This window comes from Streptomyces peucetius (genome assembly GCF_025854275.1).
GTDB classification, from domain to species: Bacteria; Actinomycetota; Actinomycetes; order Streptomycetales; family Streptomycetaceae; genus Streptomyces; species Streptomyces peucetius_A.
In genome coordinates, this window is the sequence record NZ_CP107567.1 from 1 (window position 1) to 57,385 (window position 57,385).

Consider the following 57,385-nt stretch of genomic DNA (forward strand, 5'->3'; position numbering starts at 1 on the left):
TTGATCGCTCTCGGGGCTACGGGGTGCCTGAAAGCGTCGGTGATGAGCGCATGGCACAGATGAACTGCCCCGGCACTCTTCCTCCGGGTGTGAAGCCGGGCGAGCCGTCCTGGCAGCGTGAGAAGCTGTCCCATGGACTTGAAGGGGGTGGCTGGATGACGACGCATCGGCATCGGAAGGACCGCAAGTCTGCGGGCGGCCTCCTCTGCGGCGCTTTTGTCTGCGTGATGTTGACCGCCGGGACCGGAGATCGTGCGCCCGCCCTCCTGGCGTCAGGACTGCTCATCAGTGCCCTGATGCTGTACCGGAGGACCGTCGAGCCGCGGCCCTACGCCTACTGGCCCGCATGGATGACTGGCTCTGTGATTGCCCTGCTCCTTGCCTGGGCTTCCACCGGGACGCAACGTCTCCTTCTGCTGCCATTGGCCGCCATCGAGGCCGCCGCTGCGCTCGTGCTTTTCTTGCTATGGCGGCGCCGCAGGGATGGACGCGGCGACTGGATTGTGTGGAACCCGAACGAGCGCAAGGTCCTGCGCCGGGAGTGGACCCGACGGGACGCGGTCGGATGGGCCGAGTTCTACGGTCGGTCTTGTGCCGTGAGTCGCATCGACTGGTTCCCCGAGCTCGCCACTGAGGTGCCCCTCTACCCGGATCGTCATCGGCCAGGCCAGCTGATGCCGCACCTCGGGCCCTTGGCGGAATAGTTCCGTCGGTGAAGGACAGCGTCGCGTCTGTAGCCGCCACCCGCTACATGCGCCCGCCACCGGTAATGGCGTGCCTCGGGAACGCCCCTGACGACCCCTGAACAGCACCTGCCCCGGGGCCGATCACTTCTGGCCTACCCGCTATGAGCGCACCTGGGCCAGATCGTTGCGGAAGGCGATATCCGTCCCCTGGACGTGGTCCTGGGCCACGATCGGCCCGTGTTCCCGTTCCAGTTGGGTGTAGGCGGCACGCCCGGACCCTTCGTTGCGATATCCGGCCCACCGGGTGAGGTCCTTGCGTGTGAGTTTCACTCCAGCCTCCTGGTGGGCGAGGTATATCCGTTCGGCCCGCTGGCGCTTGCTCTCGTTCTCCGGGGTGGGCCCCAGATCGATCGCCGGCGGACTTGGGCTGTGGTCTCCCTCGATGGCGTCGCCGTCTTCGTGGGTGCCATCCTGTTCGTCACTGCTGCCCGTGTCCCCGCGCGGCGCTTTCGCAGCCTCCTCGGCTGATTCGGCCACCTCATCCGTCGCGTCGTTGCCGGCGGAGGAGTCCTCGTCGGGATGCTCGAGCGAGGTCGCCTGACCGGCCTCGGTGGCGACGGCCGCAGGGTGCCGCGGCAGACGTGAGAGCGAGCGGTCAACGGGCCTCTCCAACTCCGTCTCCGACAGGCAAGGTGGAAAAGCCCGGTAGACATGGCCCTCGCAGGAATCCGCGCCGTTCTGCTCGAGTTCGGGCACGACCGGTTCGACACGTACCGGTCCTGCGATCAGCGGCTCATCGGCGGCTCGGACTGCGAACCCGAGACGGCTGCGGCGCAACGGCCGGAGTTCCTCGCGCGTCGCCTTTCGTCGCCAGCGCCAGCCGTACGCGTCCCGCAGCTCCTGGCGGTAGTCCTGCTTCTCCTGGTACAACGCCAGCGCCACCTCATACGAGGAGATCGTGCTCGGCCATAGCTTTCTGCTGCGCCAGATCAGCCATGTTGACCACGGGGCGAGGACCCATCGGCCTAGCGAGAGCGCGTAGTCCTCCCGCCCCGCATCGCGCGCCGTCGCGGTCTCGACGGCATGCCGGACGGCCTCAGTGATCGCGATGAACAACAGCGGAATCGTCGCGTGCATCGTCGAAGCGAGTATGTCCGGATATGCCGCTGCCGCGTTGAACGCCACTGTGGCAATGGTCAGCAGCCACGCGATGTGCCGCAGCAGGGGGTACCTCAACTCCGCCCAGGTGAGAGCGAGATCCAGACTCAGCATCACAATAATGCCAACATCAATACCAAGCGGAAATAGGGTTGCGAACCACCCAAAGTCTTTCTCAATCGCCAGGTCCCGGACCGCCGTGTAGGAGCCGACAAAGCCGGTCATGGCGATCAGGAGCGAGCCGAACCCGATGATCCCGAACGTCACCCGGCGCCCGCGGGTCCATACGATCCGGCGGCGCCCGCGCGCGGCTGGCGCCACATTCCCGAGATCAGCGGTGATCGTCATGGACCAATGCCCCCTTCGTTCGTCCCAGTGCGCGCAGCGCCGTCACCATAGAGGTGTGCTCAGTGGCGGCCGTGTGACATTCCGCCCTTCCGCAGTTCTCGGTGATCGCGCTCTTGAATCTGAACGGTAGGAGCCCGAACCCGCCCCCTACGCCGCGATCCGGCCCACGGGCCATGCTGTGACCTGGTCGTTGCCTTCACCATCACCGCCAATCCCCGTCGAACTGACGACCGGACTGACCTAGGCTCCAAGATTCCGGCACGTGCCGGGGCCAGAACCACGTGCCTGGGGGCCGCTGTGATGACCGCGCTGACCACAACCGTCGCCGTACTCGCCGGCTTCCTGGCCGGCACCGCCGCACGCTCCCTGCTGTTCACCTGGACCGGGCCCTCCCACGCTTGGCATCGGCACTCCTGCCTCGCATACAGCGCACCAGCCCGAGCAGCGATGCCGCTCCTTGCCCCGCCGCGAGACCGGTGTGCGCCATGCCGGAGCCCGTGGTCATCCCCCTATCGCGGCTTGCCCGGGGCGATGACCGCTCTCGCTTTTGCCGTTATCGCCGCAAGCGGCCAGACAGGATGGCTAGCTGCCGCGCACTACTGGATCGCCGCTTGCGGCACGGCACTCGCCCTGATCGACGCGAAGGTTCACCGGCTGCCCAACGTCCTTACCCTTCCCGCGTTCGTGGGCACGATCGGCCTGCTGGCGGGCGCCACAGTCAACGGAGAACAGGGCAGCCTCACACGCTCCCTCGCGGCCGCGGCCTCGCTTGGCGCTGGCTTCCTCCTCATGACCTTCGGCGGCATCGGGCTCGGCGACGTGAAACTCGCTCCCACCCTCGGAGCCCTGCTCGGTTGGAACAGCTGGACCGCTCTCTTCCTCGGAACCCTTGCGATGTTCCTCCTGGCCGCCGCCGTCAACCTGCTCCAGCGCCGCTTCCGCGGGCGCGTACCCTTCGGGCCTTACATGATCACCGGCGCCCTCGGCGTATCTCTCTGGCTGTCGTGAAGTCGTAAACCGTGCAGGGAGTGCGTGTGACGGCAGGACTATCCTTTGTTTGCCGCGCCAACCTCGAGCCGTTCTCAATGTCAGTGGGGCGTCGGATAATTCCGATCATGGTCCACGCCTTTCCTCTGACCCTGCCCGCTTCGGTGGTCAACGCGCACCGCGTCGATCTGACCGCCAAGCCCTCCGACGGACTGCACTTCACGGTGTTCGACGTCGGGTCGGCTCCGTTCGGCGATACGTACGTGCTGGGCGGAGTGCGCCGCTACCGGACGTCGCCGGAATCCCCGCGGGATCCCGCCGAGGAGAACTTCACGTACGGGTTCATCACGCGGTACTCGGCGGACGGCTCTCCTGTGGACACCGCCCTGTTCGCGCAGCCGCACCCGGACGGCTCCCCTTCGGCGATCCCCGAAGCCGGGGACATGACTCTTGCAGTACTGCCCGACGGCACGGTCGCCCTCAGCCAGAGTCCGGGCAGCACATTCCTGCTCTCCGCCAACCTGAGCCGAGTCCTGGAAGCCTGGCGGATGCCCTTCGGCTATTCCATCGAGGAAAAGGGGCCGGGTGACCCGTACGCCGTCTCCCTCTCGGTCACTCCGTCAGGCCGGCTTCTGGGCGTGACCTCCGAGTACGGGCTGAGTAACTGGGCCGGGGCACAGCCCAACATCGTCGCCCTCTCGGAACCCGGGAGCAGCCTGGCCCCCGGGGCCAAGGCCACGTTGCAGGCGATCGCCTCACTCGATGACCGAACCGCTCGGCAGACGGAAGCAGACTTGCGCCCGCACGTCCGCTTCCAGGGCGCCCCGGTCGGCGGGGACAACCGGCCTTCGCCCTCGCTGACCAAGCTGGTCTCGTCGTACGCACGCAGCCCCTACGAATACAGCGACTGCACGCTCGGACGGCCCGCGCCGCTCGGCGACGACCTCTTCGTCGTTCCGGTCTTCAGCCGCATCTACCGCTCCGGCAACCGTGGTGGGGCGTTCACCTTCGCCCTGCTGGACGACCGAGGCCGGCTGGCGGGACGCCTGGAGGGCATGGACCTTTACAAGGACAGCCCCTTCACCGGCTTCTGCTTCACCGTGGTCACCGATCCGCACCGGGCGAGGGCCTTCCACCTGAACCGCTACGGCCTCTACGCATGGGGCGCGGACGGACAGTTGCGGGCCGGGATGTCCACCGAGGACACGGCGCTCAAGGCCCTCACGCACTTTGCCCTCATGGATTGCACGCCTGCCGGTGAGCTCCTCCTCGTCCACCGCACGCAGAACCTGGTGCTGCACGTGCCGATACCGGAGGACCTGGATGAGCTACAGAGAGTCGTGGAGACCGCGTTGAAAACGTACAGAACCCAGCGCACGGCACTGAAGAAGCGCTTCGCGCCGGTGAACTGGCACTGGGTCGAGCAGTCAGCGCGGGTGCACCGGCTCTGAGCTTGCCATTCAACCTCCGGTGAGGGATCCACTGGGCGCGGGAGGGACCTGTTCGAACTTTGTGGTGGGTGTGGCGGGTGCCGCGACACCTTCTGCCGGTGACCGCCCAACGGGCGGATCAGCCGTGGCGACCGTACAGTCGCCAAGAGGCTCGCCCATGACAGGACGGCGAGCCGAGCGGCCCCGCGTTCACTTCGCACGTTACGTGGGGCCGCTCCTGCCTTCTCAGCGGTTCATGCTGACCGCCACCCGTTTCACGTCGCAGATGTCCGGCCCCTTGACCAAGCCCGCCGCCTCGCGAGGGTTGGGACACCCCCGTCCACAGGCGCCGGGTCGCCACGGTCAGCCCATGTCCCGAAGCAGCAGCTTGACCCGGCGCCTATCCAGGTTCGGCTGACCAGTAGCAGCCATGTGCGGACACCAGGCTGAGGGACCGCTCTGCGCGTGGGCCGGGCTGCCTGCCAAGGAGGCGATCGGGGCTGATCTCTCGACGTGACGGGCGGGGCGCTGCGGGGTCAGTTGAAGTCGAAGGTGGCGACGACGGGGGCGTGGTCGGACTCGGGGTACTTGATGTCGGTGGCGAAGGCGATGGAGTCGTCGTGGAGGATTTCGTTGTGGATCTCTGAGCCGCGGTAGTGGGCGAGGAGATTGCGGGTGACGAGCATGTGGTCGATCATCTGGCCGCGGCCGTGGTGGAAGAGTGTGTAGCGGGCCTCGGTGGGGATGGTGTGCTCGATGGGGACCAGGACCCGGGCGGCGAGGTCGCCGTTGTTGGTGTCCTCCACGTTGCCGCAGATTGCGAGCACTGGGACTTCCTCGGGTTCGGCGTTGAAGTCGCCGGCGACGATGATGCGCGCATCCGGGTCGTCGTCGAGGATCTGGTCGATGAGGCGTCTGACTTCCAGGGCTTGGCTCATGCGCTTCATGGAGGACAGGAAGCTGCCCTCGGCCCAGCTGTCGGCGCTACGCCAGATGCCCTTCTGGCGGTCGATCACCTGGCCGGGGATGTCGCTGGGGATCTTGGATTTCAGGTGCACGGTGATGACGTGCAGCAGGCGGCCGGGTACTGCGTGGTCGATGTCGATCTGCGCGTGCAAGATGGGCCGCTCGATACCGATCGGGACCGGCTCCTGGTCGGGGGGTGTGGCGGTGAGTCGCTGGTAGCGGGGCTCGGCGACCAGTTCGTTCTTCAGTTGCTGATGCTTGATGACCGGCAGGTGGGTGGCGATGACCAGGTTGCGCACATCGAAGACGGCGTCGCTCGCGGGCTTGGTACTGACCAAGGGCGCGCCGTCGAGGTTGGTGCCGGCGAGCAGCTCCTTCAGCGCGAGCAAGGCACGCGGCTGCCCGGGGCGCTCCTGCCCGTGGACTTCCTGGAAGCAGACGATATCCGCCCGCAGCCGCGTGATCTGCGGCTTCATCAGCGTGATGCGTTCAGCCAGCGACGGGCGCGCGCCCGCAGCGGTCTCGTCGAAGTTCTCCAGGTTGAACGTGGCAATCCGGATCTGTGTCACAGGTGCCTCCCAGGGCTCGCCATGGCCGGGACACGCAGCGTAACCAGGGCCTGCAGGTGATGACGGTGAGGCGCGCTCGGCGTTCCGCCGACTGCCAGGCGCTCCCGCTGCCGCTGGTTCCCGGCGGATCCCGATCGGCTCCGATCAGTCCAGGATGACGAGTTCCGTGTCGGCCCGGCAGTGCGAGCACGCCTCCACTCGATCGGCGACGGCGCGGTCGCCACTTCACGGGAGATCGGCCGCACGCTCGGTCCGGCCTCGCATGACGATGACCTGTGGCACGCCGCCCGGTTCCTCCTCGCGCTGGCGCAGTTCGTCCTCACGGCGCGGCGGAGCGGTTCGAGGCGGGTTGGCATGGGGTTCCACTCGGGGACAGCGGTGCTGGCCTGCGGGGCGTTCCGCTCGGCGAGCAGCTTCTCCCTCTCCTCGTTCAGGGCCTCGGTCGCGCAGGCGAAGACGCACTGCACGCCGCGGGACTTGAGCGGCAGGCCGGGCGGCCGATGGGCTTCCTCCTCGTGAACGAGTCGGCGGTCGCGTCGCTCACCGGCTGGATCGCCTCGGCCCGGCGCTTGCGCTCCGCTACTTCGAGCACGACGACCAGGCGCAGCGCCATCTGCTCCATGCTGCGATCATCCGTGGCGACGCTTCCGGCGGCCGGGGCCGGCGGCCGATGGTGATCCACCGCTGCAATGTCCCCAGGCTGATGCCCACGAGCGCGGCGACTTCCGGGCGGGTCTGTCCGGCCTGGGTCGACTTCGCGATGCGGGCGATGACGTGCGGGGGGAGCCGACTCGAGCGGCTGGCCTTCGGCGAAGAGGTGTTCGTCATGGCGCGGAAGGTAGGCACACCCGCGCATCTGTGTCCTGCCCCCGCACGTCGCGCGGCACCGATTGACCATGGAATGCCACCTCTGTCCCGGGGGAAAAGTACCGCCGGGTAGCTAGGGTTAATTCGGAAAAACCGAATGCCACAACTCATTGAGTATTCCCGGCTGCTTGTTGATCGCATAAGCGGCCGAGAGCCCCAGACAGCCTAATGCACTCAGCTGCAACGATGCGCGCTTGGTCAGATTCCCGTTGCTGTCGTATCCCCAGATTCTCGCGCACACCACCCCACCGAAGATGATTATCGCTGTGATGCCCACCGTAAGCAATTTTGTCGACGGGTACGGGGTCTTCTCGGCGATAAGGCTGGCTAGGACGATGCCGCCGCCAGCGACCAGCAGCTCGATGCCGATTTCCCAGTCATCCCAGGTGGTCGGCGGGCCGCTGACTGGACGCATCAGAGAGTGCCAGACGGCCGTCACTACGGCCAACACTGCTGTGAGCACTACAACGCTGAGAAACTCTCGAAAATCGGCCACAGCGGTATGTTAGTTACGCGCTACGCCGGAACGCCGCAAGGGCGTTGCGACTGGGTGAGGGAGACAGCAGATCGTGCCGAAGCGTGGCCGAAGGAACTTGTACCACCGACCCGGGCACTCTCCCGGCTGGCTAGCCGCAGGACACCCCAAGGACACCCGTCAGCGTTTCGCAGGGTGTACGAAGGCCATCGGCCTCTTTTTCCTCGTGGTAGGCGTGGGACTACTTCTCGCAATTGTGATCGCCATGGCGGTTGAAGGGAATGTCGGAGCACTTGCCGCGGTCGTAGTCGCTCCGCTACTTGGTGTAGGTGTCCCACTCCTGGTGAAGGCTGTCCACGACCGCTTGGCGCACGCCCCCACCGCTCAACAGCCGGACGTCATCGACCAACCGGTAACTGACCACCGCGAGGTGGAGCCGTACCGGAGGGAAGAGGCGCCGGCGGAAGGCAAGCCGGGCGGGGCTGATCTCATTGACGAGCTGGTGACTGCTCACCGCGAGGTGGAGCTGCTCTTCCGTCTGCAAGCGTCGCTGCCCAGCGGTGATAGGCGGCGTCGGGAGGTGGCAGACGAGGTGCTGTTCGAGCTGGTGTCCCACGCAGTCACGGAAGAGCACAACCTCTATCCCGCTGTCCGCGATTACTTGGAGGGCGGTGGCGAGCTCGCGGACAAGGAGCTCGAGGATCACGCCAAGATCGAGCGGCTACTCAAGGACCTGGAGGACCTATCGGCAGACGACCCGCGGTTCGACAGCCTTGTTTCCCAGCTGATGCTTGATGTCATGGCTCACTTCCGGGACGAGGAGCAGCAGCTCTTCCCCGCCCTGCGCCTAGCGTGCCCCGCCGAGATCCTCACGACCTTGGGGGCAGGGGTCAGGCGGGCAAAGGAGAGGGCCCCAACCCGTCCGCATCCCTCTGCCCCCGATACGCCGTCAGCCAGCAAGCTGCTCGCGCCCGGAGCCGGCCTCGTGGACCGAGTTCGCAGCCTGTACTCCGGCCCGCCATCGCACTAGCTGCCCTGCGGTCACCTTTCACCCGAGGACAGCGGTTGGATGCCGAAGCGCGAACGGTTCACATGGACTCAGGGTCTCGGGGCCGTTCGGCTTACGCCCCGCCAGGTGAGCACAGAGCAGTGGCGCCACGCTGGTCATGTGGACTTCCCCGTGCCGGTCGCCCTCGCCCAGCTTGTGCCGACGCTGCCCGTCGGTGAGGGCTGGTGGTACGAGATGAAACTCGATGGGCACCGGACCGTGCTGTGGCGCACCGCGGACGCCGTCCGCCTCCAGGCCCGTTCCGGCCGGGACGTGACCTCCGTATGGGTGGACATCGCTATCGCCGGGAACACTGAAATCTCCCGTGCGGCGCTTACGTCTCGGGTCGTCGCACTGAACATTTCAGCGCCCAGGTCACAGCCTTGCTGACTGAAATCCTCGGTGCGGTCCGACACGGGCGGCGAGTGCTGCGGCTGCCAGCGGGTCCCGATACTGCGCCCCGGGCGCGTTGGTTGATCCCGCCCGGGCCGCGAAACTTCTTCACACCATTTGGTCGCCAGGGTGGCGACAACGCGCCCCGGCCGTCGCGTCCCCCCGTGCGCGGCGGCGGGGCCGTTTCGTGCCCGCACTGCAGGTAATGGCGGACGGCCCCGCCCCTGCGGGGCGGGGCGGCCAGCACCCGGAAGGCGTCATCGGAGCAAACCGGGCGCGCAGTTGGGGAGTTGCCTGCGAGGCTGTCTCTCCAGATCAGCCGGCACGGGGAATGGACGCACGATGACCGCCAGGAACCTCACCTCCGCACAGCACCGCCGCGTGGAGTGGAAGGTCCTCGACCGGGCCATGGCACGGTTCTCGACCGACTCGCTGATCGTGCTGCTCCAGGCCGCACTCGTCTCGCCAGGCAGCGCCCGCTTTCATGATCATCTGCTGCTGCTGTTCACCCGCGTTCTGCGCACCTCGGCCCGCAGCGGCATCCCGGCTGGCGCCGCCGACCTGCCCGAGCTGGTGGAGGCCGCCGTGCGTGCCGCGCCTGGGCGCGGCGTCGTCACCGACCGGGATCCCAGCGATGTCCGTGACCGGGTGCGGTTCACCGTGGCCGGGGACCACCTGCTGGTCCACCCCGGGCAGCTCGCTCACCCCTTGCTGGTCCTGCGCAGCCTGAAGCTGACCGCGGTGGCTGTCGACGAACCTCTCCACGAGGTTCTTGGATTCGGGGTGGAGGACGTCCTCGAGCTGGTGCTGCGCCTGACCGACCGGAGCCTCGCCGCACTCTCTGCGGCCTGGCCCGAGCCCGAGATCGTCCCGGACGGCAAGGAGGGACACGAGGTCTCATGCCGGGTCACGCCCGCCGAGGTCGCCGCAGCCGCCTCGGTCGCCCGCGCGGACCCCGCAGAACTCGTGCCGGCCGCTCGTTGCCCGCAGCGCGCGGAGCGGGCACTGCAGTGGCTGACGTGCCGCATCGAGGATCTGCCGCTGCGCTACCACCCCGACATGCCGCTGCTCGGCCCGGTACTCGCGGTCACCGCGCTCGGTCAGCGCCTGCCCGTACCGGCCGGTGCCGCAACGGACGCGCTCGCCCCGGCGGTCGCCCGCCTGCTCGCCTCGCTGTCTCCGGCTGGTCTGGAAGCGGCCGAGGAACGGATGCAGGAGCTCACAGTCGCCCGGCTCGCCCAGCTGTTGGGCCTGGAAGCCGTTCCCGCCCGACCGGGCACGGTGTGTCTGCTCTCCTCGCCCAGCCATCGCTACGACATCGCTGTCGTCAGCGCTGTCGCGGATGGCGCCCTGGCCGCGCGCGTCGAGGAAGGCCGGGCCGCGCTCGCCGACGTCCCGGCAGGCCGCGGCCGGCTCGTGGTCTACGGCGGCCCACGGTTCCTCGGGCCGGAGCTGATCCGGGACGCCCTCTTCCTGCACGTGGAGGAGCTGGCCGAGATCCTCCACGGAGCCGAGGGCGACCTCACGGTCCTGGCGCTGTTCGTCCTGGAGCTGACCGAGCACCCCGGCGTGCACGGCGTCTTCTACCGAGACGCGCTCGACGCGTGGTCGGCCTGGCATCACGGCGGGACGCTGCTGCCGCCCAGCCCGGACGGCGACGACGTCGCCGTGGTCGCCGAGGCCGAACGCGACGAGGTCTGGGAACGTGCCGCTGCCCGCGTGGGCGTTGACGAAGTCTTGGCCGCCGCCGGACTCCCTCTCTCCGGGGACCTCCGGCACGCACGGCTGAGCGCACCGGAGGCGGGCGCAGCCGGCGTGTACGCCGACCTTGAGCACGCCTCGTCGGCCGGGCCGCTGGTCGTGCGGGCGGCTACCGTCCCGCCGCTGGCGATCGTCGCCGTCCCCTCCCGCGAGCCGGGCGCCGTCCTGGACGCGATCGGTATCGCCGGAGTCGCCGACTCGCTGCGCACCGCGCTCACCACCATCGCTCCGGCTGCCGCCCATGCCACGTTCCCCGACGGTGCGCCCCTCGTCGTGCAGGTGACCGTCGCCCATCATGCCCACCCGCACGTGGCCGGCCCGGATCCGGACACCTTGCCGCCGGGTCTCGCCGGTGGCGGCATGAGCGGTGAAGGCGATCCGTCGACGCAGGAGTGGCTTCTGCTGCGCGCCGGTGCGGACCCGGACGCCGGGTGGATGGGCATCGACATCGACCCGCCGTTGCTCGCCGCGTTCACCGGCGACGGCCGCCAGGGGCACCACATCCTGGGACGCCTCCTGCACCACCTGATCGAGCAGGTTCGCCGCGGCCGGGGGGCTGGACCGGGCGTCAACGCGGAAGCCTTCATAGCAGCCTGGAACACCGCGCACCCGGTGCTGCGCCTGGCCGCCGTCACCAACAGTTGGCCCGGCACGGCCCCCGCCTTCACCCTGCCGCGCTCCCGTCACGTGCACGCTCGGGCCCTGCGCTCCGCAGCGGCCGCTGTACGGCGCGCCGACGTGTCGGCGGGCACCTGGCGCGGCCCCGACGCCTACCGCCGGGGCGGGCCCGCCGAGCAGTTGCTGCGGGCTCTGGAGAGTGAACTCGTTGAGCAGATCCGCGCCTACCAGCCCGCTTTGGTGGGGGAGTTGGCGCGGCAGTTGAACGCCGCCTGGGCCGATCGCACCCGCTCGGCCCAGCAGAGTGCGGTGAACCTCGCTGCCCCCTGGGCGGCAAACTGGATTCCCGAGGCCGGGCGGCGCCAGGTCGACGGGGCGAGGGCCACCTCCGCCCTGCACCTGCTGCTGCAGCAGGCGCTCACAACCCCGCCCGCTGGTGACCGGCCCGTCGACGTCCTCGCCGTCGCCGAGCTCGTGGCGCTGGCCGAGCTGGTGCTGCACAGCGGCATCACTGCAGTTGCCGCCGCCCGCCGCCTGCACGACCTCCACCTGGACATCGACCCCAGTGGCATTTTCACCCTCACTTCCGGCCCAGGCCCCGGCGAAAGCGAGACCGGGCCAGCAGAGGCCACCGCGAGCGGCGAGCACCTGGGCTTCGACGCCGATGCCTACCATCGCGCCCGGCAGCAGCGCCTGATGGCCCAGGCCGTCGCCGGGGAGCCTGAACTCCTGGATGCCGCCGCCGTACTAGCCGCCCCGGCCGCGCACGCCGAGGCCGCGTTCACCCCGCCCGATCTGCCCGCGGGAAGCCAGCTCGCGCAGGCCGCTCGTCTGCTGCGTCAGCATTGGGGCTGCGGTTTCGCGGCGCTCGGGGCCGTTCTCGCCACCGCGGCCGACTGGCCCACCGGACCGGACGGCACTGCTGCCGTCACCACCGAGAATCTGGTTGCTGAGACCGCCGCCTGGTCCGCCCTGCCCGCCGATCACATCCGCGCGGCCGTTGCCCGGCTCCGGCTGCACCCGGGCAACGCCGCTGGCACCGGCCCGCACTCCTACACCGAAGTCGAACGCCGGTCCCGGCCCTTGACTCATCCCCTGATCGCCGCCAGCTAGACGCTGATCGTCCTGCCCTGGCTCGCCTTCGCCGCCCGCGAGGCGTACGCCGCCTATCTCGACGACGGCCGGCTCCCGCACCCCGAACTTCCCGCCCCGGTCACGCAGGCGCTGCTCCGCCATCGCCAGCAGCTCGACAACCACCTCGAGCGAGAGATCAGCGAGGCAGTTCGTGTCGCTGGGCTGCCGCACCGGTTCCGCCTCTTGGAGAAGACGGCAGCCCGCCTCGGCGTTCCTGACCTGATCGGAGAGATAGACCTCCTCGTCGCCGATTCGGCGACCGGGCGGCTGTGGGTGATCGAGGCGAAGAACCCCACCGGGGCCGTCGCACCGCACGCGCTGATCCAGCACATCCAGAAGTTCACGACCCGCTACCGCGACAAGCTCCTGGCCAAGGCCGCCACCGTCGCTGCCCACCCGAACCAGGCAGCTGCGGTCTGTGGCGTCACCGGCGAATATGACTGGCGCGTCCTGCCCCTGATGGTCACTCGCACCATCGAGCCTGCCGCTTTCCTCGCCGACCCCCACGTTCCATACATCACCGCCGAGCGCCTCACCGCAGTCCTGGCCAACCCCGCCGACCCCGAACCCGGCTGGATCCCGGCCACTGAACCGGCGCACTGAAGCGGGCCCGCCGCGCAACCTCAGTCGGCCTGCCTGGACCCGTTGCTGAATGGGCCCTGCAACGGTGGCGCCATTCAGCGCACCAGTTCCTGCGGTCAGCGGCTTGGAGGCCCGGACGATGGCGAAGGGCATCCCGTCCGCCACGGGAAGAGCCAGGGTGATCTCGATGCTGGTGAACCCGCGACCCGGGAATCCACTGGCAAGCGAGTCCAAGCTGCGACCTTCGAGCCGCGGTCACCCCTGGCGCGAGAGTCGGGCGGCGCACGGTCGTGTCCGCAGATGCCGGGGTGCTCGGGACCGCCGGGGGGCCGATGAGCAAGGGCGGGACGAACCCCCGCCAGGCTGGGGCCCCGGCTGATGACGCCTGGCCGCGGCCTGGATGGGGCGCCCGAGGACGGCGTGATTCCTCAGCCGTCGCCCGCCAGGCCCGATCCAATGCTGCCAGTGGACAAGCAGGCCCATGCCGCAGCCCAGGAAGCCACCGCCGTGCTGGTGCGCCAGAGCAAGGTGAGTTCGAGAGCCTCTTCCATCCAAGGTGAGGTGGGGCACCCTGGCTTCAGCGCTCAGGTCTCTAGAGCAGGTTCCAACGCGATGTGGTGTCGTTGCGCCGAAGGCCTTCAATGCGACGTTCGACTTCGGCCAGACTCCCTGGTGCGTGTCCCGTTTTGCGGGCGTTTGTGGTCACCATGCGCAGTTCTCGAATGGCCGCAAGGGTGGTGTACCCGGGCCAGCGAACGATGTCGAATCCGTAGGTGTCCGCGAAGGCCTGGTAGTGCGGCTGACCGTAGCCAAACCGCCGGCAGTGAACCTCTATGGTGACCAGGTCCCACTCTGGTTGCCCCACAGTTACGGTGTCCCAGTCGCAGAGCACAGCGCCGCCGTCGGCGGTATGCAGGGCGTTCCGATGCTGGGGATCGCCCTGGATTACACCCTCCGGCAGGGCGAAGGTAACTTCCCGAAGCTTTTCCTCAAGACAGTCGGCCCGGGCCTGAAGGAATCGGAGGCCACTCGCCGACACCGAGGTGATCGCGCTGAGTGATCGGCGGATGGCCCGGATGTTGTCGTGCTTGGGTAGCTGGAGCGGACGCGGAGTCAGGGTATGCAGTGCATAGAGCGGCTTCGCGAGCTGGGCCGCATCCACTGGCCTTTCCGGCTGAGGCAGATAGGTCCAGAAGGTCGCCGCGTGCTGGCCGACGACAACTGGTTGATCAATGTCGAGCAGCGGCACGGTGGGGAAGCCAACGCTCATCAGCTCTCGAACGAACTGGACAGTGCGCGACACGTCCTCGATCCGGGAGCCCTTACGTGCGATCTTGACAACCACCGGGACTCTGCCGAGACGGATGACAGCGTTGGTCTGCCCTCGGAGGAGGTGCGCGTCGGCGCTGTCGAAGCCAGCAATCGCACAGGCTTCCTCCAATACTTGGTACATCTCGGACTTTTCGAACCCGCCGGGAATCGGTACTGGTGGTGTCATGCGACCAGGCTCGCTGACATTCCTTCGTGCTGTCACGTTTGCCCAGGCGGGAGCTCAAGGATCTCGCGTAGTTCGCGGGCCGCTCGGCTGCCACGCACCGCTGCCGGGAGCGCATGGATGACGTCGCGGGCTCGTTCCTCGACGATCGGCGTTCTGTGGGCTGGTACAACGCGGAGGAACACGGATCCGGCCAGTTCGCAGGCTTCTGCGGGGCTGTGCTCGCGGGCCAGGCAGATGGCCGCTTCAAGGCTGAGTAGCGTCGGATCGATTCCAGTCTCGGCGGGGTAGAGGGCCAGCGCCTGTGCCTGAACCTTTCGGGCTTCGACGGTGCGGCCGAGAGCGGTTAGCGTGCCGCTGCGGTAGAGGAGGAACCGTCGCTCAGGGAACGAGAAGGCGTCATCTTCGCCATGCGATCCCACCTGATCGAACATCCCTGCCGCATAGCGGAGGGCCGCTTCCGCACCCTTGCTGTCGCCGAGCTTCGCGAGGGCGCGCGCCTCGGCTGCCGCGGCGAATGCTCCGGTGGCGGTGGGCCGGCCGCGGCAGATCATCCGTGCGTCCCGCGCGAGCGCGACGGCTGCGGAGAGCGGGCCGTAGTAGAAGGGCAGCATTGCAGCTTGAGCTCGCACCCTGGCGCGCAACTCCGTATTGCCGCTGTCGTCTGCGGCGTGCCGGGCTGTTCCGTACCACGCCTGGGAGCGGTCGAGTTCACCCAGTTTCATCAAGGCGTCAGCAATGAGGGTTGCCAGCATGGCGGTCAGTTCCGAGAGCCGGACCTGCACGGCAGCCGGCTGGCGATCGGCTGCCAGGTTCTCGATGTCGCCCAGATGGCGGAGGAGAACAGTCAGCATCGGGCCTGGGGGTGTGTAGACGTATTGCTGGCGAGCCCACAAGACCTGCTCGTCGAGGAGGTCCAGTTGACCGCTGCTGACCGTCGCAGCGGCCAGGGTCCTGTCGACCGCGCGGCGAGCAGCGTCGACGGAAGCTGCCAATCGATCAGATTCGGTCGCCCCATGGCCCTGAACGGCACGGGAGGCCACCATTGGGACCAGGTCGTTTGTCAGGGCCGCCCTAGGCGGGGCCCCTGTGGCTTCAAAGCCCAGCTCGCCTGGGCCGCATTCGTAGAATTCGCATAGAAGGGCGATGGCCTGCGGCCTCGGGTGGTGCCGGCCGGACTCCCAGTGGCCCAGCCTGATTGCGTCGGCCTTCGGAGCATGTTCGCCAAGTCTCGGGCCGAGGGATCGCACCCCCTCTGCTGCTTCCTTCTGCGTGAGACCTCGCGCCAGGCGATGAGCTCGTAGCTGTGAGACGGAGCAGTGTTCGTGGATTATCTGTGCGATCTCGAGGGCGGTCTGCCCGGCGGCGTCGCCTTGCAGTCGTAAGCGCTTCGCGCAGGACGGTGCATGTGGCTTCATTCGCTGCTCCATGTGAGGTTCCCTCCTCCTCGCTTCGTCGAGCGTAATAGTGGTGACCTCGCCTTGTGTTCCGTTCCGTGTTTCGTCGCAGATCTGCGAAGCCAGCTGCGAGGGCGTGGTACCCGCGTCGCAGATCTGCGACTTGCGATAGTTGCCCAGCCGAGTCCTGTCCAGGAACTCTTGCAGCTCTCGGAAACCCGAGACTCAAGCTGCTCACTGGTTAGCGGTCCTGACGCCGCTGCTGGCGAGCTTGCGGGAGCTGCCGGCTGTTCATTGAATTGCCCGCAGCTCCCGCAGCATAAGCGGGAGGTGGATCATGGTGACGGCCGTGGAAACGAGCCCAGCAGTGTTCCTGAGTGCTCTGGCGCGCCAAGACGGCGTCGCGCGAGCCACTGTCGAAGTCGAGTCTGGGGCCAGCTCCGTGCCGCTGGCTCGGCGATTCGCTCGTAACTGCCTTGCTGATTGGGGCTTCGCGCGGAAGGGCGACCTTGCGGAACGCGTCGTTCTCACCGTGAGTGAGCTTGTCACCAACGCGATTCAGCATGCCAGGACCCGTCCCGCAGGTGAGACGGAGGTCGTCGTGCTCTCCTGCTGCTACAGCCCGGGTATCGCTCTCGGAGTCTCGGTGACGGACAACTCCTCCACTTCGCCAGAGATCCGCCCATCCTCGTGCGAGACCCGCGGTCGTGGCCTGGTGCTCGTCTCCGCGGAAGCGGACTGCTGGACGACTACGCGGCGCGGCACAGGCGGGAAGGAAGTCTGGGCCTTCTTCTGCAGCCCGGCCGCCGAACTCTGCGCATCGGCCTGACGCGCGCCTGAAGCCCTTCACTTCGTATGGGAGACGTTGATGATCGTCGCTGTTGCCGGCCTGCCACGGACTGGTAAGTCGACTTTGGCCAGGAACCTGGCCAAACGGCTGCCTGGGCTCCTGCTCGACAAGATCGCGGTGCGCGACCACCTGTTCCCTGGCGAGCGCAGCGCGGCCTCCCGGGCACAGAATGACTGGAGCTTCGAAGTCGTTCTCACGGCCGCTGCGTGGAACTTGGAAGGGACACCAGGCGGGGTCGTTGTACTCGACGGGCCGCCACTCACCCGCGGGCAGGACGTCCGCGCTCTGAATGGGTTCGCGTCGGGTATCGGGCAGCCACTCAAGGTCATCGAGTGCGTGTGTCCGACCGAGATCGCACTCGGACGGGGGCGAGGCGAGTCCGGGCCCACGCCCGCATCGTTCGACATCCTCATGCCACGTCGGGAACCGATCCCGGACCCGAAGATTGTCGTGGATACCACCTTGTCTAAGGACCGCTGCCTCGCGCTCGCCCTGCAGGGTTTGCGAGGGGCAGATGTCGGCGCGCAAGCCTCAGCAGGGCTGACCGGCCAATTCGGGTGAGCGGTACCGCCCCGATCACCGGCCAAAGCTGCCGTCTTCACCTTCCCGGACCGACATGGGAGTTCCGCGATGTTTTCCACGCCGAAGGATCGTTCCATCGTCACCACGGTGGCGGCCGTCGGTGGCAGAATCCCCCGCGCCGCGCGGTCAGGGAAGCCCGCGCGCGATCCCGTCGATGCTGCGCTCGAGACCTGTGCTCTCGTCCTGGGCGAGGACTCGCCCCTGCCGGAGACCGACCGGGACGTGGAGGACCTCGTCCGTCTCTTGCGCGCCCACATCATGCTGCTCGGCATCGGATTGGCAGCTGAGTTCGCACTGCTCAAACGCGCCCGGGAACTGAGCGCCGCAGAGCTCCCTAAGGGGTACACGCCCTCCCGGGTCCACCTGCGGAAACTGGCCGAGGCCACGCGCGGCCTCATTGAAGCCCGACGCGACCTGGACGAGGCGGAGGACGCAGTGCCTGCCGACAGACGGCGGGGATGGGATGTGCGTCGGCTCAGACCGCTCAGCCGCAACACAACCCGCATCGTGGTGTTCACCGTGGCCATGATCACGCTGATCATCGCTGGATCCACTCCGCCAGGCTGACGCCACCACCGCCACCACCACGTCTGCTGACAGTTCGACACGCTCCTGCGGACATTCAAGAACTGCCGGCCATCCCCGTTACGGCACGGCACCCATGAAGCCCCCGACGGAACACACCGTCCTGACCGGAGAGCTGATGACTCCCCTACTGAGCACTCGCCACCCCTGGCGGCTGCACCTCAGCGAGGCCCCGCTGCCTGCCATGCTGCCGCGCGAGACCGATGTGGTCCGCGTCAGCGTGGGGCTCGGCATGGCCGCGCTCGACGCGATGATCGATTCCGGGAATCGGGTCGGTCCGCTGCTGTGCTGCATCACCCACCAAAGGCTGCTCGTGCCGGTCGAGTCCGGTACCGCACATCTATGGAGTGCCGCGCACTCGGTCTGCGACACAGGACCGTCGCTGCAGTGCTCGAGGCAGGCAACCGAGTCGGTCTGCCACCACCGCTTCTGGGTTGCCCCGCCCGAGTCCCGGGCCCACCCGACTACCGACCCGCGGATCTTGCACGACCGCCTCAGCCTGGTGCGCGCCCAGATGCGCAACGTCGGCCGGCACCCGATGGGTCTCGTACGGGAGGCGTGCCGTGTCTGATCACGCAGCCCAGGCTCCTGTGCGCTCGAGCCGACGCCGACGCGCACACGCCGGCCACGGCGTGGACCTTCCGCACGCGTTCACCGCCAGCGCCCTGACGGGAGCGGCTGTGGCCGGTGGCTGGCTGCTCGACGACTTCGACGTGCTGCCCGCCCCCGGCGGCATCGCGACAGCTGTCGCCGGGGCCGCCTGCGTGTTGTGGTGGACCGGGTCGCGTGCGCTCGCGGCCCGCAGGGGCCTGGTGCGGGGGGAGCAGGTCCGTGAGGAGCGTGATGGCGCTCTCCGGGCCCTGGAAGCGGTCTTCGCTGCCATCGATCAGGGCCGGCGGAGCGTCCGCTGGGCGGCCGAGCAGGCTGAACAGGGCACTGTGCACGACAACTTTGCACCTCCTTCCGTTCCGTCGCGCACCGGGGATGTGCGTACCGACGTCGTGCCTCTGCTGGAGCAGGCGTTCGAGGAGTCGTGGAAGACGGTGCTGATGGTCGCGGCCCGCCAGCACCAGAAACACCAGAGACTCACCGCCCAGGCGGAACTCGCCGAGATCTTCAACTCGATCGCCCCTCGGCTGCAGAGCCTGAACGCCCGCAGCCTCATCGAGATCTCCGAGGTCGAGCGGAATATCGAAGACCCGGAACTGATGGCCAAGGTATTCCGCGTCGACCACCTTCAGACCCAGATCCGGCGCGCCGTGGAAAGCCTCGCCGTCCTGGGCGGCAACACCCCTTCGCGGGAGAGCGCACCCGTCCCGCTGGCCACGGCAATACGGCGCGCCATCCAGGAGATCCCCGAGTACCAGCGCGTGCGTGTGGCGCCGTCCCAGCACACCTCTGCCGAAATGCCGGGCTACGTCAGTCCGAACGTTGTGCACATGCTCGCCGAGCTGATGGAGAACGCCACTGCCTTCTCCAGCGACAGAGTGGAGGTTTTCACCCACCAGGCCGGCGGCGGGATAGCCATCGAAGTACTCGACCGCGGCACCGGCATGTCACAGCAGAAGCGGGAAACACTCAACCGTCTGCTGGCGGCCCCCGAGACCGAAGATCCGCGCGCCCGCCTGCGGGAGGGCAGGATCGGCCTCCTGGTCGCCGCCCTCCTCGCAAAGCGCCACAAGATCACCATTCAGCTGGGGCCGAACATCGTCGGTGGAACCCAAGCGGTCGTGGTCATCCCGCCGGACCTGCTCCTCTCCCCCGACATGCAGACCCATGGCAACATGCCCCCCGCTCAAGGCCCGCGTCCTATGGCGTCCGGCCCGGCGCGGCGGATGCACGCGATGCCAGGTCCGGACGACACGGCTGAGCTGCCCCGGCGCGTCCCGCCTGCGCTGGTGGGGGAGGCAGCCCCTGCAGCCTTGTCCGTGCAGAGCGAAGGCCGACCGCCGCTGCCGCGTCGCGGTGAGGCTGCGAAACGGGTTCCGCCTCCGGCACAGCGAGCGCCGAACGGGCCCGCGACCAGCGGGCTGATGGCGAAGTTCCGTTCCCGCAGGCCGGCTGGAGACGCATCCGAGTCTGACCCGCCCGGTGCCTGAGACACCTTCTGTCCGCTCACGACTTCATTCCTCACCAGGAGACATTCATGCACAACGACGGCACCCCCACCACCGGCACCTCCGCGCGCGAGCAGCTCGGAGGACTGCTCGCCGGGCTCATCAAGAAGGCGCCTGGGACCACCCGCGCCCTCCTCGCCGCCGGTGACGGGATCAAGGTGGCCTGGACCGAACAGCACGTCGATGACGCCGACAACCTGGCGGCCGTCATCTCCGGGCTGTACTCGCTCGGACGGCAGCAGTTCAAGGACACCGCGGGCGGGATTCGCCAGGTGGCCGTCGAGCACGACGGCGGCAGCCTCTACGTGATGAGCGCCGGCGCCGACTTCACAGACGACAGGGCAGTGAACACGGTCTTGGCCGTTGTGGCCACGCCCGACGCGGACCCCGGTCAGGTCGGCTACCAAATGGAGGCCTTCGTCAGGGGCCTGGAAGAGCACCTGGTGGTGCAGGCCCGACCCAGCACGTTCACCGGGTCGGGGCTGTGACGTGGCGTCCGGCGGCGGCTGGACCGACAGCTCGTTAGAGGATGTCCGCCCTTACACGATCACCGGGGGCCGCACCCACTCGCATCACCCGCTGCACCTCACCACCTGCCTGATCACCCGGCCGGCCGCCCCCGGGACGGCTCACCCGAGCCCTGAGGGCGAGGCGCTGCTGCTGCACTGCAGCGGCGCCCCTCGCTCCGTTGCCGAGCTCGCCGCCCGGCTCTGCCAGCCCGTGCAGGTGGTGAAGGTCCTGATCGGGGACCTTCTCGACTGCGATGCGCTGGCCCTGGCCAACCCGGAAGGCGCCGCAGGTCACGACGATATCCAGCTATTGGAGGCACTGCTTCATGGCCTACACACTCGGCTCTGACCATGGAAGTGCGGCGGCCCTCATGGCGCAGCTGAAGATCGTGGTTGCCGGCGGCTTCGGCGTCGGCAAGACCACCATGGTCGCCACGCTCAGCGAGATACCGCCCCTGGCGACTGAGGAAGTCCTCACCGACGCCGGCCGGAGCATCGACGACCTCACCAAAGTGGCGAGCAAGACGACCACCACCGTGGCCATGGACTTCGGCCGGATCACGTTCCCCGACCCGCCCCACCCCATGATCCTCTTCCTGTTCGGCACACCGGGACAGGAGCGCTTCTGGTTCGCCTGGCCCGACCTCTCGTACGGAGCAGTCGGGGCGGTCGTCCTCGCCGACACCCGGCGCCTGGAGGACTCCTTCGCCGCAGTCAGCTACTTCGAGCAGCTGGAGACACCGTTCGTCGTCGCCGTCAACGAGTTCGACGACGCCCACCGCTACCCGCCCGACGAGGTACGCCTGGCCCTCGAGCTTGACCCCGGCGTCCCCGTACTCACCTGCGATGTCCGCCAGCGGGCATCGGCCATGACCGTGCTGATCCGGCTCGTCGAACACAGCCTTCGAAGCCGCGGTCACCTCACCTCCGGAGCCCTCACATGACCTTCTCCGCCAACGTCCCGTACCCCGACGCCCCGCAGATGGAGCGAGCAGCTCTGCTGCGTGCCCTCGGCCTGGAAGGCCCGGAACCGGAGCTCGACGAGTTCGCCGCGCGACTGGCCCAAGAGGCCGGCGTCCCCTACGCCATGGTCAACATCTTCGGAGCCGAGCAGCAGTTCTTCGGCCTGCACACACCCGGAGAGGAGAGCGAGCTGCCGACCGTCGGCCGCAGCATGCCCCTCGACAACGGATACTGCCCCGAAGTCGTTGACCGCAAGAAGGCCCTGGTCCTGCCCGATGTGTTCGCCTCGCCGCGATTCTCGGGCAACACCGTCGTCGACCGCATCGGGATCCGCACCTACGCCGGCGCTCCCCTCCTTCACGGCGACACGGTGCTCGGCACCCTGTGCTTCGTGGGCCCCGTGGAACGGGACCTGAGTACCGGCCGGCGCTCCCTGGATCTCATCAAGCAGCGCCGCGACGACCTCATGAACTTCCTCTACCAGCGGGCCGACATCCAGCCGTAGCCCGCCTTCGCACCGCCGTACGCCCAATGCGCGACCAACAGGGAGGGGAGCCCGAACAATGTTCGACGACTATCTCGCAGAGCGTCACCATGAACTCCGTGCAGAGGTCCGCGACTTCGCGGAGTCCAAGGTTGCGCCGCGCGTGGCGGACATGGAACGCACCGGAGAGATCGAAACCGAGCTCGCGTCGGCCATCGCCCGCCAGGGGTGGATCGGCGTCACCGTCGACCAGGCGTACGGCGGCATGGGGGCCGGTCACCGTGCCAAGACCATCATCATCGAAGAACTTGCCCGTGTGTGTGGGGCGATGGGCGCCATGGTGCAGGCGTCCCAGCTCGGCGTCGCCAAGGTCATCCACTACGGGAACGAGCGGCAGAAGCGTCGCTGGCTGCCACGGTTCGCGCAGGGCAGCTGCCTGCCCACGATCGCGGTCACCGAGCCGGGGAGCGGCAGTCACGTCCTGGGCATGGAGACCACCGCCCGCCGCGACGGCGACAGCTACGTCCTCAGCGGCCGGAAGTCGTATGTCGGCAACAGCCACATCGGCCATGTGCACGGGGTCGTGGCCCGCACCGGCACCGGGTCCAGGGGGCTGACCGCGTTCCTGGTCGAGGCCGACCAGCCTGGCCTGTCGCTCGAGCCGCACATGCGAACACTCGGCTTGAAAGGATTCAGCTTCGGTGAACTGCACTTCGACGAGTGCCGCATACCTGCCGCGAACCGGCTGGGGAACGAAGGCGACGGGCTCGACGTCGCCTACTCGTCCAGCATGCTGTACGGGCGCCCGAACCTGACCGCTGTGGCCCTCGGTATCCAGCAGGCGATCCTCGAAGAGACCGTCCGGTTCACCATCGAGCGCCAGCGCTACGGCAAGCCCCTGCACGACCTCTCCACCATCACGGTCAAGATCGGGCAGCTCCAGTCCTGGCTGATGACGTCACGCCAGACGGCCTATCACGCCGCGTATCTGCTGGACACGGGTCAGCCGTGTGACGCCGAGCTGATGAACGCCAAAGTCGTCAACGTCGAACTGGCCATCGACTCCGCCCGCACCGCCATGGAAATCCATGCGGCAGCCAGCCTGTTCACCGACCGCCCCATCGAGCGCTACGTACGGGACGTTTTCCACCTCTTCGCCCCTGCCGGCACCTCGGACATCCAGCTCCTTCGTCTCGGCGAACTGGCCCTCGGCCTGAACAAAGGCCAGTGGTCGGAGCGCCTGGCCGCAACAACGAACGCCGACCACGCCTCGGCCGCCGGGCTCTGACTTCACCCGCCCCCGCCACCACCATCCACCCGCAGCCGCACCGTTGAAGGACCAACCGTGACCGTGATCGAGGACTACGCCCTGGTGGGCGACATGCAGACGTCCTGCCTCATCAGCAAAGTCGGTAAAGCCGACTGGATGTGCCTGCCGACCTTCGAGGCGCCGGCAGTTTTCGCCGCGCTCCTCGGCACCGACGAGCACGGCTCCTGGCAGATCCGTCCCCAGGGGCCGGCCACCTCGGCACACCGCTATCTGCAGGACACGCTCATCCTGGAAACCACCTGGCGCCGCTCGGACGGAACAGTCCGCGTTCTGGACTTCATGCCGCCCCACCCCCCTGGCTCTCCGGGCAGCCCCCAGCTCATCAGGATCGTCCAAGGCATCGCGGGCAAGGTCCGTATGGTCTCCCGGGCCCGCATGCGCTTCTCCTACGGCCAGGTCGATCCCCGCCGCGAGCGCATCCCCCATGCCTTCGGCTCGACCAGGCATCGAGCGGTGGCCGGCAGCGATGCGGTCTGGCTGGACAGTTCCGTCCCCATGACCGACCACGACGACCACACCACCCGGGCCGACTTCATCATCCAGGAAGGCGAACAGGTGGCTTTCGCACTCACCTGGCAGCCCTCGCACCTCGACCCGCCGCCCTACCCCCACCCCGACCAGGCACTCGTCCAGACCAACCGCTTCTGGACCGACTGGGCGGCCCGCACCACCTACACCGGCCCCTACAGCGAAGCCGTGATGCGCTCCCTCATCACGCTCAAGGCCCTCACCTACGCGCCGACCGGCGCCATCGTCGCCGCACCCACCACGTCCCTGCCCGAAGAGATCGGCGGCTCCCGCAACTGGGACTACCGCTACACCTGGCTGCGTGACGCCGCGATCACCCTCGCCGTCCTCGTACGCACCGGATACCTCGACGAGGCCGGCGCGTGGCGCGAATGGCTCCTGCGCGCCGTGGCGGGCGACCCGAGCCGGCTGCAGATCATGTACGGCATCACCGGGCGCCGCGACCTCCCGGAGAGAGTCCTCGCACACCTCCCGGGCTACGAGAACTCCCGCCCCGTCCGCGTCGGCAACGGTGCCGCTCACCAGCTCCAGCTCGACGTCTACGGCGAGGTCATCGAAACCCTGCACCTGAGCCACCTCGCCGGCCTCGACCACCACGACGACGCCTACCAACTGCAGATCGAACTCATCGAGTACCTCGAGCGCGCCTGGCGGGAAGAGGACGAGGGCATCTGGGAGATCCGCGGCAGGCGGCGCCACTTCGTGCACTCCAAGGTGATGGCGTGGGTCGCCGTCGACCGCATGATCAAGCTCGTCGAGTCCGGCGACGCCACCGGCCCCGTCGCACGCTGGCGTCGCCTGCGGCAGGCCATCCACGACGACGTGTGCGCCAACGGGTACGACGCAGAGCGCAACACCTTCACCCAGTCCTACGGCTCCCAGGAACTCGATGCCGCCCTGCTGCTCCTTCCGCAGGTCGGGTTCCTCCCCGCGAGCGACAAGCGCGTCATCGGCACGGTCGAAGCCATCCAGCGCGAGCTCTCCACGGCCGAGGGCCTCATTCGCCGGTATCCGACCGCCGGACGCGAACCCGGCATCGACGGCCTCCCAGGGGACGAGGGCAGCTTCCTGGCGTGCTCCTTCTGGATGGTCGAGGGCCTGGCCATGATTGGCCGGAAGGACGAGGCCCGCCGTCTGTTCGACCAACTCCTGACGCTGCGCAACGATGTCGGCCTCCTCGCCGAGGAGTACGACACCACGGCCGGCAGACAGCTCGGCAATTTCCCGCAGGCCTTCAGCCACTGGGCACTTATCGGGGCGGCGCTCCGTCTCGAGTCCGAGGGCGCCACCGACGCCCCCCGCGATGTGGGATCCCAGATCCCGTGTTCTTTTCCCGCCGGCGATGTCCCTCGCGTGGCCAACGGGACACGGGGATGGGAATCCGCGGGCGAAGGGCCCCCTACCGCGCCAGGAGCGGCGCCACGGCAGAGGAAGCGGACACGTCCACGCTACGACGACCAGCGGGCACCGGGTGGAGTAGCCACGAAACCCGCTGCTCGGATCGAAGCCACTGGACAGCCCGACGCGGAACCCACACGCGACAACGCCACCACCTCAGCCTGAACCTGCCGCCGGCAGCAGAACGGCCGACGCCGAGGTACTGACGCACTCGGCTTCACGCTCATGTGGGCCCCAGGAACCTGTCGTTCGTCCCCAGCCGTCACCGCACTGTCGATGCGCCAGCCCGCCCGCACTGTCCGGCCGTGCCCGCACAACTCCAACACCACGAAGTCCGCGACCGCAGCCACCAAGGAAGACGATGCCCGCCAGACCGACCAACCCCTCAAAGGCTCTCCGCCTGACGCCCACGCAGGTCCAGATCATGGAACACCTTGCCGAAGGAGCCACCACCAGCGACACAGCATCCGCGCTGGGCATCAAGCAAGGAACGCTCGACGGGCACCTCCGGCAGATCGGCAACAAGACCGGCGCCTCGAGCCGCCCCGCGCGGGTCCACGCCGCGCTCACCACCGGCCAGCTGAAGCCGCCACCGGCCCCGGAGGAAAGGCCCGACTTCTCCCCCGCCGACTTGCTCCTGCTGTCCGCGGTCGCCGTGCACTCCACAACGGAGGAGATCGCCAAGGCAGCCGGCGGACTGCCGCAGAGCACAGTGCGCCCAGCCATCAAGGCCTTGGTGGACACGGCCGGAGCGAAGAACGCCGCCCACCTCGTCGGCCTCGCCCACGCGTGGGGACTCCTCGGCCCGGGCCGCGATCGCACCACGGACACGCAGACGGCCTCAACGCTCACTGGCGGGCTGCGATGACGGGACGGCCTGACACGCACTCCTGCAGACAGGCGGAGTCCAGTACACCAGGGGCCGTGGAGGGCACCACCGGAACATCGGTCTACGCGATGCGCGCGATCACCACCGCTGAAGACCGGGCGGCCGTCAAACGACTGGTCGAGGAACGCAACCGCTGGCTCGCCACCCGGTTGATCGCCGGACCCAGCATGACCGAGGCAGGCACCACAGTGCCCGAGGAATCACTCACCGTCGGTCTCTTCGAGGACGACCAGCCCGTCGGCTGCCTCCGGTTGCAGAGACAGCCGCGCCACGAGGCCCATTGGGCAGCCGAACCCGCGGAACCGAGCCTGCTGCTCTCCTTCGCTCACAGCACCCCAGGCCGTGCGAGCGACCGAATCGGCCAGCTGATGTCGATATGGGCCCAGGACTTCGCCGCCCGTCTCGGCATGGCCTCCGTGCGCTGCGAGATACCCGGATCACCCGCAGTTCTGAGCGAAGGCCGCAGACCCGGGCGCCTGCTGCGCCATCTCCGTGACCGGTGCGGATGGCAGATCAAGCACCACGGCAGAACCCCCGCAGGCCGGCCGGTGGCTCTGCTGCAACTGCCGGCGCTGGCCCGCCCCGACCTCGCCCCGCTCATTCTCTGCAGGGTCCCCCTGACCATTCGCGACGCCGCACGCGCGCCCCACACCTCCATCGGGAGCCAGCCTTGACGACACCACCAGCAGAGCCGCTGCTGCAGGACCTGCGCTGCGATCTCGACGTCCTCGCCTCCCCGGACGCATCCGACTGGCCGAAGGTGGCCGACGCAGCCGGCCGGCTCGCCCCCACGGTCTGGGAGGCGCTGCAGCGGCAGGGCCTGCTAGAAGGACTGACTCCGCACGACCAGGCCGCCGTCCACTACGCGCTCGCCCTCGGGAACCGCATCCAATCGGCCCCACACAGGCAACGGGACATCGCCTACTGGCGGCCCCTCATTGACGAACTGCGCTCTGAGATCGCCCATTTCGCGACGTGGTGGACGCCCGGCACCCTGGCGTGGCCGGAAGCGGATCCCGAACGGGCGCAGCAAGGGACCGGCGCCATTGAGCTGCGCAAGCGGCTCATCGCCCTCCCACCATCCTGGCAGCACCACATTCTGGAGCGGCTGACACCGGTCCGGCGATACAGCCAGGACGAGAGCGCCAACGACACCCCCGCGCTGGCCGCCCTGCTCCGTCATGCCGAAGAACAGACGCGGCTCATGAACTTCCCTCCCGCGCCCGGACCGTTCACGACCCGCCTGGAACCTGGCGCACGCGGACAAGACGTGATGGCCCGCCTTCTTCTGCTGCCCGAGGGATGGCAGACGGAGGTCGTACGACGCCTCGCCGCCGGCGCCGGTCCTCTCACGTCGGTCTCGGACGCGGGGATGGCACTCAACATCATCCGCGTCTTCGGGGTACGGCTCGCCTGGAACGCCTCTACAGGGTCAGGCCAGTGATCACTACCGGCCCACGGCGAGCCATGCCGACCGGAGGAACAACGAACTGGTCGCCCAAGCCGACGCCGCCGGCCTCGAGGGGTTGGAAGAGGAACTCAACTTCTACGCCACGGCCCTGAAGGACATCGACGATGACGAGCTCATGCGTGAGCTGATGGTCACCCAGCCCCCGGGGGCAGCCTCATGAGCACGTCGGCGTCGACGCGCGGCTCCTCGCAGAGGAACGAGGACCTCGAGAGGATCGTGCTGGATGAGCTCAAGTGGTCGTTGTCCGGGTTCGCCATGAGAATCCGCGAGCATTGCGCGGCCACCGGCCACCCCCGGTCCGTGAGCACGAGCACGGTGTCACGATGGTGCGCGGGGGCGCAGCCGGGTCCGGAACTGGCTGCTGCAGCGTGCTACGTCCTGACCCGGGCGTGCAAGCGCCAGGTGATCCCTGAGAGTCTGGGATGGTCGTCCGAGGACAAGGATGTCGCCGAGCAGGCCCTCCAGTACGGCGACCTGAGACATGCGGTGCGGATGCTGCGGCGGCTGTGGCAGATGGACTCCGTGCCCAGGAGCGGCTCCGTGCGGAGGATGTCGTTCGCCTCGACGCCCTCCGCGGTCGAGGCCCTGGTCATGCTGCCCGACACGGAGATCGCCGGGCGCGGCCAGCGGCGGGTGACCATGGCGGACATCGAGCTCCTGGACGCGCACACCGACCTGTACGGCAGGACGGACGCCCGGCACGGAGGCGGGCAGTTCCGCTCCGTTTTCGCCGCCTTCCTCGCCGCCCACGCCGTTCCGCTGCTCGAAGGGGGCTTCAACGCCAAGCGTGGTCGGCAGCTGTACGGCAGCGTTGCCGACGCGGTGCTCGCGCTGGCGAGCATGGCCTACGACGACCAGCTGCCGGGCCTGGCTCAGCGCTATGACCTGCAGGCGATGCGGCTGGCGCAGGCGATCGGGGATCGCGGTCGACTGGCGCGCGGCTGCATTCACCAGGCTCGGCTGGCGGCGGTGCGGGGCGACGGCCGGGAGGTGCTGACGCATGCCCGCAGCGCGGTGGTCGCGGCGTCTGGCGCGCCCGCGCTGGTGCGGGCCTACGTCGCGGTGACGGAGGCCAGGGCGTGGGCCTACAACGGTGATGGCGCGCAGTGCCGGGCGGCAGTGGAACGGGCGCGTGCCGCGTTCGACCGGGCCGGGCGTGGGTCGGACCCGAGGTGGCTGGCGTGGCTGGATCGCCCGGAGTTGGAGGGGCAGGCCGCGTGGGCGCTGGCGATGGCCGGGCTGGCCGATGAGGGCGAGGAGGCTCTGAAGGTGGCGATGGGTCTGCCGCCGGAGCGTACGCGCGACAGTGTGGAGTTGCTGATCACTGGTGCTGAGCTGGCGCGGCTGCGTGGTGAGCGGGCGGAGTGGGATGAGTTGCTGGTGAGGGCGAAGACAGCCGCTCAGCACCTCAAGAGTCGGCGCCTGGCGCGGCGCTTGGCCGACGCCGCCGCGGGCGCCCCGCTCCATGCCTTCTGACCCGGCCGGGTAGGACCGGGCGCGAACCGGTCGGTGACAGAGCGGCGTCAGCGGTCTGTGTCGCCGAGCCAGGTGAGCTTGGCGCGAACGTCGGCAGCGGGACGGGGCCGGGGCCCATCGCCGGGGACGGGGGTGCCGACGTACAGGTAGCCGAGCAGTTGTTCGCCGTCGCCGATGCCGAGGTGCTTGCGGACCTGTGGCGCGTCCGGGTGGGGCCCGCCGAACCAGACGCCGCCCCAGCCGCGGGCGTCGAGGAGCAGCAGCAGTGTGGTGGTCATCGCGGACGTCGCGGCCAGCTGCTCCCAGCGCGGGATGGTGGGGTGGTCGCGGGGCTGGAAGACGATGGCGAGCATCAGTGGCGCGCGCAGGTGCTTGACGGCGATTCTCTCGGCCAGGTCGGTGGTGGGCGCGGCCTCGGCGGCGGCTTCACCGAGGCGGACGCGGGCGTCGCCGCTGATCGCGATCAGGCGCCAGGGGCGCAACTGCCCGTGGTCGGGCGCCGTGGCCGCGGCCGCGAGAAGGTCGAGGAGTTCGTCCGGGCCCGGGGCGGGCTCGGCGAGGCGGATGGTGCTGCGCCGGGTGCGGATCGCCGTCTCGACGATGCCCGCGGCGGCCGGTGCGTCGGGGAAGGTGGTCATCGGGCCGCTCCCGGGCTCTCGGGCAGTACGGTGACCGGCTTGCCGCCGGGGGCCGGCGCGGTGAGGTCGGGGGCGTTGCGGGTGAGGCGGTCGAGCAGGGGCGCGGTGGCGGCGGTCGTGACGACGGCAATGACGACCATGATCGTGAACAGGTTCGTGGAGATGACGCCGAGTTGGAGGCCGATGCCGAGGACGACGATCTCGGTGATTCCGCGGCAGTTCATCAGGGTGCCCAGCAACGCCGACCACCGCCAGTCGCAGCCGGCGAGCCGGGCTGCTCCGGCGGCGGCGACCCACTTGCCCGTCACGGCGACGGCCAGGACGAGCGCGGCCCAGCCCCACTGGCCGGCCGGGAGGGCTGCGAGGTCGGTGTGCAGACCGATGTCGACGAAGAACAGCGGCAGCAGCACGGGGACGACCACCGCTTGGAGGCGGGCGGCGCTGCGCTCGACGGCCGGCACCCCGCGCGGCACGGTCGCGCCGGCCAGGAATGCGCCGATCGCGGGGTGAACGCCGATCCGGTCGGTGGCGTATGCGGTCAGGAGCAGCCCGGTGACCAGCAGCACTGTCACCAGGTCGTCGGAGGTGCGGGCGGCGCGCTCCAGCGTCCGCTTCACGACGGGGCGCGCCGCTGCCAGCGCGGCGGTGAGGGCGGCGGCCAGGGCGAGGGCGGTGAGCGCGTCCAGCGGGGAGCCGGCGGTGGCCAGGGAGGTGACGGCGATGAGCAGACACCAGGCGAGGGCGTCGTCGGTGGCCGCGCACGCGAGGGCGAAGGTGCCGAGGCGCGTGGTGGTCAGGCCCTTGTCGGTGAGGATCCGTGCGAGGACGGGGAAGGCGGTGATGGACAGCGCGGTGGCGATGAACAGCACGAACGGCAGTTGCTGCACGCCGGGAGGCGCGAGAGCCGGGTACATGGCGAGCGCGAGGATGGAGCCGAGCGCCAGGGGCAGCAGGATGCTGCCGGCGGCTACGGAGGCGACGGCGCGGCGGGTGGCGCGCAAGGAGCCCAGGTCGAGTTCGAGGCCGATGAGGAAGAGGAAGACGAGCAGGGCCAGGTTGCCGAGCACGGAGGTGTAGGGCAGAACGGCGGGAGGCAGCAGGAGGTGCTGGACGCCGGGGGCGAGCCAGCCAAGGAGGGAAGGGCCGAGGAGGATGCCGACGGCCATCTCGCCGATGACGGGCGGCTGGCCGAGGCGGCGGGCGGCCCAGCCGCCGGCCTGGCAGGCCAGCGCCACGGCGGGGACGGCGACGAGGACGAGTGGGAGGGGACTGGACAAGGCAGGGATCCTCCAGGGACGGCGGGGCGAGGGCCGGCGGGCGTGCGCGAGCGGCCTGGCAGCGCGGAGCGGCGAGCCGGGAGCGGGCCGCGAGAGGGTGAGCGAGGGTCAGGTGCGCAGCAGGGGCAGGGTGGTGCAGCGCAGGGAGCCGGGGATGCGGGTGACCTCGCCGTAGTCGATGGTCAGGACCTCGAGCCCGCGGGCGGCCAGGGCGGCAGCGATCCGGTCGCTTCCGGCGGCGACCACGATCGTGGTGGGGGCGATGGCCAGGACGTTGACCTGGACCGCGCGGGCCTCGGCGTCGGTGACCGGGATGAGGTCGTCGAAGTGGGCGTCGAACCAGCGGTTCTGGTCGGCGGTGAACACCTCGCGGTGGATGAGGGCGGTGCCGGGCGCGACCACGGCAAGGTGGTCGTCGAGGTGGACGATCCCCTTACCCGCGAAGTGCACGGGGACGACCTCGCGGTCGACGCCGTGCCGGGCGAGGGCCTCCTGGAGGGCGGCCACACCGACGGGGCTGGTCTCCTCGCTCAGGCCGACGAGGACGCGGCCCTTGTCGGGGAGCAGGACGTCACCGCCCTCGATCGTGCCCCGCGTGAGGTCGACGGGCCGCAGTCCGAGCGCAGGGTCGGTGAGGGCGTCCGTCTCGGGCAGACGGTGTTCGGAGTTCAGGCGGGCCCGGAACAGGACGTGGTCGACAGCGAAGGCGATGTCGCGGGGGTAGTGCTGGACGGAGCAGCCCGGCGCCGGAGGGAGCAGGACGACCTCGGCGCCGCGGTCGCGCAGCAGGCCGATCAGCTGGTCCTGCTGGGCGCGGACGGCGGCGGGGTCGTGGGTGGTCCAGGAGCTGGTGGCCTGTTGGCGGGCGAGGACGGGATGGACATCGGGGCCGGCCAGGGGGCGGGTGAAGTCGCTGGCGTGTCGCATGGCGACGCGGCGCAGGGTTCCGTACTCGGTGGCGACACGGGTGGCGGTGGGCACGGGTCCTCCGGGGGCGATCGGTTCGGGCGCTGGTGGTGCGGGGTGGAGGCGGCCCCAGCACGGCCCGGTCGTGGGGTGCCTGCGGAGGCGGGCGCCGTCAGGTGCGCCTGCCCCCGCAGGGATCCGGGGTCAGCCGGCCGCCGCGTGCCGGTTGTCGTGCTGGGCGAGCCAGGGGGCGGCCTCGGCGAGCCGGTTCAGGTTGGTGGGCACCAGGGCCGGGTCGGTGTCGTGGTGGTCGAGGGCGGTGGCGAGGATGCCGATGACCGTGTCGTCGCCGTAGTCCCGGGCGGCGATGTGGCTGCCGCAGTCGGGGCAGAAGCCGCGGGCGGTCTTACCCGGGTAGGTGTCGAACCACGTCGGCTCGGCACCGGTCCACTCCAGCCCCGCCATCGGGAAGCCGACCCACCACTGGAACGGCGCGCCGGAGCGCTTGGCGCAGTGCTCGCATCGGCAGATGTGCGGGTCGTCCACCGGGCCGGTGACGGTGAAGCGGATCTTCCCGCACAGGGGGAGGCAGCCGCCGGAGCGGACCTCGGAGCCGGAGCCGGTGGCGGCGACAGTCTCGGACACTAGTTCAATTCCCTTGCGCGATGGGCCAGTTGGGTCCACCAGTGTGCCATCGCGCCGAAGATCTGCAGGAAGCCCTCCATGGCCTGCGGCAGGTCGAGGTGGAAGAGCTCACTCTGTCGGATGAACCGGGCCAGGCCCTCGATGTGCGCCTCTTCCACGCTCATGCCGCCGACCTGCGCGGCCTCGTGGCTCTCGTCGAGGTGGAGCCGGTAGTAGTAGTCCAGGTTCTTCAGCCCCGCACTACTGGTGCCGGTGGTCAGTTCGCCGTACCGGTTGGTGATGTCCCGCAGGATCTCGGTCTCGGCGACGGCGACGCCCTCGGTGGCGTAGTAGCCGCCGGCGATGAGGCCGGTCATGTGGGAGTTCACCAGAACCTGGTGCTGGAGGACCAGTTTGGCGGTCTCGTCGGCGGGGACGTGGCCGTTGACGAGCAGGCCGAGGTCGGCGAGGAGCGCGCGGGTGTAGAGGATGTAGTGGGCGGGGACCTTGCCGGGCTCGCCGCCCTCTTCCAGGAAGTTGCGGTCGAACTCGTGGCCGAGGGCGGGGCAGGAGCCGTAGACCTGGGCGGCGGCCAGGCGCAGGAACTGGGCGTTGTGCCGGGCGAAGACGGCGAGCTCCGCGATGAACAGGCGGGCCTGGGCCTCGGTGAGGGTGCCGGGGTCGACCAGGGCGCGGATCTGCCGGTAGACGGTGTCGATCATGGGCTTGAGGTGCTTGTCGACGAGCTCGTCACCACTGTTGCGGGTGCCCTGGAGGGTGGCGTGGATGTAGCTGCGGGTCTCCGGGTTCGCCATCAGGTACGCCTCGACGAGGCTGGTGTTGCGCAGGGTGTCGAGCGTGGGTGCGGGTGCGGTGGTCACTTGGTCTCCTCGGTCGTGGTGGTGACGGTCAGGCCGCCGGTGGCGCCGAGCGTGCGGATCGCGGCGATCGCCTTCGGGTCGTCGGGGAGGGGGGTCGGGCCGGTGTTGAGGCGCTCGACCAGGTCGGGGGTGAGGACGGCGGGGTCGGCCGCCGTCTCGCAGCCGCGGAGGAACGCCTGCTCGCCGGTGACCATCAGCCGGTAGGGGGCGCGGACTGCGACGCTCGTGCCGGGCGCGAGGTCGGCGGCGGCGAACGCGGTGGCGGCCTCGGCGCGGGCGAGGTCATGGTCGGTCTGCTGCCAGCCGCCGTTGCTGAGGACGGTGTGCCAGCGCTGGTGGGCGTGCTCCGCGGCGGCGGCCGGTGCCTGCTCGGCGGCGGCGGTGAATGCGGCGGCGGTCACCGTGGTCAGCCGGCGGGCGAGTTCGGCGGGGCCCGCGGTCAGGGGCTGCATCGGGGACGGCTGGCCGGCGTCGGTGTCTGGCTCACTGACCAGCAGGGCGCCGAGCAGGTCCGGTGCGATCCAGGCCCGGGCGATCGCGGCGTCGGGGAAGGTGTAGAGGGGGATGGCGACGGAGACGGAGAACTCGCTCTGCCGGCCGACGTGGAAGACGCGCTCGGGCAGGAACAGGGCGTCGCCGGGCTCCAGGGCGAAGTGCTCGCCGTGCTCCAGGAGCCACGTGTAGTCGCCGTACAGCGGGTCGCTGCCTCCGGTGAGCTTGCGGTACTCGTCGGCCGGCCAGCAGTAGAAGTCCTTGGTGCCGGGCCCGTAGTGGGTGAGGAACGCGTTCTCGTAGCCCTCGTGGACGCCGAAGGCGGTCCCGCTGTAGTTGCCGACGAAGGCGACCAGTTCGGCGCCGCCGGACGGGAGGCCCCAGCCGTCGATCAGCGCGCCGACGAACTCGCCCAGGCCCGCGGCCAGCGGCTCGCTGACGCTCTCCAGGGTGTTGAGGACCAGGCTGAACCGCTCGGCGCCGACCTGCTCCTGCATCCATGCGGGGAAGCCGTCCTCCGGCCAGGCGTCGGCGGCCAGCACCTTGTCCACCAGGTCGGGGCGGTGCTCCTCGCCCACGTACACCCGGGCGTTCGCGGTGATCTCCCGCCCGGCGGCGTGGGCACGGCGGATCTCGGCGAAGCCGTCCAGGACGGCGGCCGCGTTCGCTGCCGAGGCGGGGACGACGCCCTTGAACAGGTGCGGGCGGGTCATGCCGTCGGTCTTCTCGGGCAGGGTGTCGGTCCAGAATGCGCGGGGCGGAGGCCACGCTCCGGTGCTGCTGCTCATGGCCGGGTACTCCTTGGGGTTCGGGCCGCGCGGGTGGCGGCCAGGTGTGCGTGGAGGGGCGGGCCGGGCGCTCAGGCCGCGAGGTAGTCCTCGAGGCCGCCGTCGCGGACGGTGTCGAGGGTGAAGCAGTGGTGCCCGCCTCCGAACAGGCGCCGGTGGCGGTGGCGGACCGGGACGACGGTGAAGCCGCGCTGCTCCAGCAGTTCGATCAGCTCCGGGTAGAGGGAGTTGACGACCACCGTGCTCTCGTCGATCGACAGGACGTTGATGTCGATGTACCGGGACGCGGTGGGGATCACGAACCCGAACTCGTCGTAGTCCTGCTCGGGCACGGCGCTCGGCGGCGGGTAGATCGCCTCCCAGCCGCGCATCGCCTCCGGCAGGTACTGCAGGTAGTTCGGGGAGCGCAGCAGCATCAGGCCCGGGCGCAGGGGGACGACGATGGAGTCGACGTGGTTGTCGGCGATCCCCGGCAGCCGGTGCAGGCGCTGGCCGGGGAAGTTGCGGGCCAGCCACCGGTAGGCGAGCTCGTGGTTGCGGTTGGCGACGTTGACCAGCACGTCGCGGCCCAGGCGGACGCACTGCGCGCCGTCGAAGACCATCTCCAGGCCCAGGCCGTCGATCGGCAGGGCATTCTCGCCTGCCATCGCGGCGGTGACGTCGATGTCCTTCTGGTCGAAGTAGGCGGTGTCGAGGGAGCCGGCGGCGAGCGCGGGGCGCGGCATGGACAGCCAGTTCGCGCCCTGCTCGAAGTAGCGGGCGAAGTGGGGCTTGAGGTGGTCGTTCTCGAAGATCCGGCCACGGATGTGCGGCGCGGTCTCCACGATCGTCTCCCCGAGGATGATCGCGTTGTCCCGGACGTTCAGCGGCGGTGTCGCTCCGCTGCTCCACCACGGGGAGGACACCTCGACGTCCTTGCCGGGGGCGGAGGGGCGCAGTACGCGCACCCCGCAGCTGGCGAGGGCGTCGGCGAAGCCGGCGACGTCCTCGTTCAGCTCGTCGACGATCTGCTGCGGGATGGACAGCTTCCGCTGCCCGTCGGCCAGGTGGGGGGCGACGTTTTCGAAGTAGAACAGCCGCCAGCTGATGTCGGTGTCGTGCGTGGTGTAGTGGTCGGCGCGGCCGACGACGACCTCGCGCAGCCGGGTGAAGTCGTCGAAGCTGTGCACACCGCTGGCGGGCGGGTTGAGCTGGGGATGGGTCATGGGTGGCCGCCTCCTCGGCGGCGGGTGCCGGCACGGCCCGGACGGCAGGGGGTGCCGTCCGGGCGGCACTGCGGCGGGCCCGGTCGTGGACGGGATGAGGGGGATCGGTCAGACGGCCGCGCGCTCGGCGGCCACAGCCTGCTGGGGTGCGGGCTGGGAGGTGAGGCGGGCGATGATGTCCTCGATCACGCACGGCATCTCGGGAGTGGAGCGGCGGCGGAAGAAGTAGCCGGAGCACCAGGGCACCTCGTCGAAGCGCTCCAGGCGCTCGGAGAGGAGGGCGGTGGCCTCGGGCAGGCGTCGCCAGGGGATCTTGGGGCACCAGTGGTGCACCGGGTGGAACATGTCGTCGAGGTGGCCGCCGAGAAGGTGCCGGGTGAGCCAGTGCGAGGTCCAGCCGCGGGTCTGCAGCAGCACGTCGTCGCGGTTCTCGATCAGCCCGGCGTGGTTGCCGAGGTCGGTGATCCAGGTGACCACCGGCCGCACGAACACCAGCGGGACCAGCCAGTACAGCAGCAGGTCGCCGAGGGCGCCGAAGGACCAGCACACGGCGGCGACGCCCGCCCACAGCACCGCGCGGGCGGCCGGCGCCCACCGACTCTCCCGCGGGCCGCAGGTCACTAGCACCCGCATCGCCGACGTCGGCAGCCGCCACAGCGCAGCCTTGACGATCACCCGCAGCACGAACCTGCTCCGGCTCATCGGCGCCCGGACCGTGTGAAGGCGCCCGGCCCGGTACGACTGGAACATCGGATCGCCCGCGCTGCCCAGCTGCGCGTGGTGCACCCCGTGGGTGACCCGGTAGGGCCGAAGCCCCTCGCCGAGCATGCCGGTCAGCAGGTACCCCACCAGTCGGTTGCCGCGCGCGGTGGCCAGCAATTTCGCGTGGACGCACTCGTGTGCCAGATTCGACAGATGCCGCTGGCGCACCCCGATGTACAGCACCGCGAGCAGCGGCCCGACGACGTGCCCGACTTGGGAGCCGACGATCGCCGCCACGACGATCGCTCCGACATCGCACGCGACATCCCGCAGGCCGACACTGGGAGCGCCGCACAGGTCTTCCAGCTTGCCGATCAGCTCCGGCCCCAGCTCCTTCCGGACCGGACCGGACGCGCCGGTCGAGTGCCGGGTACGCCTCGGCGTCTTCTCGCGCCGGCGTACCGACCACCGGCTGGGCCTGCCCATCTGCTCTCCTTGGGAGATCACTGCACTGGAACGGGACATGGGACTTCCATGAACTGCTGCCGGTGGGGCGGGGCGCCCCGCCCCACCGGCAGCAGCTGCACGTCAGCCGATCAGGACGATCGGGGTCAGGCGGCCGTGCCGGGGCGCATGCCGAGCTTGACGCCCGGGCGCATGCCGAGCTTCACGGCGACCGCGCCCGGACGCATGCCGAGCTTGACGCCCTCGCCCGGGCGCATCCCCAGCTTCAGGTCGTTGTCCATGTGCACTCCTCTCGGGCCGCGGGCATGCCGCGGCCACGCGTGGTGAATCGGATGGTCGAGCCAGAGATGAGCACGGCTCGAGGGAACCGGCCGGGCGCTGCGCCGAGGGCGCAGGTGAAGCCGTCGCGCCGAGTGGCCGTGCCATCACGCTAGAGCCGCACCAAGGGCACCGGCAACGGGTCATGGCGTTGCGCCTGGTGCGTTGGGGGGTTGCGTACCCGTTGCGTCCACCTTGCCGCTGAACTGGGAAAACGCCTCTGCAGGCCGCTGGAATCGCAGCAAAGTGCCGTACATCGACCCCTCGGCCCGTGTGCGCGGTCTTCTGCGCTTCGGCGGCGTGCGGCTACCTTGAGGCGCTCCGAGGGGGCCGCGCCGCCCAGGCCACCCCCGGTTCACCAACCCCCCTTTCGTGTAGCCGAGTTGAGAGGACACATGCATGTCCGCGCTGTCCGGCCCCATCCGCACCAAGGCCCACGTCCTGCGCGGCCTGCGGACCCTGCTGCACGACGAGGGCTTCACCGAGGTCGTCACCCCCGTCGCGCGCCGCGCCGACCTCGGGCCCGGCCGCCGCGCACCCGCCGGCCTCCACGAAGGCCGGTACCTGCGCGCGATGATCGGCCCGGCGCTGCGCGTCAACGTGAGCACCGACCGCCCGCGGGTGTACGAGATCGGCCCGTGCTTCCGGCCCGAGCCCCCGGACGCCCTCCACGCCGCCGAGTTCACGATGCTCGACCTGTACGCCGCCGAGCTCGACTTCGAGGGCCTGATCGACCTCGCCTGGCGCCTGGTCGGCCCGCACCTGCCCTCCTACACCCCCGAGCGGCTTTCGATCGCCGACCACGTCCACACCGAGTTCGGCATCGACCTGCGCACCGAGCCCATCGGCGACCTGCACCCGCGCATGGCCGCCCGGATCGGCGCCGCCGCGGGCGAGCCGTTCCGCGACGTCCTCGGCCGCTACATCGCCCGCGAACTCGAGGCCGGCACCGCGGGCCGCGCGGTGTTCCTGACCGACTACCCGAGCGGCGGCGACGAGCCGTGCGCCCGCCTGGCTCCCGGCACCACCGCCGTCCTGGAACGGTTCGAGCTCATCGTCGACGGCATCGAGCTCGTCCACGGCTACACCGACGAGACGGACCGGAAGGCCTTCACCGAACGCGCCAAGGCCGTCGGCCTCTACGACGACGAACAGCGGCTCGCCCAGGAAGCCGTCGAGTCCGGGGCCGTCCCCGCGGACACCGCCGGCCTCGGCATCGGCATCGAGCGGCTGTGCGCCGCCTCCGCCGGACTGCGCGACATCATCCCGTTCCTCCAGTCCCCCCAGTTCTAACCGCCCGCCCCTCGGCCCCGGAGGCACGATGGACCTTGCGATCACCCCGCTGCCCGGCGGATTCGGCGCCCGCGTCGACACCGACCTCGCCCGCGCGACCGGCGCCGCTGCAGCGCGGGCTCTCACCGACGCCCTGCACCGCCACCGCGTGCTGGTCCTGCCCGGCCAGCACCTCAACCACGCCGAACTGCTCGGCGCGGCCTCCCTGTTCGGCACCGTCGACGCCGCCACCGACCGCCGCTACACCGTCCCCGGCTTCCCCGGCCTCACCGTCGTCTCCAACCTCCACCAGGACGGCACGCCGATCGGCATCTACGACGGCGACCAGGAGGAGGAGTGGCACGCCGACAACTCCTTCAAGCCGCAGCTGACCGCCGCCACCCTGCTGTACTCGGTCATCACCCCCGGCGAGGGCGGCGAAACCCGCTTCGCCGACTCCACCCGCGCCTACGCCGATTTTCCCCCTGCGATGCGGCAACGCACCGCAGGGATGCGAGCGGTGCACTCCATCGAGCAGCTCGGTGTCCTGCAGAGCCAGGCCGGCGGCGGCCAGTCGTCGATCGCGGCCGGAAGCCTGGCCGGCCACCCGGAGGTCGAGCACCCGCTCGTCCTGACCCACCCAGTCACCGGCGCCCGCTCGCTGCTGCTCGGCTCCATGGTGATCAGCGGCATCACCGGGCTTTCCGGGAGGGAGAGCCGGGCCCTGCTCGACGAGCTGCTGGAGCACGCAACCAGCGCACCGTACGTCTACAGCCACCGCTGGAAGCAGGGCGACCTGGTCGTCTGGGACAACCTCGCCACCCTCCACACCGCCTCGCCCTGCGATAGTTCCCGCCACCGCCGGCTGCTGTACCGCGCCGCCGTCCGATAGCCGAAGGCCTCGCGTTCACAACGCCGGATGACCCGCGGCGAGAACACGAAGTCTGCCTGTACCCCGACCCTAGGGTGTGCCCATGACCGAGAAGGTTCCCCTGAAAGAGACCGCCCTCAACGCCGAGCGCATCGCCCGCATCGGTCGCGAAATCCAAGCGGTCTGCCCCGAGTTCGACGCCGACAGCTTCGTGACGTCGGTGATGGCGGACCTCCCCCAGCTGGAGCTGGGCGCCCGGATCGCTCGGACCAGCATGGGCCTGCACGCCCACCTTCCGGTCACCGGCCCCGACGCAGTCGACATCCTGCTGCGCTCCCTGCCCCCGACCCCTGAGGCGGCCGGAGTGACCAACGATTTCGGCCTGCACCTCTACTCGCCCCACTCCGACTACGTCTCCCGCTACCTCCGTGCCGCCAAGTACCTGGACCGATCGCTCGCCGCGCTGGCCCGCATGACGGGGTACTTCTCCGCCGAGCTTCCGGTGCGGCACTTTCTCGCCGAGTTCCCCGACGAGACGATGAGAGCCGTCGACGCGTGGACCCGGAACGAGGACTTCCGGGTACGCCGGCTGGCGAGCGAGGCCACCCGGCCCCTACTGCCCTGGGCCCCGCGAATCACGCTCCCCGTCGACACGGGCCTGCCCGTCCTCGAGCACCTCTACGACGACGCCCACCTCTACGTCCGCACCTCCGTGGCCAACCACCTGGGTGACATCGCCGCCAGCCAGCCCGACCTCGCGCTGACCACCCTTCAGCGTTGGAAGGAGTCAGGCCGACTCGCCGATGAACAGTTCGCCTTCCTCGCCCGGAACGCCCTGCGCAACCTCCTGAAGGAGGGCTGGCCGCCCGCCTACACCATCCTCGGCTACGCCCACGACGCGCCCATCACGCTCACCCCGCTCACCATTGAGCGCACCGACCTCCGTGAGGGCGACACCCTGAACTTCTCCGCCAGTCTCACCACCACAACAGCCGCCCCGGTCCACGTAATGACCGTGATCACCACAACAGGGCAGAACGGCCAGCCGCGGGAGAAGGTGTCCTTCCTGCGCCGCGCCACCGCCAAGCCGGGCCAGGCACTGCGGCTCGCCAAGGCGCACCCCTTGCGCTCAACCGCGCGATGGAGGGTCACACCGGGCTCCTACTCCCTCGCCCTCCAGGTCAACGGCCGCCGCTTCCCCTCCGTCACCTTCACCGTCCTCGGTACCTAACTCTCCCTCCGCCCCACGCCCGCCAGGACCGCGCCTGCCAGCACCAGGGGCCCGGAGGCGGCCTGTCCGACTACGCGGCCTGAGGCTGCGCTCGGACCTGACTGACCGCGCAGATTCTCAGTGCCTCAGCATCGGCGTTTCGGCCAATCCCCACTGAAGATCCGCCCCCACTGGCCTTCGACTCCGCCGATGTCATGGCGGCCGACGCGGCGGGAAGGGAGCGCGTAACGCTTCAGGCACCCTGGCTCCGCTCACCGTGACAGAAATCCGCCGACTCCTGGCGTCTCACCTCACTCCTAACCACCGTGTCGCCGGTCGCTTCGCGCGCACGCGCTGAACTGGTCACGCTGGCGCCACAGACGCCAGGCCGTCGCCCGCCACTGCCACTACCGGCGACGACTCCACTCGATCGAGTGGCAGTCCGGCAAGACCGCCTCTGCCGCACCATCAGCCAACTACACTCCGGGCGAGGCCTCTGACCAGGCCAGATAGCGAAACGCTACTGCAGTAAAGCCATGGCCGCGTGATTTCGAGCCCGAACCGGTCGGGTTGCCGTCACAGCACCGACCGCGTTCACTGAACGTCAGTCATCCGGGTTGCGCCGGCTCTGACAACGCACACAAGGGAGAAGCCGCCTCGAGCGTGAGGTGTTCAATGCGTCGGTCAGCCGAGGACTCAGTCCCCTCACAGGTCCTGAGCAAGCGCGACGCACTGGGCCTGCGGGTCGTCTCATCGGCAGTGGTGCTCACCGCGGTGGTGGCGACTGTCACGTGGGCGCCAGCGGTCGTGGGGGTGGCGGCAGCTGTGGTTGCCGCCACCACGTGCATGGAGCTCGGGGCCCTGCTCTCCCGGGGCCGTCGCTCGGCCGGCCGAGTGGCCACGGTCGTCGCCGCGCTGGTGGTGCTGAGCGCCACCTTCGGCGCAGTCGTCCTCGCCTGGACGCTGCTCGCAGGCGTCGGCGTCATGGCGCTTGCGGTGCAAGGACCTGCCTGGTCTCGCGTTCGGACCGTGCTGCCAGTCGTGTGGGTAGGGTTGCCGCTTGGCCTCGCTGTCGTCCTCAGTGACAGCGAGAGCGGTCGGCTGCTCCTGGTGCTGGGCCTCCTCCTCCTCTGTGTGTTCGAGTCGGCAGCCTACGTGTGCGGCCAGCGATGGGGCCGCCGTCGCATCGCGCCCCGAATCTCACCGGGAAAGACCGTCGAAGGCACCGCGGCCGGCGTCCTCGCGACGGTCGCCGCCGCGGGGTTCCCCTGGCTGGTCGACGTCGTCGACGCCTCGACCGCGGCGTCGAGCGCCCTCGTCGTCTGCGTATTCGGGTTCGTCGGCGACTTGGCCGGCTCGGCGGTGAAGAGAGCGGCATCCGTAAAGGACTCAGGGTCGCTCGTTCCGGGGCACGGAGGAATGCTCGACTACGTCGATGGGTTCCTCTTTGTCGCGCCCATGGTGTTCGTGCTGCACCTGCTCCCACCGACGTTGGGCGGCAGCCCGTGAGCGTCGGTTCGGCGATGGCCGCACGGCGCATCCTCGGGGCCGTCTTGGGTGGTGACGCCGCACCGAGTGCCCACGCACGGCTGACCGCATACCTCGACTCGCTTCCCGCCCACCGACGGCGAGAGGCGCTCGCGACCAGTATCTTGCTGGCGCCAGTTCCAGGCGCCCGCAACGACCGCGTCCCCAGTCGCATCCTGCGCCGTCCCTCCCACCTGGCGCGGACGCTCGCCTACGTCGCCCACTACAGCGACGAGGACTGTCGACGGTCGCTGGGGTACTCACCCACTCCCGGTTGGACCCGTCGCGGTCCGGATCTCGGCAACGACGTTGATGTTCCCCCCGCGTTGCGGGCCGACGCGTGCGTCATCGGTGCCGGCGCCGCCGGGACTATCATCGCTCACCACCTCGCCAGCACGGGTCGGTCCGTCATCCTCCTGGAGGAGGGGATCCACCGGCAGTTCGGAAGCGACCCAGACGAGATGGAGGTCCTGGGGTCGGTCTACCGCGACGGAGCACTGCAACTCAGTCGCGACAAAGGCCTCAGCGTCCTCCAGGCCTGCGGATTGGGCGGTTCGACCATGGTCAACAACGGCATCTGCACGTACCCTGGCGACCCCGCACTCTCGGCGGCCAGAGGCAACATGCTCCTGCGGTGGCGGACTGGTGGGGCCGTGATCGACCTCCGCGAGTTCGACCGATCCCGGCGCGAGGTTGAGGATCAGCTGTCGGTGCACGAGCTGCCCTCCTCCGCACTCGGACGCAACGCGGAGCTGCTGCTCGCACCCGGTCCCGCGCACGAGGCTGACGCGCGGGCACAGGGTACTGCGGCCGGCATCTTCCGGACGAACCTGGTCGACTGCCTCGGCTGCGGGCTGTGCAACTACGGGTGCCCTCACGGGCGACGTGCCTCGGTCGTCGACCGATACCTCCTTAATGCTGTTGGCCACGGCCTCCGGGTCATTACCCGGGCGCGCGTCCGCAGCTTGGAACCCTTGCCGCGCGGCGTCGCCGTGCACGCCACTGTCGGCCCGGACATGCGCTCCTGCACCGTCACCGCGAGTACGACGGTCGTCGCGGCGGGAGCAATCTCATCGAGCGCGCTACTACGACGCAGCCAGATCGGCGGCAACGTCGGCACGCACCTGAGCCACAACCTCAGCTTCCCTGTGCTGGCGCGCATGCCCTACCCAGTGCGGGCCCACGCCGAGGTCCCCATGTCCGCTTACGTCGACCACGGGACGCACATCTTGGAGTCGGTGTTCTTTCCCCCCGCCGCCTTGGCCGCACTCTTGCCCGAGTGGGGCAAGGCCCATCGCGAGTCGATGGACGCCTACGACCACTTCGCCGGCGCCGCCGTACTCACCGCCAGCCAAGCGACAGGACGCGTGCTGGCCAGCCCAAGGCGACGCGATGCCGTCCCCAGCGTGCTCCCGGGGCTCGGACGCGTAGACCGGACCAAGCCCAGGCAAGGCTTGAGGCAGCTGGCCCGGCACTTCCTCAACCAAGGGGCCGAGTACCTGCTGTTTCCGACCCTGCCGTGGAGCGGCCGAGCCCGCAGCATGCCGGAGGTGGAGCAGGTCCTGGCCCAGCTGGACACCGCCGCAGCGGTCTCCCTGAGCACCGCACACCCTCAGGGCGGCAACCCCATGAACGACGACCCTCGCCGAGGGGTGGTGGATTCGGCGTTCCGCCTGCACGGCTCCAGCTCGATCTACGTGTGCGACGCAAGCGTCTTCCCGACCGCACTCGGCCTCAACCCGCAGCTGACAGTCATGGCCTTGGCCGACATCTGCGGAAACAACCTCGCCGAACGGTATGTCTGAGTATCCATGAGCCACGCTAAGGCACCACTCGTCGTCGTCGTCAACCCTAGAGCCACGAAAAGCTCACCCACACGGACCCGAGCAGTCATCGACGCGCTGGCCACGACCCACCAGGTCACGTTGCTCGACACCTCAGGTGCACACTTGCGCGACCTGGGTGCCTTCTGCAGATCGGTGGGTGCGCGCGCGGTCGCCGTGATGGGCGGCGACGGCACCCTCAACCACGCCTGCTCGGCACTGCTGGGACTACCCGTGACCGTCGTCGTCATCCCGACCGGTGCGGGCAACCTCTTGGCCCGCAGTCTCCGAATCCCCAATGACCCGCTGCGCGCCGTGGGGCTGCTGCAACGGCCACAGCCGCGGATCGTGGATGTACCCGTGGCCGCAGTGCGCCTCGCGGGCTCTCCCGACCGGATCGCCATCACTCAAGTCGGCCTAGGAAGGGAGGCCCAGGTGGTGGCCTGGGCAGACCGGCGCCGTCACCTGCCCACCGCCCTGCGACTGGTGGTGGCGGCCGTGGCGACCGGTGGTCGTCGGAAACCACGGTTCACCGTGCGGAGTGAGGACCAGCCAGAGACGGTTGCGACGAGCGCGTCGGTGCAATTGCGCTACCCATACACGCGGCTGGGTCCCTTGCCGGTCGGCATCAGGGCCGACTCCGGTGCACTCGCCATGATGCTCCTCCGCCCAGGAACTCGCCCAGTTACACGCCACTTCGGGTCAGCGGACATCGCCTTCTCGGCTGTGGAGGAGCAATTCAGCGTCCACGTCGACGGGGAACCTGTCGCTCCGGCTTGGTCGGCAGCGGTCGTACCGGCCGCTCACCGCATGCTGTTCCTGGCGGGCGAGAACGGGTTCCTCACAGGGGCTTGAAGATCGACAGCGGCCCCAGCGCCTCCTCCTCAACGAAGAGCACTGGGGCAAGCCGGCGAAGAACCGTGTGAAGTACGGGCTGCCTGCCCCGGACACACACCGACCGCGGCGAGGACACGGCCCCCAAGCGCGCCTTGAAGCGTTGAGCAGTTTGGCCGAGTTGCACGAACCGAGCCCCCGCGCGCAAGGCGTTCCCCAGCTCTGCATACATCAGGTTGAAGTAGACGTCGGCGTAACGGTTGGCCGGGTAGTGCAGCCCGCAGAACAGGAAGTAGTAGCTGCCTTCCTGGCGCAGTCCCCAGTGGCAGCCGACGACCTCGCCGTCCAACTGTGCCAAGGTGAGGAAGACGTCGTCAGGGAACTCACGCGCCAATGCTACGAAGAACTCGCGTGGCAGTTGCTCCAGGCGGTGCTCGGCCGCGCCCTCCACCTGTCGGTATAGGCCGTGCGCGCGCTCGTCGTAAACCTCGGCGATGGCCGCTGGACCCGTGAACGACCGCAACGTGAGCTCGCGTCGGCGTGCCTTACGCAGCGACCGGTTGATGTCTTGCCGGTAGTGCGACTTGAGGCTGCCGAGATAGTCCTCAAAGCTTCCAAACTGGTCGGTCGCCAGCGAGTACATCGACGGGGTGGTGGCGGCGACGTAGCCCGCGCCCTCCAGCACTTGCCTGACGGGATCGTCGGACCCGCCCAGCTCCTTGTAGACCACCAGGGTCGCACGGGTCGCCGACGCCATACGGGACAGGTGGTCCTCGACCACCGCGACGATCGCTGGGACGTCGCGGGTAGGATCGACCATCAGCGCCCGTCCGCCAGCGGACACCGGAACGCCGCAGAACAGCACCCGCGGCGCCAGCAGCCAGCCCGTGACCGGCCGCAGGTACGACATCACCCTGCGGCTCGAGGAAGGTGCAAGGACGGCGAGGTCCACGCGCATCAGGAACCAGTTGAACGCGGCAACCGCGGTGTCGCCCTCCCACACAGTGCAGTAGCCGAGCTGGTCGGTGCCTTTGGCTTGCTCGACGGCCCGGAGGAAGGGGATGCTCGAGAGCACGTCACCGCCCGCTGCCACCAGCACCCGCTCCCAGGCCGCTGAGTCGACCGCGGACGCCGTGTCGGTGGCGACGACCCTGAACCGCGAACTCGCCATCATCGAGACCTCACGCGGGCGCGAAACCGTGCTCGGAGGCCGCGGACGCCACCATCCTCACCGTGTCTGCGTTGAGTCGGATGCCGATCTCCCGGAGGCTGGGTTCCATGCCGAGCAGGAGTGTCTCGGCCATGCAGGCGTAGACGTTCCCTGGCGGCAGCGGGATGCCGCTGATGGCGAACGACTGTTCCTGCGGCAACCGGACGATCCCGCCCTCGACGAACCGGATACACGGGCGCTCGCGGGCGACGAGGGGCGAGAAGTCACTGGGTTTGGCGATGTCACACACAACCCTGGCCTCCGGGCCGAGGTGCTGGGGGTCGATCAACGCCCCACCCGCTGCCATGGCGCCGACGACGACATCGCACCTGCACAGGTCGTGCAAGTCCGAGCTGACTGTGACGGGGAGATCACCCGCGAGGTTGCCGATCTCCTTGATGATGCCCTTCACCCGCGGCGACCCGGCGTCCCTGACGATCAGAGTCAGGGCCTTCACCTTCGAGGCCAGCAGGAGGGCGCACACCTTCCCGATGCTGCCCAGCGCGCCGCACACAGCCACCCGCAGGCCCGAGAGGTCCAGACCTTCATCGGCCACGCAAGTCTCGAGCGCTGCGATGCTCATCGCCGCCGTGAGGTTGTTGCCTGATGTCACGGCGAGCGTTGAGCCGCGCAGCCGCAGGCCGTTATCCATGATGGCTGAGGTATAGCCGCCCAGGCCGAGCACCGAGCAGCCGAGTTCCTCGGCGATTTTCGACGCCCGGCCGATGAGATTGCGCAAACCCTCCATGGCGCGCTCGTCGGCGCGCCGTGCGGCGATGTAGCTGGCGGTCACTGGTAGACCGATGAAGGTTAGGTGGGTTGCCGACCGGGCTGATTCGACGATGCGTTGGTCCAGGATCATCGGACCCACAAGCTCTGCCCCGACCTCCAGAAAGCGCTCGACCTCATCGTTGGGAAGCTCGGCCAGCTCAGGCTCGACCAGCCGCGCATCGGTGGCCGCGAGGAGGTGCCCGATAAAGGCGACGCGGGCGATCTCGGTCTGCGGTTGCTGGCGGTGGATCGATGCCGTTCTCGGCGTCTGCGCGGAGGGGGGCATGTCCAGCTCGGCCACGAAACTGATGAGGTGGCGCAGGTCGAGGCGGTGTAGCGCCTCGCAGAACGTCGCGAGCGCGACGACGAACTGCTCGATCTCCGCGGTGGTGACAAACGCCGACGGCTCGATACGCAAGGTCCGGGGAGCGCTCAGGGTCGGGAGCAGCCGGATGTCGTGGACGTTGAGGAAGTACGCGGCGGCGAACCACCCGAACAGGTCGTTGCGGTCCAGGGTGCGGAGGATCGGCGAGGGTGAGTCCGACTGGTCCGCGAGCTCGACGCCGACCATCAGGCCCCTGCCGCGGACCTCGCGGATGACGGCCGGGTAGCGGTCCCTGACCTGTTCCAGTCGGTGGAACAGCGTTCTTCCTGTATCGGCGCAGCGCGCCGGCACACCTTCCTCGTCCATCAGCCGGATCGCGCGCAAGGCAATCGCGCAACTCCACTCGTCCTCGGCGAACGTCGAGGTGTGGGTGATCGAGAACTCCGGCTGGTAGCGGTCGCGAGCCACCAGGAGAGCACCAATCTTCGCCAGGCCCCCACCGAGGGCCTTTGACAGGCACACGTAGTCGGGCCGGACACGGAGCTGCTCGCTCGCCAAGAACGTGCCCGTGCGCCCCATACCGGTCTGGATCTCGTCCGCGATCAGCGGCACGCAGTGCCGGGATGCTTCCTGCGCGAGGGCGTGCGCCTCCGCTTCGCTGAGCGGGATGACTCCGCCCTCGCCCTGCACGGCCTCGAAGAAGACAGCGCCCATCCGATCAGACGCGCCCACCACAGCGGCGGTGTCAGCGGATCCGTTGACACCGTCTGAGAAGACCACCCGTGGACCGAGTGGAGCGTAGTGTTCGGACCCGTGTGAACCGAGCGCTACCGCGCCGGTGGTCTTGCCGTGGAAGGATCGCGGCACGGCGCGAAACACTGACCCGCCTGTCTCGATGTATGCGTGCTTTAGTGCTGACTCGATGACTTCGGCGCCGGTGTTGCTGAACAGACACACAAAGTCGCCACCGACACGCTCCCCCAGCACCGCGGCCAGTTCGCCGGCACTACGCCGGATTGAAGCCTGCGCGTGCGCCGGGACGTGAGCGGACAGCAGCCGACGGGCTTCCGAGACGAGCGCGGGATGGTTGTGGCCGAAGAGGCTGGCGCCATAGCCGCCCGCCAGGTCGAGCACAGGCCGGGCAGCACCGGACGGCGTACGGATCCACATCGTGTCCTTCTCGGCTCTTACGTACTCGACGTTGAGGGCCATGGCGCGGAACCGAGAGCCCCAGCCGGGGCGACAGTAGGTCTCGTACGCCGTAGGCTCCTGGGCCGACAACGAGGCCGCATCCTTCTGAGTCATGCCGAATCCAGATCGGTTCCGAAGACCCGGAACGACCGGCACTGGGTGGCTCCGGTCGCTTGGATCACCCGCGAGATGTCGACATTGCTTGGGTCGGTCCATCCCATCGTCGCGCGCTTCCAGTGAGCCGCGGCGGGCGATTGGAACGCGTGTGCGAGCATCAACGCCGCGATGCCCGTACGCCGCGCTTCCGGGACGACTCCCATGAGCGCCACACGGCACGACTCGATGCCACGCCCGGTTTGCATGCTCCACGCCAGCCGCGGAGTATGGCGCGAGAGCAGCGTGCCGTTCAGTGGCCGTAGCCGCGGGTTTAAGTCGGGAAGCGCCAGCAGGAACCCCACCGGTCCGTTGGCGTTTTCGGCCAGCACGATGACGGAGTGCTTCAGCAGCGGTTTCAGCCCGTCCGCCACGTAGGCGAACTCATCGGGAAAATACGGGACGAAACCCCAGTTGTCGCGCCAGGACGTGTTGTAGATGTCGCGGATCGCGCTCAACTCGCTCGCCCACAGCCGGGGGTTGCCGTCTCGGACCGCGACGCCGGTCTCCCGGGCGACGCGATCGGCCACCCGCGCGAGCCGCGTGGGCACCCGCCCGTCGAGGGGCATCTCCCACTCCCACAGCTCCTTGACACGGGTGAGGCCGCACGCTCTCATCAGCTCCAGGTAGTAGGGCGGGTTGTACGGCATCATCAGGCTCGGGACGCTGTCAAAGTTATCGGCCAGAAGCCCGGTCGAGTAATTGGTCGTCAGATTGAACGGGCCGATCACATGGCGCCTTCCACGTGCGCGCAGCCACTCACTCGCGGTGTCCATCAACGCATGAGCCACGGCAACGCTGTCGACGCATTCGAAGAAGCCGAAGCCTCCTCCATCGGGCCGCTGATGGGGCTGCCACGAGTTGTCATCGATTGCCGCGATACTCCCGACCACCAGCCCTTTCCAGACCGCCGTCCATAGAGCGACATCGACGTGACGGAACAGCGGATTCTTCGGGCTCAGATAGCGACGCATCTCGGTGTCCAACGGCGCCACCCACGAAGAGTCGGTATGGCAGTGGGCGTGCACATTCCGACCGGCGTCGAGGAATTGTGCGACGTCCGCGCGGCGGGCGGGGTCGCACTCCCTGATGATTACGTCGCGTGCGCCGATGCTCATCCGGGCCAGCGCTCTTCCGGTCGCGCGTCCTCGTCACGGACAGCCGCCGAGCAGGCCGGAAGACCAGGGTCGCGACCAGTGAGCTCGATCGACAGGTCCCACAGCCGACGCGCTGTCGCCAGGTCTCGTGCCCTGCGCGACGGCCTTTCGCGGACCGGTGCGCCCAGCACGCGCAGGCGTGGTCCGAACAGGTCGTTCTGCCCGGCTCGCGGGTCCGTGAGTGCCCGCAGCATCGGCCGGATGGCGTGAGACGTCGACGGGAAGGTGTACGAGACGAACCTGTTGAGCACGTTGGACATGCTGTGTCCCTCCCATCCCAGGTCAGTTCGAGCGGCGCCGGGGTTCGCGCTAAGTGCCGTGACGCCGCTGGACGAGGCGGCCAGGCGTCGTGACAGTTCGAGGGTGAACAACTGGAGTGCGAGCTTGCTCTGAAAGTACGCCGCCCAGCGGTTGTAGCGCCTTGCGGTGAACATCGGGTCTTTCAGGTCCAGCCGGCCCAGGCGGTGTCCGTTGCTGGCCGCCATTACGATCCGTGCCTCGGGCCGCTGCCGCAGTAACGGCAGCAGGCCAGCGGTCAATGCGAAGTGCCCCAGGTAGTTCACCCCGAACTGCGTCTCGAACCCGTCCTCGGTCAGGCCAGCGTCCACAGCCATCACGCCCGCGTTGTTGACGAGCAGGTCGACCCCCTGGCCGCGAGTTGCGATCTGCTCGGCGGCCTCGCCGACGCTGTACAGGCTCGCCAGATCGCATGGGACGATCTCGACCGCTGCGGCGGGTGACGCTGACTTCAGGACCTCGCCACGCACGGCCTGTGCAGCGGGGATGTCGCGGCACGCCATGATCACGTGAACGTCGCACTCGACGAGGTATCGGACAATTGCTCGACCAAGGCCGGAGTTGGCTCCGGTAATGACCGCGACGCGCCCGCGCAAAGCACGGCAGTGATTATCAGGGCACGAAGCAGCCACGACACTCCTTGAGGGACACGTTTCTAGTACCTTAGCTATTCCGCCAGGCGAAATCCTGTATTGCCTTCGCCTGCCTCATAGTCTTCCGGAAGAGCGACCTTCCCCGCGGTCCGGACCCCGAGGCCACGCAGGGGGCCTCCCCGGAGGGTAATCGGCATGAGGAGTAGGTATTTTGAGCCGTGGCCGGAAGCAGAGCGCATTGACCCGATCAGGCGTCTTCACAGGCTTGTCGAGACGTCGTGTGTGACCCCCGTCGCAAAGCACCAGCGTGCCCTGGTGGGCCTGGTGTACCTGCGCAGGCACGACACCCTCGCGCAACTCGCGGTCGGCTTTGCCCCCGGCGTGCGGTTCCGCGCGTGTCTCTGGTGCCGGGTGTGCTGCGCGGGCTCGTCATCGGGCGGCGTTCCGCCCCTCGTGTGTGTGACCCAAACGCGCATCTGGCTGAGACCAGGGGTCAGGTGCAACACGTCTTCGCCAGGAGGTGAGGCAGGGGCCTTGGCCCGGTCTCCGGCCGTCCCTGCTTCAACACGCTGAACTTGACAGGAAATCCGCCATCCTCGCCCACCAGGGGGAGGTCGCACGCGAACGGCCCCTGCCCGGCATCCTCGCCCGACTGCCCGAACCCGAACGCAACGAGATCATCAGCACCGAGTCCTTCACCAGGCTCACCCCCGGCCCCATCGCGGGCGACCCGTACCGGCTCCTCACCTGACAGGCACGCCCCACACTCTGCGCGCACCGCACAACGGGAGTCCAAGATGACCACCACACCCACCTCGGACGAAACACCGAGCGCCTTCACCGACGAAAAGTACGGGGCCCAACGCGCCGCGGCCGCCGTGTGGGCCGGAGCGTCCGTACTGATCACCGACCGGCGCGGCCGGGTCCTGATCGAGCGCGTCGGCTACCGCGACACCCGCCTCCTGCCGGGCGGCGCGGTCGACAAGGGCGAGTCACCCGCCCACGCCGCCGCCCGCGAACTGCGCGAAGAACTCGGCGTCACGATGACAGTCGACCGCGGGCTCGCCGTGGACTGGGTCTCCGCCGCCGGCGCCAACGCGCGCCCCGCCATGCGGTTTCCCGTCGAGGTCCTGCACGTCTTCGACGGCGGGACGTGGGGCGACGAACAGATCGCCGCCATCCGGCCCCGCGAAGGCGAGATCGAGGCGGTCGACTTCGTCGAACCCGCCCGACTGCCCGAGCTGATGTCACCCGACAACGCCCGCCGGGCCCTGTCCGCGCTGCGCGCCCGTATCAACGCCGCCGGCCCGGCCCTACTGGAGGACGGTCTCCCGATCGCTCCCACCGTCCTGGACCGGGCCGGTGTCCTGCGCACCGCCCACGCCCGGCACCACTTCCCCTTCCATACCGGCCCGGCTCCGGAAGACCTCCCCGTACACCAGGTCTGGGGCTGGCTGTTTGCCCCAGACGGCCGCGTGCTCGTGCTCTCCGCGCAGAGTTGCGCGGGAGTCATCATCGGCGCGGTCCCCAAAGTACCGACCTGTCCGCATCTCTGGAGCGGCTTCTCCGTAGTTCTACCACTTCCTGCCCGTCGGGGCAGCGTGCCCATCTGCGGTTCCGCTCGTTGTGATGACTGCAAGTCATCACCGATGCCTCAATCGCATCGGCGAGTTGTGAGATGGAGAGCGGCTCATGAGCACGACGATCGACCTGCCGACGTGCCGGACACGGCGGTCAGGGCCAGGGAGTTCGACCCACGGGGTGCCGGACGGCGTAGCCCGGCTGCGGTCTCCATCGGTGGTCTTCGAGCAGACCCTCACCGGGTTCGGCGACAGCCAGCGGGCCCGGCATCTCGGCCCGGACACGATCCGTGGTCGGGAGCGGACCGTGCGGCAGCTACAGGCGTTCTCGGGGGCCTTCCCGTGGCAGCCCGCCTGGGGTGCGCCGTTGTACGACCGCTGGTCGTCGGCCCTCGCCGAGAAGGTGGCTACGTCAACGGTGATCGCCCAGCAGCAGAAGGTCGGCCTATATCTGACGTATCTGTGCGAGCCGGCGTACGGCTGGCGCGAGGTCTGCCAGGAACTGTTCGGGACGTTCAACGAGCAGGCTCTGTGGGACCTGAACCGGGTTCGCCACTCGCAGGAGTACGTCGGTCGGCCGAACCGGAATCGCCCGCTGACGCGGCCGGAGATCCGGTCGCTGATCGGGCAGATCGATCCGGAGATCCGGCGGCTACAGTCGGTCGGTCACAAGGGGGCTCTGTCGGCGGCGCGGGACCTTGCCCTGCTGACGACCACGTACGCGTGGGGGTTGCGGCGCCGGGAGGCCGCCCGGCTCGACTTGCACGACTGGCGCCGGCAGCCCCGGCTTCCGGAGTTCGGGGACTTCGGCGGTCTGGCGGTGCGCTGGGGCAAGGCGATGGCCGGGCAGCCGCCGCGGCGCCGGACGGTGGTGTCCGTGTGGCCGTGGGCAGTATCCACGGTCCGGTTCTACGTCGAGCACGTGCGGCCGTTGTTCTACCAGGACAGTCGGGACGACGGCGTCATGTTCCCCACCGAGCGCGGTTCGCGGATCAGCGAGCGGTCGCTCAACGACCGGTTCGCGCACTGGCGGGACAAGGCCGGCCTGGCCGAGGAACTTGGCCCCCACTGTCTTCGCCACACGTACGTCACCAGGCTCATCGAGTCGGGCTACGACGCGGGGTTCGTGACCGAGCAGGTTGGCCATTCTCACGCCGCCACGACGGCGATCTACACCGCGCTCAGCAGCGAGTACAAGAACTTGCAGGTTCGCCAGCACCTGGAGGCGGCCGAGGCCGAGGTGCTCCGTCTCGCGTTCGCTCAGGCCGATCTCGAGGCGGAGTGCGATGAGGAGCTGGCGATCACCCTCGCCCTGCAGGGCGCCGAGCCCCGGAGGGGCGCGTGATGAGGGCGGTACCCGCTCCGGAGCCCCGTCCGGAAGGCGTCAGGGCCAGCTCAAGGCCACAGTACGAGTGGCGGCTGCGCGAGCTGATGGCCGTCAGGAAGAACTGGTACACCACCACCAAGCTGACCGAGGCCCTGCACGAGTACGGATTCGACTTCGACCGGAGCCACATCTACCGGCTGGTCAGCGGCGACAAGCCACCCAAGATGCCGGTCGATCTGCTGCTGGCACTGTGCAAGATCCTCGGCTGCCGGTTCGAGGAACTCGTCGTCGAGGTCACTGCGGCGGAGAGCGACGTGTCGGCACTGCCCGAGCAGGCCGGGCCGCGTCCGCTGCTGCCGGAGTCGCCCATGCTCGACGCCGGGTTCTTCGACGCCGAGACCTGACCGGCCCCGCGATGGTGGACAAGAGCCAGCAGCGGGGCCGCGGTTCGTGCGACGACTGCGGGCGTGAGCGGTATCTGCGGGTGAACACGCGCTCGCGTCGGCTGTGCGCGACCTGTGCCGATCGCCGCCGGCCAACCGAGGAGTGCATCGACTGCCGCCAGCTCCGGATCCCCTACGCTCGGACCGCTGCCGGCCCGGTATGCCAGGCGTGCCAACGACGCCGCAACGCTCAGCCGTGCGCCCGTTGTGGCCAAGTCCGCGTCGTGACGAAGCGGCTGGACGATGGTGCACCGTTGTGCCAAACCTGCTGGAAGAAGCAGCAGCCCGGCGAGCCATGCGTCGGCTGCGGCGAGGTACGCGCGGTCCACCAGCGCGGCGACGGTGGACCGCTGTGTGAACGCTGCTACCGCCAGCGCACCCCTCACCTGAAGTGCGCGGTCTGCGGAGAAGTTCGCCAGATGCAGAACGCGGCGAAGAGGATCTGCCGCCGTTGCGCCGCGTCGATGCGCACGCATGAGCCGTGCCGGGCCTGCGGCAAGAGCCGGGAAGTCGCCCACCGCGACGAGCGCGGCCCCCAGTGCCGGTACTGCCGAAGCCGCGACCGCTCCCGCCCCTGCGCACGGTGCGGCACCACCGCCGTGATCGTCGCTCGCGGTCCCGACGGGCCTCTGTGCACCCGCTGCCGCCGCCGGGACCGGTTTCCCGAACACCCCTGCCGGGACTGCGGGCTGCGTACCGCCGAGGTCACCGCCGTCGAAGACGGCATCCCGCGCTGCGCATCCTGTTACGGGAAGCTCCGGGTTTCTTGCAGCCGCTGTGGCGCCGTCGCCCGCGCCAACCGCCGCTGGCCCGAAGGGCCGGTCTGCCGGGCATGCGTCGACCAGGTCCTGGCCAGCCCCGCCGTCTGCTCCCGCTGCCGGCAGCCCAGCATCGCCTTCCGACATCACGATGGCGACCCCGTGTGCCCTGAGTGCGCCGGCGTCCGCTTCTCTTACCGCTGCCGCACCTGCCACGGCTTCGCACGACTCGAATCCGATGCACGCTGCCGCGCCTGCACCGCCCAGAGCCGACTGACCGCCCTCACCACCGACCCGGTCACCGGCGCCACACCCGAGTGGCTGCAGCCACTCGTCGACGAGCTGGCCGCCTACGAGAACCCGTCGAGTCTCGACGCCTACCTCCGCGGCCCCGGCGGGCAACTGGTCAGACAGCTCGCCACGAGCGCCCTCCTGCCCACGCACGAGGCCCTCGATGAGCTGCGGCAGACCGCCTCGGTCAACCATCTGCGGGATCTACTCGTCCTGGTCGGCATCCTGCCCTCACGCGACGAACAACTTGCCCAACTCGCCCGTGACATCACCGTCCACGCCACCGAACTCGACCCCGGCAACCGGCTCATCCTCACCCGCTACGGCCGCTGGTCCCTGATGCCGCTCGCCCAACATGCCATCCGCCACGGCAAGCCCCTCACCAAGGGACAACGGGCCTACCTCCTGCGCCGCCTTCGCGTTGCCCGACAGTTCCTCGGCCATCTCCACGGCCGAGGTGTTCTCCTGGCCGACTGCACGCAGGCCCGCTGCGACCGATGGGCCACCCAGCACCGCCACTACCAGTCAGAACTCCGGCACTTCCTGGTCTGGTCGGCTGACGCCCGTCTGTCCCCGCCACGCATCGCCATCGCGGCCGCCCAGCACGCGGAAGACCGCTCGATCATGAGCGACACCGAACGCGTCCTGACCGCCCTGCGGCTGGAGACCAACGAGACCGTCTCCCTCGCCGACCGCGTCGCCGGATGCCTGGTCCTCCAGTACGGACAGCTGTGCACCCGCATCGTCAGTCTCACCCTGGACGACGTCCAGCACCACCCGAACGAGCCCGACACCCTCGGACTGCTCTTCGGACGTGATCAGCTCTGGCTGCGTCCACGCCTGTCCGCTCTGCTGCAACGGCTGATCGACGGCCGCACACCACCGACCGTCATCGCCCGGTCCCATCCGACGCCCTACCTCTTCCCCGGCATGCGCCCCGGCCGCCACCTCACCGCGAACGCCCTGAGCGAGCGACTCGTCCGCCTCGGCATCCCCGCCACCCGCCTCGCCCGCAACGGCGCCTGGCTCTCCCTGGTCAGCTCCGTTCACTGGAAGATGCTCGCCGACCTCATCGGAACCTGCAACGCCACCGCTCACCGCTGGCACCAGCACTCCGCCACCGACCGCGCCAGCTACGTCGCCATGCGGATGAGAGACCGACCGCCCCCATCTGTCCCCGAGTGACCGATCCAGCGCCGGCACAGGGTCTGTGTAGCGAACGGTAAAACTCGGTCGGATTTCTTCGCGGCGAGACGGTCCTCGGTGTCCGGTTGTGTCGGCCTGCCGGGATCTGTGCGACCTCCGGGAGGGGTGGGCGAAGTCGCGCACGTGCTGAGGTGCGAGGGCGGACCGCGGAGTCAGCGTGGCGGCCCTCCGGCCTGACGGCCTGGTGTGGTCATGGTCCGTTCCAGCCAGTGGCGTCCCTGATGGAGGCGTTGGTGATCCATTGCAGCCACAATGTTGCGGCGGCACACAGTGCAATGGCCGAGCCTTCGGGAGTGGTGGGGGTCAGGGGGTGCGCGAGGAGCTTGGTTAGGGCTTCGGTCAGATAGGTCTTTGATCATCTGCGCGGATGTTTCCTCAGGTCGCGTCACGTGATCGTGGCCGTCGTAGGAACTCCGCAGGAATGGGGAGGAATGCATGTTTGACAGAGTCTCCGCCTGGCGAGCGGCGACCTCGGTCGTGGCGACAGCCACGGCAGGAGTGCTGATCGCCGGGCTGGTGACCGGACAGGCCGCCGCCGTACAGCCGGCTTTGCTCCTGTCCACATCAACCACCGTACGCTCGGCAACCGACAGCGCAGCACCAGTGCCGTCAGCCGGAATCGGCGACCGGAAGCCCGCCCGGCTGCCGGCGATGCCAGCGACGCCCCAGCGTTCAAAGCCGGTGTGGCCGACGGCCGGCACGGCGACCGTTAGTGTGTCGGACTCGGCCCGCCGGGCCGGGACTCTGCCGGTCACCTTGGCCCGCCCAGCACCTCAAGGGCGCGCGAGCACGGATGCCGCACCGGAGCGGGCCGGGGCCCAGCGGGTTGAGGTCGAAATGTTGCCCCGCGCGAAAGCGGAGCAGGCCGGGCTTCGGGGCGTGCTGTTCGCGCTGCGCGAAGCTGGTGAGGAGGACGGGGCGAGCCAGGCGGCGGCAGTGCCACGCTCTGCCGATGTCCCCGGCCGGGTGGCGGTGACGGTCGACTACGCCGGCTTCCGCTCCGCGTACGGCGGCGGTTTTGCCTCGCGTCTCGGGTTGGTGCGGTACCCGGCGTGCATCCTCGACCGTCCCAAGGACTCCGAGTGTGCCGAGGGAACGCCGGTCGCGTCGCGCAACGACCTGAAGGCAGGCCAGGTGACCTCCTCCGATGTGGA

General features: G+C 69.2%; 52 protein-coding genes and 3 pseudogenes (1 of these 55 cut by a window edge). 36 read left to right on the top strand and 19 right to left on the bottom strand.

Features of this window, described 5'->3' with window-relative positions:
- The coding region (locus OGH68_RS00005) for an LPXTG cell wall anchor domain-containing protein (protein ID WP_264241172.1) at positions 1–704 on the top strand (704 nt) is incomplete at its 5' end.
- Between the two features lie 141 nt (positions 705–845).
- Here OGH68_RS00005 and OGH68_RS00010 read toward each other — a convergent pair.
- Entirely contained in the window at positions 846–2,192 is a 1,347-nt protein-coding gene (locus tag OGH68_RS00010) for a DUF2637 domain-containing protein (protein WP_264241173.1), read from the bottom strand.
- Positions 2,193–2,723: 531 nt separating this feature from the next.
- Between OGH68_RS00010 and OGH68_RS00015 the strand changes: the two genes are divergently transcribed.
- Together OGH68_RS00015 and OGH68_RS00020 are read left to right on the top strand one after the other, a co-directional pair.
- Positions 2,724–3,200, top strand: a complete 477-nt coding sequence (locus OGH68_RS00015; RefSeq protein WP_264241174.1) for an A24 family peptidase — start codon at positions 2,724–2,726, stop codon at positions 3,198–3,200.
- A 20-nt stretch (positions 3,201–3,220) separates the two neighbouring features.
- Positions 3,221–4,630 carry a hypothetical protein gene (locus tag OGH68_RS00020; protein WP_264241175.1) on the top strand — a complete coding sequence of 470 codons (1,410 nt, stop codon included), beginning with the start codon at positions 3,221–3,223 and terminating at the stop codon, positions 4,628–4,630.
- Between the two features lie 515 nt (positions 4,631–5,145).
- Here the strand turns inward: OGH68_RS00020 and OGH68_RS00025 are convergent.
- Positions 5,146–6,144 (bottom strand): endonuclease/exonuclease/phosphatase family protein, encoded by a 999-nt coding sequence (locus OGH68_RS00025; RefSeq protein ID WP_264241176.1) that lies wholly within the window; start codon positions 6,142–6,144, stop codon positions 5,146–5,148.
- A 180-nt stretch (positions 6,145–6,324) separates the two neighbouring features.
- On the opposite strand from OGH68_RS00025, the gene OGH68_RS00030 reads away from it, so the two are divergent.
- Positions 6,325–6,663, top strand: coding sequence for a hypothetical protein (locus OGH68_RS00030; protein WP_264241177.1), 339 nt, complete (start codon positions 6,325–6,327; stop codon positions 6,661–6,663).
- 60 nt (positions 6,664–6,723) lie between these two features.
- Here OGH68_RS00030 and OGH68_RS00035 read toward each other — a convergent pair whose 3' ends face one another.
- Positions 6,724–6,972 (bottom strand): hypothetical protein, encoded by a 249-nt coding sequence (locus OGH68_RS00035; RefSeq protein ID WP_264241178.1) that lies wholly within the window; start codon positions 6,970–6,972, stop codon positions 6,724–6,726.
- A 118-nt stretch (positions 6,973–7,090) separates the two neighbouring features.
- Entirely contained in the window at positions 7,091–7,507 is a 417-nt protein-coding gene (locus OGH68_RS00040) for a hypothetical protein (protein WP_264241179.1), read from the bottom strand.
- Positions 7,508–7,916: 409 nt separating this feature from the next.
- On the opposite strand from OGH68_RS00040, the gene OGH68_RS00045 reads away from it, so the two are divergent.
- The 4 genes from OGH68_RS00045 to OGH68_RS00060 all read left to right on the top strand — a co-directional run bounded on the left by OGH68_RS00045 (position 7,917) and on the right by OGH68_RS00060 (position 13,043).
- Positions 7,917–8,516 carry a hemerythrin domain-containing protein gene (locus OGH68_RS00045; protein WP_264249830.1) on the top strand — a complete coding sequence of 200 codons (600 nt, stop codon included), beginning with the start codon at positions 7,917–7,919 and terminating at the stop codon, positions 8,514–8,516.
- A gap of 105 nt (positions 8,517–8,621) precedes the next feature.
- A complete protein-coding gene (locus OGH68_RS00050) occupies positions 8,622–8,924 on the top strand; it encodes a hypothetical protein (RefSeq protein ID WP_264241180.1) in 303 nt (100 codons plus the stop codon).
- A 345-nt stretch (positions 8,925–9,269) separates the two neighbouring features.
- Complete coding sequence (locus OGH68_RS00055) at positions 9,270–12,419, top strand: hypothetical protein (RefSeq protein ID WP_264241181.1); 3,150 nt, start codon at positions 9,270–9,272, stop codon at positions 12,417–12,419.
- Positions 12,420–12,623: 204 nt separating this feature from the next.
- Positions 12,624–13,043, top strand: a complete 420-nt coding sequence (locus OGH68_RS00060; protein ID WP_264241182.1) for a hypothetical protein — start codon at positions 12,624–12,626, stop codon at positions 13,041–13,043.
- Between the two features lie 571 nt (positions 13,044–13,614).
- Here the strand turns inward: OGH68_RS00060 and OGH68_RS00065 are convergent.
- Together OGH68_RS00065 and OGH68_RS00070 are read right to left on the bottom strand one after the other, a co-directional pair.
- Positions 13,615–14,520: a phosphotransferase gene (locus OGH68_RS00065; protein ID WP_264241183.1), complete on the bottom strand. Its 906-nt coding sequence runs from the start codon at positions 14,518–14,520 to the stop codon at positions 13,615–13,617.
- 32 nt (positions 14,521–14,552) lie between these two features.
- Positions 14,553–15,947, bottom strand: coding sequence for a helix-turn-helix transcriptional regulator (locus tag OGH68_RS00070; RefSeq protein ID WP_319020165.1), 1,395 nt, complete (start codon positions 15,945–15,947; stop codon positions 14,553–14,555).
- Positions 15,948–16,251: 304 nt separating this feature from the next.
- On the opposite strand from OGH68_RS00070, the gene OGH68_RS36270 reads away from it, so the two are divergent.
- From OGH68_RS36270 to OGH68_RS00140, 15 genes and pseudogenes are all read left to right on the top strand, one after another.
- Positions 16,252–16,743, top strand: coding sequence for an ATP-binding protein (locus tag OGH68_RS36270; protein WP_413470907.1), 492 nt, complete (start codon positions 16,252–16,254; stop codon positions 16,741–16,743).
- Positions 16,744–16,782: 39 nt separating this feature from the next.
- A complete protein-coding gene (locus OGH68_RS00075; protein ID WP_264241184.1) occupies positions 16,783–17,325 on the top strand; it encodes an AAA family ATPase in 543 nt (180 codons plus the stop codon).
- 69 nt (positions 17,326–17,394) lie between these two features.
- Positions 17,395–17,913, top strand: coding sequence for a DUF6415 family natural product biosynthesis protein (locus OGH68_RS00080; RefSeq protein WP_264241185.1), 519 nt, complete (start codon positions 17,395–17,397; stop codon positions 17,911–17,913).
- A gap of 136 nt (positions 17,914–18,049) precedes the next feature.
- Positions 18,050–18,502, top strand: a complete 453-nt coding sequence (locus OGH68_RS00085; protein ID WP_264241186.1) for a hypothetical protein — start codon at positions 18,050–18,052, stop codon at positions 18,500–18,502.
- Between the two features lie 61 nt (positions 18,503–18,563).
- The gene (locus tag OGH68_RS00090) at positions 18,564–20,030 is read left to right on the top strand and encodes an ATP-binding protein (RefSeq protein ID WP_264241187.1); all 1,467 of its coding nucleotides are present in this window, start codon (positions 18,564–18,566) and stop codon (positions 20,028–20,030) included.
- Positions 20,031–20,077: 47 nt separating this feature from the next.
- The gene (locus tag OGH68_RS00095; RefSeq protein WP_264241188.1) at positions 20,078–20,536 is read left to right on the top strand and encodes a roadblock/LC7 domain-containing protein; all 459 of its coding nucleotides are present in this window, start codon (positions 20,078–20,080) and stop codon (positions 20,534–20,536) included.
- Position 20,537: 1 nt separating this feature from the next.
- Positions 20,538–20,906, top strand: a complete 369-nt coding sequence (locus tag OGH68_RS00100) for a DUF742 domain-containing protein (protein ID WP_264241189.1) — start codon at positions 20,538–20,540, stop codon at positions 20,904–20,906.
- Positions 20,884–21,501: a GTP-binding protein gene (locus OGH68_RS00105; RefSeq protein WP_264241190.1), complete on the top strand. Its 618-nt coding sequence runs from the start codon at positions 20,884–20,886 to the stop codon at positions 21,499–21,501. Before OGH68_RS00100 ends, OGH68_RS00105 begins: the two co-directional genes overlap by 23 nt.
- On the top strand, positions 21,498–22,025 hold the full coding sequence (locus OGH68_RS00110) for a GAF domain-containing protein (protein ID WP_264241191.1): 528 nt from the start codon (positions 21,498–21,500) through the stop codon (positions 22,023–22,025). Before OGH68_RS00105 ends, OGH68_RS00110 begins: the two co-directional genes overlap by 4 nt.
- Before the next feature lie 58 nt (positions 22,026–22,083).
- Complete coding sequence (locus OGH68_RS00115; protein WP_264241192.1) at positions 22,084–23,292, top strand: acyl-CoA dehydrogenase family protein; 1,209 nt, start codon at positions 22,084–22,086, stop codon at positions 23,290–23,292.
- 42 nt (positions 23,293–23,334) lie between these two features.
- Positions 23,335–25,149: pseudogene (locus OGH68_RS00120) on the top strand (glycoside hydrolase family 15 protein); the annotation flags it as partial.
- A gap of 472 nt (positions 25,150–25,621) precedes the next feature.
- A complete protein-coding gene (locus OGH68_RS00125) occupies positions 25,622–26,128 on the top strand; it encodes a helix-turn-helix transcriptional regulator (RefSeq protein WP_264241193.1) in 507 nt (168 codons plus the stop codon).
- 56 nt (positions 26,129–26,184) lie between these two features.
- Positions 26,185–26,823 carry a hypothetical protein gene (locus OGH68_RS00130; RefSeq protein ID WP_264241194.1) on the top strand — a complete coding sequence of 213 codons (639 nt, stop codon included), beginning with the start codon at positions 26,185–26,187 and terminating at the stop codon, positions 26,821–26,823.
- Complete coding sequence (locus OGH68_RS00135; protein WP_264241195.1) at positions 26,820–27,593, top strand: hypothetical protein; 774 nt, start codon at positions 26,820–26,822, stop codon at positions 27,591–27,593. Before OGH68_RS00130 ends, OGH68_RS00135 begins: the two co-directional genes overlap by 4 nt.
- Positions 27,594–27,776: 183 nt before the next feature.
- Entirely contained in the window at positions 27,777–29,096 is a 1,320-nt protein-coding gene (locus tag OGH68_RS00140; protein WP_264241196.1) for a transcriptional regulator, read from the top strand.
- 47 nt (positions 29,097–29,143) lie between these two features.
- Here the strand turns inward: OGH68_RS00140 and OGH68_RS00145 are convergent, their stop codons facing one another.
- From OGH68_RS00145 to OGH68_RS00185, 9 genes are all read right to left on the bottom strand, one after another.
- Positions 29,144–29,734 carry a nitroreductase family protein gene (locus tag OGH68_RS00145; RefSeq protein ID WP_264241197.1) on the bottom strand — a complete coding sequence of 197 codons (591 nt, stop codon included), beginning with the start codon at positions 29,732–29,734 and terminating at the stop codon, positions 29,144–29,146.
- Positions 29,731–31,011: a cation:proton antiporter gene (locus tag OGH68_RS00150; protein WP_264241198.1), complete on the bottom strand. Its 1,281-nt coding sequence runs from the start codon at positions 31,009–31,011 to the stop codon at positions 29,731–29,733. The genes OGH68_RS00145 and OGH68_RS00150 overlap by 4 nt, the downstream gene beginning before the upstream one ends.
- A gap of 108 nt (positions 31,012–31,119) precedes the next feature.
- A complete protein-coding gene (locus tag OGH68_RS00155) occupies positions 31,120–31,992 on the bottom strand; it encodes a dimethylarginine dimethylaminohydrolase family protein (RefSeq protein ID WP_264241199.1) in 873 nt (290 codons plus the stop codon).
- Positions 31,993–32,121: 129 nt separating this feature from the next.
- The gene (locus OGH68_RS00160) at positions 32,122–32,562 is read right to left on the bottom strand and encodes a GFA family protein (RefSeq protein ID WP_264241201.1); all 441 of its coding nucleotides are present in this window, start codon (positions 32,560–32,562) and stop codon (positions 32,122–32,124) included.
- On the bottom strand, positions 32,562–33,422 hold the full coding sequence (locus tag OGH68_RS00165; protein ID WP_264241202.1) for a DUF3865 domain-containing protein: 861 nt from the start codon (positions 33,420–33,422) through the stop codon (positions 32,562–32,564). The genes OGH68_RS00160 and OGH68_RS00165 overlap by 1 nt, the downstream gene beginning before the upstream one ends.
- On the bottom strand, positions 33,419–34,702 hold the full coding sequence (locus tag OGH68_RS00170) for a hypothetical protein (protein ID WP_264241203.1): 1,284 nt from the start codon (positions 34,700–34,702) through the stop codon (positions 33,419–33,421). Before OGH68_RS00170 ends, OGH68_RS00165 begins: the two co-directional genes overlap by 4 nt.
- A gap of 71 nt (positions 34,703–34,773) precedes the next feature.
- Complete coding sequence (locus OGH68_RS00175) at positions 34,774–35,907, bottom strand: inosamine-phosphate amidinotransferase 1 (protein ID WP_264241204.1); 1,134 nt, start codon at positions 35,905–35,907, stop codon at positions 34,774–34,776.
- A 108-nt stretch (positions 35,908–36,015) separates the two neighbouring features.
- On the bottom strand, positions 36,016–37,095 hold the full coding sequence (locus tag OGH68_RS00180) for a fatty acid desaturase family protein (RefSeq protein WP_264241205.1): 1,080 nt from the start codon (positions 37,093–37,095) through the stop codon (positions 36,016–36,018).
- 125 nt (positions 37,096–37,220) lie between these two features.
- The gene (locus OGH68_RS00185; protein WP_264241206.1) at positions 37,221–37,355 is read right to left on the bottom strand and encodes a hypothetical protein; all 135 of its coding nucleotides are present in this window, start codon (positions 37,353–37,355) and stop codon (positions 37,221–37,223) included.
- A 436-nt stretch (positions 37,356–37,791) separates the two neighbouring features.
- On the opposite strand from OGH68_RS00185, the gene OGH68_RS00190 reads away from it, so the two are divergent.
- The 6 genes from OGH68_RS00190 (at position 37,792) to OGH68_RS00215 (ending at position 44,950) form a co-directional block, all read left to right on the top strand.
- Positions 37,792–38,685: an amino acid--tRNA ligase-related protein gene (locus OGH68_RS00190; RefSeq protein ID WP_264241207.1), complete on the top strand. Its 894-nt coding sequence runs from the start codon at positions 37,792–37,794 to the stop codon at positions 38,683–38,685.
- Positions 38,686–38,713: 28 nt separating this feature from the next.
- A complete protein-coding gene (locus OGH68_RS00195; RefSeq protein WP_264241208.1) occupies positions 38,714–39,556 on the top strand; it encodes a TauD/TfdA dioxygenase family protein in 843 nt (280 codons plus the stop codon).
- An 82-nt stretch (positions 39,557–39,638) separates the two neighbouring features.
- Positions 39,639–40,766, top strand: coding sequence for a hypothetical protein (locus OGH68_RS00200; RefSeq protein WP_264241209.1), 1,128 nt, complete (start codon positions 39,639–39,641; stop codon positions 40,764–40,766).
- 654 nt (positions 40,767–41,420) lie between these two features.
- Complete coding sequence (locus tag OGH68_RS00205) at positions 41,421–42,254, top strand: phosphatidate cytidylyltransferase (protein ID WP_264241210.1); 834 nt, start codon at positions 41,421–41,423, stop codon at positions 42,252–42,254.
- A complete protein-coding gene (locus OGH68_RS00210; RefSeq protein ID WP_264241211.1) occupies positions 42,251–44,077 on the top strand; it encodes an FAD-dependent oxidoreductase in 1,827 nt (608 codons plus the stop codon). Before OGH68_RS00205 ends, OGH68_RS00210 begins: the two co-directional genes overlap by 4 nt.
- 6 nt (positions 44,078–44,083) lie before the next feature.
- Positions 44,084–44,950 carry a diacylglycerol/lipid kinase family protein gene (locus OGH68_RS00215; RefSeq protein WP_264241212.1) on the top strand — a complete coding sequence of 289 codons (867 nt, stop codon included), beginning with the start codon at positions 44,084–44,086 and terminating at the stop codon, positions 44,948–44,950.
- Here OGH68_RS00215 and OGH68_RS00220 read toward each other — a convergent pair.
- From OGH68_RS00220 to OGH68_RS00235, 4 genes are all read right to left on the bottom strand, one after another.
- Entirely contained in the window at positions 44,937–46,103 is a 1,167-nt protein-coding gene (locus tag OGH68_RS00220) for a GNAT family N-acetyltransferase (protein ID WP_264241213.1), read from the bottom strand. The genes OGH68_RS00215 and OGH68_RS00220 overlap by 14 nt on opposite strands.
- A gap of 7 nt (positions 46,104–46,110) precedes the next feature.
- Positions 46,111–48,447 (bottom strand): aminotransferase class III-fold pyridoxal phosphate-dependent enzyme, encoded by a 2,337-nt coding sequence (locus tag OGH68_RS00225; RefSeq protein ID WP_264241214.1) that lies wholly within the window; start codon positions 48,445–48,447, stop codon positions 46,111–46,113.
- Positions 48,448–48,536: 89 nt separating this feature from the next.
- Positions 48,537–49,697, bottom strand: a complete 1,161-nt coding sequence (locus tag OGH68_RS00230) for a hypothetical protein (protein ID WP_264241215.1) — start codon at positions 49,695–49,697, stop codon at positions 48,537–48,539.
- Positions 49,694–50,665: an SDR family oxidoreductase gene (locus OGH68_RS00235; protein WP_264241216.1), complete on the bottom strand. Its 972-nt coding sequence runs from the start codon at positions 50,663–50,665 to the stop codon at positions 49,694–49,696. Before OGH68_RS00235 ends, OGH68_RS00230 begins: the two co-directional genes overlap by 4 nt.
- A 261-nt stretch (positions 50,666–50,926) precedes the next feature.
- Here OGH68_RS00235 and OGH68_RS36275 point away from each other — a divergent pair.
- From OGH68_RS36275 to OGH68_RS00265, 7 genes and pseudogenes are all read left to right on the top strand, one after another.
- A pseudogene (locus tag OGH68_RS36275) lies at positions 50,927–51,010 on the top strand (IS5/IS1182 family transposase); the annotation flags it as partial.
- Between the two features lie 136 nt (positions 51,011–51,146).
- Positions 51,147–51,377, top strand: coding sequence for a hypothetical protein (locus OGH68_RS00240; RefSeq protein WP_264250449.1), 231 nt, complete (start codon positions 51,147–51,149; stop codon positions 51,375–51,377).
- A gap of 46 nt (positions 51,378–51,423) precedes the next feature.
- Positions 51,424–51,873: pseudogene (locus tag OGH68_RS00245) on the top strand (NUDIX domain-containing protein); the annotation flags it as partial.
- A 445-nt stretch (positions 51,874–52,318) separates the two neighbouring features.
- Complete coding sequence (locus tag OGH68_RS00250; protein WP_264241217.1) at positions 52,319–53,551, top strand: tyrosine-type recombinase/integrase; 1,233 nt, start codon at positions 52,319–52,321, stop codon at positions 53,549–53,551.
- Complete coding sequence (locus OGH68_RS00255) at positions 53,551–53,937, top strand: helix-turn-helix domain-containing protein (protein ID WP_264241218.1); 387 nt, start codon at positions 53,551–53,553, stop codon at positions 53,935–53,937. The genes OGH68_RS00250 and OGH68_RS00255 overlap by 1 nt, the downstream gene beginning before the upstream one ends.
- Positions 53,938–54,896: 959 nt before the next feature.
- On the top strand, positions 54,897–56,210 hold the full coding sequence (locus OGH68_RS00260; protein ID WP_264241219.1) for a hypothetical protein: 1,314 nt from the start codon (positions 54,897–54,899) through the stop codon (positions 56,208–56,210).
- Positions 56,211–57,068: 858 nt separating this feature from the next.
- Positions 57,069–57,385, top strand: the beginning of a protein-coding gene (locus OGH68_RS00265; protein ID WP_264241220.1) for an RHS repeat domain-containing protein. Its footprint extends 5,479 nt past the window's final position; 317 of the gene's 5,796 nt are visible here — the first part of the coding sequence; it begins with the start codon at positions 57,069–57,071; its stop codon lies off the right edge, out of view.

What these genes read in the sequence shown, in the direction of transcription:
- OGH68_RS00140 (WP_264241196.1), top strand. Translation starts at nt 27,777, where the DNA reads ATGAGCACGTCGGCGTCGACGCGCGGCTCCTCGCAGAGGAACGAGGAC.
- OGH68_RS00105 (WP_264241190.1), top strand. Translation starts at nt 20,884, where the DNA reads ATGGCCTACACACTCGGCTCTGACCATGGAAGTGCGGCGGCCCTCATG.
- OGH68_RS00035 (WP_264241178.1), bottom strand. Translation starts at nt 6,972, where the DNA reads ATGACGAACACCTCTTCGCCGAAGGCCAGCCGCTCGAGTCGGCTCCCC.
- OGH68_RS00015 (WP_264241174.1), top strand. Translation starts at nt 2,724, where the DNA reads ATGACCGCTCTCGCTTTTGCCGTTATCGCCGCAAGCGGCCAGACAGGA.
- OGH68_RS00220 (WP_264241213.1), bottom strand. Translation starts at nt 46,103, where the DNA reads ATGATGGCGAGTTCGCGGTTCAGGGTCGTCGCCACCGACACGGCGTCC.
- OGH68_RS00190 (WP_264241207.1), top strand. Translation starts at nt 37,792, where the DNA reads ATGTCCGCGCTGTCCGGCCCCATCCGCACCAAGGCCCACGTCCTGCGC.
- OGH68_RS00065 (WP_264241183.1), bottom strand. Translation starts at nt 14,520, where the DNA reads ATGACACCACCAGTACCGATTCCCGGCGGGTTCGAAAAGTCCGAGATG.
- OGH68_RS00110 (WP_264241191.1), top strand. Translation starts at nt 21,498, where the DNA reads ATGACCTTCTCCGCCAACGTCCCGTACCCCGACGCCCCGCAGATGGAG.
- OGH68_RS00125 (WP_264241193.1), top strand. Translation starts at nt 25,622, where the DNA reads ATGCCCGCCAGACCGACCAACCCCTCAAAGGCTCTCCGCCTGACGCCC.
- OGH68_RS00180 (WP_264241205.1), bottom strand. Translation starts at nt 37,095, where the DNA reads ATGGGCAGGCCCAGCCGGTGGTCGGTACGCCGGCGCGAGAAGACGCCG.
- OGH68_RS00010 (WP_264241173.1), bottom strand. Translation starts at nt 2,192, where the DNA reads ATGACGATCACCGCTGATCTCGGGAATGTGGCGCCAGCCGCGCGCGGG.
- OGH68_RS00205 (WP_264241210.1), top strand. Translation starts at nt 41,421, where the DNA reads ATGCGTCGGTCAGCCGAGGACTCAGTCCCCTCACAGGTCCTGAGCAAG.
- OGH68_RS00085 (WP_264241186.1), top strand. Translation starts at nt 18,050, where the DNA reads ATGACTCCCCTACTGAGCACTCGCCACCCCTGGCGGCTGCACCTCAGC.
- OGH68_RS00200 (WP_264241209.1), top strand. Translation starts at nt 39,639, where the DNA reads ATGACCGAGAAGGTTCCCCTGAAAGAGACCGCCCTCAACGCCGAGCGC.
- OGH68_RS00195 (WP_264241208.1), top strand. Translation starts at nt 38,714, where the DNA reads ATGGACCTTGCGATCACCCCGCTGCCCGGCGGATTCGGCGCCCGCGTC.
- OGH68_RS00080 (WP_264241185.1), top strand. Translation starts at nt 17,395, where the DNA reads ATGTTTTCCACGCCGAAGGATCGTTCCATCGTCACCACGGTGGCGGCC.
- OGH68_RS00185 (WP_264241206.1), bottom strand. Translation starts at nt 37,355, where the DNA reads ATGGACAACGACCTGAAGCTGGGGATGCGCCCGGGCGAGGGCGTCAAG.
- OGH68_RS00145 (WP_264241197.1), bottom strand. Translation starts at nt 29,734, where the DNA reads ATGACCACCTTCCCCGACGCACCGGCCGCCGCGGGCATCGTCGAGACG.
- OGH68_RS00175 (WP_264241204.1), bottom strand. Translation starts at nt 35,907, where the DNA reads ATGACCCATCCCCAGCTCAACCCGCCCGCCAGCGGTGTGCACAGCTTC.
- OGH68_RS00250 (WP_264241217.1), top strand. Translation starts at nt 52,319, where the DNA reads ATGAGCACGACGATCGACCTGCCGACGTGCCGGACACGGCGGTCAGGG.
- OGH68_RS00215 (WP_264241212.1), top strand. Translation starts at nt 44,084, where the DNA reads ATGAGCCACGCTAAGGCACCACTCGTCGTCGTCGTCAACCCTAGAGCC.
- OGH68_RS00055 (WP_264241181.1), top strand. Translation starts at nt 9,270, where the DNA reads ATGACCGCCAGGAACCTCACCTCCGCACAGCACCGCCGCGTGGAGTGG.
- OGH68_RS00225 (WP_264241214.1), bottom strand. Translation starts at nt 48,447, where the DNA reads ATGGCCCTCAACGTCGAGTACGTAAGAGCCGAGAAGGACACGATGTGG.
- OGH68_RS00075 (WP_264241184.1), top strand. Translation starts at nt 16,783, where the DNA reads ATGATCGTCGCTGTTGCCGGCCTGCCACGGACTGGTAAGTCGACTTTG.
- OGH68_RS00255 (WP_264241218.1), top strand. Translation starts at nt 53,551, where the DNA reads ATGAGGGCGGTACCCGCTCCGGAGCCCCGTCCGGAAGGCGTCAGGGCC.
- OGH68_RS00095 (WP_264241188.1), top strand. Translation starts at nt 20,078, where the DNA reads ATGCACAACGACGGCACCCCCACCACCGGCACCTCCGCGCGCGAGCAG.
- OGH68_RS00230 (WP_264241215.1), bottom strand. Translation starts at nt 49,697, where the DNA reads ATGAGCATCGGCGCACGCGACGTAATCATCAGGGAGTGCGACCCCGCC.
- OGH68_RS00070 (WP_319020165.1), bottom strand. Translation starts at nt 15,947, where the DNA reads ATGGAGCAGCGAATGAAGCCACATGCACCGTCCTGCGCGAAGCGCTTA.
- OGH68_RS36270 (WP_413470907.1), top strand. Translation starts at nt 16,252, where the DNA reads ATGGTGACGGCCGTGGAAACGAGCCCAGCAGTGTTCCTGAGTGCTCTG.
- OGH68_RS00115 (WP_264241192.1), top strand. Translation starts at nt 22,084, where the DNA reads ATGTTCGACGACTATCTCGCAGAGCGTCACCATGAACTCCGTGCAGAG.
- OGH68_RS00170 (WP_264241203.1), bottom strand. Translation starts at nt 34,702, where the DNA reads ATGAGCAGCAGCACCGGAGCGTGGCCTCCGCCCCGCGCATTCTGGACC.